46 protein-coding genes, 2 pseudogenes and 1 riboswitch (2 of these 49 cut by a window edge) are annotated in these 57671 nt (G+C 54.4%); of the genes and pseudogenes, 13 read left to right on the forward strand and 35 right to left on the reverse strand.

The genetic code is table 11. From position 1 onward, the window contains the following. The 6 genes from GQS10_RS14210 to GQS10_RS14235 form a co-directional block, all read right to left on the reverse strand. Nucleotides 1–294, reverse strand: partial view of a sucrase ferredoxin gene (locus GQS10_RS14210; RefSeq protein WP_166243295.1) — the 5' portion only. Its footprint begins 738 nt before the window's first position; 294 of the gene's 1032 nt are visible here — the first part of the coding sequence; it begins with the start codon at nucleotides 292–294; the stop codon falls past the left edge of the window. Nucleotides 295–452: 158 nt separating this feature from the next. Then, entirely contained in the window at nucleotides 453–779 is a 327-nt protein-coding gene (locus GQS10_RS14215; RefSeq protein ID WP_166243297.1) for an SMR family transporter, read from the reverse strand. Between the two features lie 31 nt (nucleotides 780–810). Then, nucleotides 811–1380 carry a TetR/AcrR family transcriptional regulator gene (locus GQS10_RS14220; RefSeq protein ID WP_166243299.1) on the reverse strand — a complete coding sequence of 190 codons (570 nt, stop codon included), beginning with the start codon at nucleotides 1378–1380 and terminating at the stop codon, nucleotides 811–813. A gap of 25 nt (nucleotides 1381–1405) precedes the next feature. After that, entirely contained in the window at nucleotides 1406–1804 is a 399-nt protein-coding gene (locus GQS10_RS14225; protein WP_166243301.1) for a DUF5360 family protein, read from the reverse strand. A 176-nt stretch (nucleotides 1805–1980) separates the two neighbouring features. Then, nucleotides 1981–2862 carry a hypothetical protein gene (locus GQS10_RS14230; RefSeq protein WP_166243303.1) on the reverse strand — a complete coding sequence of 294 codons (882 nt, stop codon included), beginning with the start codon at nucleotides 2860–2862 and terminating at the stop codon, nucleotides 1981–1983. Between the two features lie 191 nt (nucleotides 2863–3053). Continuing rightward, nucleotides 3054–3506 carry an SRPBCC domain-containing protein gene (locus tag GQS10_RS14235; protein ID WP_341805072.1) on the reverse strand — a complete coding sequence of 151 codons (453 nt, stop codon included), beginning with the start codon at nucleotides 3504–3506 and terminating at the stop codon, nucleotides 3054–3056. A gap of 181 nt (nucleotides 3507–3687) precedes the next feature. On the opposite strand from GQS10_RS14235, the gene GQS10_RS14240 reads away from it, so the two are divergent. From GQS10_RS14240 to GQS10_RS14260, 5 genes are all read left to right on the forward strand, one after another. Continuing rightward, nucleotides 3688–4494: an AraC family transcriptional regulator gene (locus tag GQS10_RS14240; protein ID WP_243735181.1), complete on the forward strand. Its 807-nt coding sequence runs from the start codon at nucleotides 3688–3690 to the stop codon at nucleotides 4492–4494. 12 nt (nucleotides 4495–4506) lie between these two features. Continuing rightward, entirely contained in the window at nucleotides 4507–5214 is a 708-nt protein-coding gene (locus tag GQS10_RS14245; protein WP_166243309.1) for a response regulator transcription factor, read from the forward strand. Further along, on the forward strand, nucleotides 5211–6260 hold the full coding sequence (locus tag GQS10_RS14250) for a sensor histidine kinase (RefSeq protein WP_166243311.1): 1050 nt from the start codon (nucleotides 5211–5213) through the stop codon (nucleotides 6258–6260). The genes GQS10_RS14245 and GQS10_RS14250 overlap by 4 nt, the downstream gene beginning before the upstream one ends. A gap of 66 nt (nucleotides 6261–6326) precedes the next feature. Continuing rightward, a complete protein-coding gene (locus tag GQS10_RS14255; protein ID WP_166243419.1) occupies nucleotides 6327–7247 on the forward strand; it encodes an ABC transporter ATP-binding protein in 921 nt (306 codons plus the stop codon). Beyond that, on the forward strand, nucleotides 7240–7977 hold the full coding sequence (locus GQS10_RS14260; RefSeq protein WP_166243313.1) for an ABC transporter permease: 738 nt from the start codon (nucleotides 7240–7242) through the stop codon (nucleotides 7975–7977). The genes GQS10_RS14255 and GQS10_RS14260 overlap by 8 nt, the downstream gene beginning before the upstream one ends. A gap of 192 nt (nucleotides 7978–8169) precedes the next feature. On the opposite strand, the gene GQS10_RS14265 is transcribed toward GQS10_RS14260, so the two are convergent. From GQS10_RS14265 to GQS10_RS14295, 7 genes are all read right to left on the reverse strand, one after another. Beyond that, the gene (locus GQS10_RS14265; RefSeq protein ID WP_166243315.1) at nucleotides 8170–8769 is read right to left on the reverse strand and encodes a short chain dehydrogenase; all 600 of its coding nucleotides are present in this window, start codon (nucleotides 8767–8769) and stop codon (nucleotides 8170–8172) included. 90 nt (nucleotides 8770–8859) lie between these two features. After that, on the reverse strand, nucleotides 8860–10578 hold the full coding sequence (locus GQS10_RS14270) for a multicopper oxidase family protein (RefSeq protein ID WP_166243317.1): 1719 nt from the start codon (nucleotides 10576–10578) through the stop codon (nucleotides 8860–8862). A 49-nt stretch (nucleotides 10579–10627) separates the two neighbouring features. Then, a complete protein-coding gene (locus GQS10_RS14275) occupies nucleotides 10628–10846 on the reverse strand; it encodes a heavy-metal-associated domain-containing protein (RefSeq protein ID WP_166243319.1) in 219 nt (72 codons plus the stop codon). A 298-nt stretch (nucleotides 10847–11144) separates the two neighbouring features. Further along, complete coding sequence (locus GQS10_RS14280) at nucleotides 11145–11666, reverse strand: hypothetical protein (RefSeq protein ID WP_166243321.1); 522 nt, start codon at nucleotides 11664–11666, stop codon at nucleotides 11145–11147. A gap of 57 nt (nucleotides 11667–11723) precedes the next feature. Continuing rightward, nucleotides 11724–12374: a TetR/AcrR family transcriptional regulator gene (locus GQS10_RS14285; RefSeq protein WP_207952272.1), complete on the reverse strand. Its 651-nt coding sequence runs from the start codon at nucleotides 12372–12374 to the stop codon at nucleotides 11724–11726. Between the two features lie 162 nt (nucleotides 12375–12536). Further along, entirely contained in the window at nucleotides 12537–13715 is a 1179-nt protein-coding gene (locus GQS10_RS14290; RefSeq protein WP_166243423.1) for an FAD-dependent oxidoreductase, read from the reverse strand. A gap of 46 nt (nucleotides 13716–13761) precedes the next feature. Further along, a complete protein-coding gene (locus tag GQS10_RS14295) occupies nucleotides 13762–14202 on the reverse strand; it encodes a helical membrane plugin domain-containing protein (RefSeq protein ID WP_166243323.1) in 441 nt (146 codons plus the stop codon). Between the two features lie 287 nt (nucleotides 14203–14489). Here GQS10_RS14295 and GQS10_RS14300 point away from each other — a divergent pair, with 287 nt between their 5' ends. Both GQS10_RS14300 and GQS10_RS14305 read left to right on the forward strand, forming a co-directional pair. Further along, the gene (locus GQS10_RS14300) at nucleotides 14490–15710 is read left to right on the forward strand and encodes a serine hydrolase domain-containing protein (protein ID WP_207952274.1); all 1221 of its coding nucleotides are present in this window, start codon (nucleotides 14490–14492) and stop codon (nucleotides 15708–15710) included. Between the two features lie 84 nt (nucleotides 15711–15794). Then, on the forward strand, nucleotides 15795–16409 hold the full coding sequence (locus GQS10_RS14305) for a TetR/AcrR family transcriptional regulator (RefSeq protein WP_166243325.1): 615 nt from the start codon (nucleotides 15795–15797) through the stop codon (nucleotides 16407–16409). A 38-nt stretch (nucleotides 16410–16447) separates the two neighbouring features. Here GQS10_RS14305 and GQS10_RS14310 read toward each other — a convergent pair whose 3' ends face one another. Next, nucleotides 16448–18151, reverse strand: coding sequence for a methyl-accepting chemotaxis protein (locus GQS10_RS14310; RefSeq protein ID WP_166243327.1), 1704 nt, complete (start codon nucleotides 18149–18151; stop codon nucleotides 16448–16450). A 330-nt stretch (nucleotides 18152–18481) separates the two neighbouring features. Here GQS10_RS14310 and GQS10_RS14315 point away from each other — a divergent pair, with 330 nt between their 5' ends. After that, complete coding sequence (locus tag GQS10_RS14315) at nucleotides 18482–19963, forward strand: methyl-accepting chemotaxis protein (RefSeq protein ID WP_166243329.1); 1482 nt, start codon at nucleotides 18482–18484, stop codon at nucleotides 19961–19963. A gap of 133 nt (nucleotides 19964–20096) precedes the next feature. On the opposite strand, the gene GQS10_RS14320 is transcribed toward GQS10_RS14315, so the two are convergent. The 8 genes and pseudogenes from GQS10_RS14320 to GQS10_RS14355 form a co-directional block, all read right to left on the reverse strand. Continuing rightward, entirely contained in the window at nucleotides 20097–20864 is a 768-nt protein-coding gene (locus GQS10_RS14320) for a 4'-phosphopantetheinyl transferase family protein (protein ID WP_243735173.1), read from the reverse strand. 352 nt (nucleotides 20865–21216) lie between these two features. Beyond that, nucleotides 21217–22665, reverse strand: a pseudogene (locus GQS10_RS14325) (MDR family MFS transporter); the annotation flags it as partial. After that, nucleotides 22662–22991: an MbtH family protein gene (locus GQS10_RS23800; RefSeq protein ID WP_166243331.1), complete on the reverse strand. Its 330-nt coding sequence runs from the start codon at nucleotides 22989–22991 to the stop codon at nucleotides 22662–22664. The pseudogene GQS10_RS14325 and the gene GQS10_RS23800, both read right to left, overlap by 4 nt. Nucleotides 22992–22994: 3 nt before the next feature. Beyond that, nucleotides 22995–30365 (reverse strand): amino acid adenylation domain-containing protein, encoded by a 7371-nt coding sequence (locus GQS10_RS14335; protein ID WP_166243333.1) that lies wholly within the window; start codon nucleotides 30363–30365, stop codon nucleotides 22995–22997. 15 nt (nucleotides 30366–30380) lie between these two features. Beyond that, a complete protein-coding gene (locus GQS10_RS14340) occupies nucleotides 30381–31313 on the reverse strand; it encodes an isochorismatase family protein (RefSeq protein WP_166243335.1) in 933 nt (310 codons plus the stop codon). A 7-nt stretch (nucleotides 31314–31320) separates the two neighbouring features. After that, nucleotides 31321–33093: a (2,3-dihydroxybenzoyl)adenylate synthase gene (locus GQS10_RS14345; RefSeq protein ID WP_166243337.1), complete on the reverse strand. Its 1773-nt coding sequence runs from the start codon at nucleotides 33091–33093 to the stop codon at nucleotides 31321–31323. Between the two features lie 262 nt (nucleotides 33094–33355). Next, on the reverse strand, nucleotides 33356–34537 hold the full coding sequence (gene dhbC / locus GQS10_RS14350) for an isochorismate synthase DhbC (RefSeq protein ID WP_166243339.1): 1182 nt from the start codon (nucleotides 34535–34537) through the stop codon (nucleotides 33356–33358). A 23-nt stretch (nucleotides 34538–34560) separates the two neighbouring features. After that, entirely contained in the window at nucleotides 34561–35346 is a 786-nt protein-coding gene (locus GQS10_RS14355; RefSeq protein WP_341805073.1) for a 2,3-dihydro-2,3-dihydroxybenzoate dehydrogenase, read from the reverse strand. 449 nt (nucleotides 35347–35795) lie between these two features. Here GQS10_RS14355 and GQS10_RS14360 point away from each other — a divergent pair, with 449 nt between their 5' ends. After that, nucleotides 35796–36080, forward strand: a complete 285-nt coding sequence (locus GQS10_RS14360) for a hypothetical protein (RefSeq protein ID WP_243735174.1) — start codon at nucleotides 35796–35798, stop codon at nucleotides 36078–36080. A 195-nt stretch (nucleotides 36081–36275) separates the two neighbouring features. On the opposite strand, the gene GQS10_RS14365 is transcribed toward GQS10_RS14360, so the two are convergent. The 4 genes from GQS10_RS14365 to GQS10_RS14380 all read right to left on the reverse strand — a co-directional run bounded on the left by GQS10_RS14365 (nucleotide 36276) and on the right by GQS10_RS14380 (nucleotide 41400). Beyond that, nucleotides 36276–37835, reverse strand: a complete 1560-nt coding sequence (locus GQS10_RS14365; RefSeq protein WP_166243341.1) for a glycine betaine uptake BCCT transporter — start codon at nucleotides 37833–37835, stop codon at nucleotides 36276–36278. Between the two features lie 142 nt (nucleotides 37836–37977). After that, the gene (locus GQS10_RS14370) at nucleotides 37978–39399 is read right to left on the reverse strand and encodes a PH domain-containing protein (protein ID WP_166243343.1); all 1422 of its coding nucleotides are present in this window, start codon (nucleotides 39397–39399) and stop codon (nucleotides 37978–37980) included. Beyond that, nucleotides 39396–39911, reverse strand: a complete 516-nt coding sequence (locus GQS10_RS14375; RefSeq protein ID WP_166243345.1) for a PH domain-containing protein — start codon at nucleotides 39909–39911, stop codon at nucleotides 39396–39398. The genes GQS10_RS14370 and GQS10_RS14375 overlap by 4 nt, the downstream gene beginning before the upstream one ends. A gap of 190 nt (nucleotides 39912–40101) precedes the next feature. Further along, nucleotides 40102–41400 (reverse strand): NCS2 family permease, encoded by a 1299-nt coding sequence (locus GQS10_RS14380; protein WP_166243347.1) that lies wholly within the window; start codon nucleotides 41398–41400, stop codon nucleotides 40102–40104. Nucleotides 41401–41501: 101 nt separating this feature from the next. Further along, nucleotides 41502–41601: riboswitch (purine riboswitch) on the reverse strand. Nucleotides 41602–41684: 83 nt separating this feature from the next. On the opposite strand from GQS10_RS14380, the gene GQS10_RS14385 reads away from it, so the two are divergent. Further along, entirely contained in the window at nucleotides 41685–42044 is a 360-nt protein-coding gene (locus GQS10_RS14385) for a hypothetical protein (RefSeq protein ID WP_166243202.1), read from the forward strand. A 70-nt stretch (nucleotides 42045–42114) separates the two neighbouring features. Continuing rightward, a complete protein-coding gene (locus GQS10_RS14390) occupies nucleotides 42115–42645 on the forward strand; it encodes a hypothetical protein (protein ID WP_166243349.1) in 531 nt (176 codons plus the stop codon). A gap of 63 nt (nucleotides 42646–42708) precedes the next feature. On the opposite strand, the pseudogene GQS10_RS23210 reads toward GQS10_RS14390, so the two are convergent. The 3 genes and pseudogenes from GQS10_RS23210 to GQS10_RS14400 all read right to left on the reverse strand — a co-directional run. Continuing rightward, nucleotides 42709–42822: pseudogene (locus GQS10_RS23210) on the reverse strand (hypothetical protein); the annotation flags it as partial. A 62-nt stretch (nucleotides 42823–42884) separates the two neighbouring features. Then, on the reverse strand, nucleotides 42885–44579 hold the full coding sequence (locus tag GQS10_RS14395) for an ABC-ATPase domain-containing protein (RefSeq protein WP_166243351.1): 1695 nt from the start codon (nucleotides 44577–44579) through the stop codon (nucleotides 42885–42887). A 55-nt stretch (nucleotides 44580–44634) separates the two neighbouring features. Next, complete coding sequence (locus tag GQS10_RS14400) at nucleotides 44635–44925, reverse strand: hypothetical protein (protein ID WP_166243353.1); 291 nt, start codon at nucleotides 44923–44925, stop codon at nucleotides 44635–44637. Nucleotides 44926–45189: 264 nt separating this feature from the next. Here GQS10_RS14400 and katG point away from each other — a divergent pair, with 264 nt between their 5' ends. Both katG and GQS10_RS14410 read left to right on the forward strand, forming a co-directional pair. Next, a complete protein-coding gene (katG, locus tag GQS10_RS14405; RefSeq protein WP_424991793.1) occupies nucleotides 45190–47364 on the forward strand; it encodes a catalase/peroxidase HPI in 2175 nt (724 codons plus the stop codon). 275 nt (nucleotides 47365–47639) lie between these two features. Continuing rightward, nucleotides 47640–52154 carry an S-layer homology domain-containing protein gene (locus GQS10_RS14410; protein ID WP_166243357.1) on the forward strand — a complete coding sequence of 1505 codons (4515 nt, stop codon included), beginning with the start codon at nucleotides 47640–47642 and terminating at the stop codon, nucleotides 52152–52154. A gap of 179 nt (nucleotides 52155–52333) precedes the next feature. Here GQS10_RS14410 and GQS10_RS14415 read toward each other — a convergent pair whose 3' ends face one another. The 6 genes from GQS10_RS14415 to GQS10_RS14440 form a co-directional block, all read right to left on the reverse strand. Continuing rightward, a complete protein-coding gene (locus tag GQS10_RS14415) occupies nucleotides 52334–52657 on the reverse strand; it encodes an SMR family transporter (RefSeq protein WP_166243359.1) in 324 nt (107 codons plus the stop codon). Continuing rightward, nucleotides 52657–53571: an HAD-IA family hydrolase gene (locus tag GQS10_RS14420; RefSeq protein ID WP_166243361.1), complete on the reverse strand. Its 915-nt coding sequence runs from the start codon at nucleotides 53569–53571 to the stop codon at nucleotides 52657–52659. The genes GQS10_RS14415 and GQS10_RS14420 overlap by 1 nt, the downstream gene beginning before the upstream one ends. Then, entirely contained in the window at nucleotides 53568–55088 is a 1521-nt protein-coding gene (locus GQS10_RS14425; RefSeq protein ID WP_243735175.1) for a CehA/McbA family metallohydrolase, read from the reverse strand. The genes GQS10_RS14420 and GQS10_RS14425 overlap by 4 nt, the downstream gene beginning before the upstream one ends. Then, nucleotides 55088–56461, reverse strand: a complete 1374-nt coding sequence (locus tag GQS10_RS14430) for an ABC transporter substrate-binding protein (protein ID WP_166243363.1) — start codon at nucleotides 56459–56461, stop codon at nucleotides 55088–55090. The genes GQS10_RS14425 and GQS10_RS14430 overlap by 1 nt, the downstream gene beginning before the upstream one ends. Before the next feature lie 86 nt (nucleotides 56462–56547). Further along, nucleotides 56548–57390 (reverse strand): carbohydrate ABC transporter permease, encoded by an 843-nt coding sequence (locus GQS10_RS14435; protein WP_166243365.1) that lies wholly within the window; start codon nucleotides 57388–57390, stop codon nucleotides 56548–56550. Between the two features lie 18 nt (nucleotides 57391–57408). Then, nucleotides 57409–57671, reverse strand: partial view of a carbohydrate ABC transporter permease gene (locus tag GQS10_RS14440; protein ID WP_166243367.1) — the final stretch only. The gene runs 622 nt beyond the window's last position; 263 of the gene's 885 nt are visible here — the last part of the coding sequence; its start codon lies beyond the right edge, outside the window — the gene reads right to left on this strand; it ends in the stop codon at nucleotides 57409–57411.

Genomic DNA, 57671 nt, shown 5'->3' on the forward strand with positions numbered 1-57671 from the left:
GGCCGCCGTGGCCACTGCTTCCGCTTCCGAGACAAAGGCAAGAAATCGGAACGCATGGCCTTGTTCCGCGAGGGCCCCAAGAGTCTGCTGCAGTCCAGCCGGAAAATGTCTCGACTCCTCCACTCTGCTCAGCCATGGCATCGGAACCTCGACGAAGATATAGTTGTGATGAGCCGGCGCGCTGCCGACCGGATCCTCCTGGTTCAGCCTTGAAATCAGAGCGCATGAGCCGCTCACGCTGGGAGAATCGTTCTCCTTTCCTTCCAAAGAAGAGGGTTGAGGGTTTGTTTCCATGGATACCTCCTGCTGCTATTATAGAAGTTTTTTCACTGCGTCTTCGAGGACCAGCGTTTGCTTAGGATCAATAGAATGATAATCATTATCACCAAAATCTATTGTATCGAAAAAAGCATCCGCTGAGAAGCTAGAAGCCGAGGAGGAAGCTTCTATTTTTAATGGGCAGGCCCTCGCAAGTTCAAAATCACCACTCCCGCAATAATCAGCACGATACCGATTACTGTCGGCATACTCATCGTTTCCTTCCATACGATTACACCGATCACCGCGGTAATCGCAGTGCCGACCCCCGACCAGATCGCATACGCAATCCCGAGTGGAATTTGCTGCAGCGCAAGCGACAGCGAATAAAACGCCAAGCCGAAGCTTGCCGCTGTCGCCAAGGTCGGATACAGCTTCGTAAACCCTTCCGACGCCTTCAGCATCGACGTGCCGAAAAGCTCGCTCACAATCGCAATAGCTAAAAACAAATAGGATTTCACAGCGATCCTCCGTTCTTGGCCAGATGCGCGTTTAATCTGCCGCCTTTTCTAACGGAAACACCCCGTGCAGCAGCAGATCCACCATCTGGGTCAGCTTTTTTTCAAGCAAAAGACCGTTTGGATTGAGTGCTTCCTCTTCCATAAACTGATACAACGAGCCGACATACATTTGAATAAACACTTCAATATCAAAACGGCGGAACATTCCGTTTTCCATACCTTCCTGTACCATTGCGCGCACCCGGTCCCAGCCCTTATTCATGTAATCATCCATGACGACCCACTGCTCAGGGTACATCCGCTTAAATTCATTTAGCAGCTCCACATTGGCAAATGCGAATCCGCGGGGCATAACAACCAAGGCCTTTTTCAGCTTTTCCAAGGGGTTTAGTCCAGGATCTTTGACGACCCTAAGCTCCTTCTCCCTCATATCTAATATCGCGCGATCGACAATATAACCGACTAATTGCTCTTTTGACTCAAAATACTGATATAGCGTCTTTGTGCTGATCCCGAGACGAGCCGTCAGCTCGCGTATCGAAAACTTCAGGCCGCGCCTCGACATCACGTAGATAGCCGCCTCTGCGATCCGATCCCTCATTTCAATTCACTCCGATTAACCCTTTTTACAAGTCAGCATACCCTTTTCGCATCAGCTTTGGCAAATAAACGAGCGGATAAACCATGAGCAGCAGATTCGGTACCCACCACGTCAGATCATAATCGCCGCGGATACTCCAAAACGCGATCGCCTGCAGCCCCGAGCAAAAGGTTAACGTCAGCGAAATGATGCAGAGGGGCACCGCCAGCGGCCTCCTTTTATAAAAGAAATACATGCTTGCAAATCCGGTTATGGAAATAAACAAATCCAGCGGCAAAAACGAGACATTCCACGCAACGAGCAGCTCGTTACGGTAATCCTGATACTGGTATTCCTTCGGAATGACATCGAAAAACACAACCGCCCAATACAGCAAAAAGCCCGCATCGGTAATCCACATGAACGTTTTCAATCCACGATCCATCCTGTTTCTCTCCCTTTGTTAATGAAACATTCCTTGGTCAAAAAATAGAGTTCAGAAAACAAAATAAAACGTTTTGTTTTCCTTGGTTTCCAGAGTACAAAAAAAGGCCGCTCTCGTCAAGCGGCTTGTCAAAGCGGCCCCCTAGAAAGGGAATGCCGCTTTCATCATTATAAATCTTATAAATCCATTGATTTTAACAGCTCATGATCCTTATCGTAAAAGGCTTCCTTCACCGGTTCGTAGACGCCGTCTTCTCCCAAGCCAAAGGTGAACTCGATAAAGCCGATCCAATCCGGATGAGAAAAACCAATCACCGGCTGCTTCGTGACGATCTCCTGCTTCCCGTCCTGATCGAGATCCGTAATGGTGTATTCGATCATCGGATCGACCCACGTCCCGATGTGATTTAACCATTTTTGCAGATCCTGCTCGTCCATCCCCTCGTAGGTTTTCGGGTCCAGCGGCAGCATCGCGGTCAATCCGGACTGCACATCGGTCAGCTGCGCCTTGAAGCCGCCGGTCGGCGTAACGCGGAAGCGGTCTTCCGGGCTGTCGGACGCGGCATAGTCAAAAGGATTATCCACAGCGAATATCGGCTTCCAGACCACTCCCGTCTGGAATGCGGTTAACCCGACCGCTCCGGAAGTACCGGTGTTGTAACGGTACACCAGCACCTCCAGACGTCCGTCACCGTCCAAATCCTTCGTTTCCAAGGAGGCTCCAGCCCCATATACGCCGTCGTCCGGCTGCTCGAGTACCGCAAGCACTGCTTCTCCCTTGCGGAGGCTCCAACGCAGCGGCTCTCCCGTCGCCCCCTGCTCAAGCAGCAAATCGATCTGCGCTGCCGCACCGTTCTCTTCGTCAGGCAATGTAATCGATTGCAGGAGGCGCTCCCCTTGTTCGTTACGCTTCGGTTCTGCTGCACCATCGTCCGGCACAGAAATAGGCGCAGACACCGGCGGAATCGCTGCGGGAAACATGCTTCCGCTTCCGGACGACAGCAGTCCTACTGTAATCAACAGCCCCAAACCCGCTCCAATAAGCAATAACTTGTTCATGCTCCTCTACCCTTCTATCGGCTTTTCCTATTAGACGGTCTGGGTACCCGAAAGGGTGCAGCAGTCCCTTTAAAAATGTCACTGCCACAACCTCCTCCATGCGGATGCAAAAAACAGCCCCGTTCGAAGGAGCTTCCTCCGAAAGAGACTGTTTTCAACAGCTGGATTATGATAATTCGCGTAATCGGCTCTTACCAGCCAAAATCCAGCGTTTTCCCCGTTTCCGCTACCGTCTTGATATTGCTTAGGATCATCCACCAATGGATCTTCGTATTTTCAAAAGAAGGATGCTCCGGCGTCCACTGATCGTTCACGAGCGTCAGCTTCGTGCAGCCGCCGACCTGCTCCAGCCGAAATGTGACCCGCGATTCCAGCTCGGCATGATTCTCATGGTAAGACGGTCCCGGATGCTCCAAATAGCTGAGCTCTTCATTCGGTACAACCTTGAGCAGCCTGCCGTAGACATGAACGGTTTCATCTCCATCGGCACCCGGACCAACATAGGCGTAATCTTCCCCCTCTTGAAAGGAAGCACTGCGGATCACGCAGCCAAAAAACGTCTTCTTCGTCCCCTCCGGACTGACCAGTGTGTCCCAAACCACTTCCGGCGCTGCACCGATATAAAATTCATACTTCAGCTCCACTTTGCTTCCTCCCCGACTTCGTTTTTCAACTATTTCTTCAGCAATGACAACCAAACGCCACATTCCCAACTTCTGCTTTGCACCTATCTATTTCCAATTTATGTGCTACTATAATAATAGATTTTTCCTAGAGTCCTTGTATTGTAAAAACGCGACAAGAGGAGCGTTGATTAAGTTGAATATGCAGCATCCAAAGCCAAGCATGGGGGTCCTCCAGCTGCACGCGGCCGGAAAAGATAAATTTCAGCTTCGCCGCTATGCCCCTTCTGAACGAGCCGCTTTTTTCGTCAAGCATTACTGGGTCGTGCGGTGGGATTTATCCGGAGAAGAGCCGTACATGCAGCAGGTCATCCCGAACCCGTGCGTCAACCTGGTGGTTCAGCCGATGCGCACTGCGTTTTACGGTCCGGCAAAGCAGGTGTTTACCTATCCTTTGCAGGGCAGCGGCTGCGTGTTCGGCATAAAATTCAAGCCCGGCGCGTTCTATCCGTTCATTGGCCAGCCGATATCGGAGCTCGGCAGCGGGCCTCTGCCGGTTGAAGCCGTCCTGCCCGTAAGCGCTCAGGAGCTGGAGCGGCTGCTGCTGCCCCTGGAAAGTGATGAGGAGATGGCGGCCATAGCCGACGGCCTGCTGGTGAAGGCCTTACCGGAGCCGGACGATCACATCCTTACCCTGCAAGCGATCATCGATCGGATTGCCGGGGACCGGGACATTACCCAAGTCGATCAGCTGTGCGACTTGTTCCAGCTCCATAAGCGCAAGCTGCAACGCTTGTTTGAGCAGTACGTCGGCGTCAGCCCCAAATGGGTGATCCGGCTGTACCGGCTGCAAAATGCGGCCGAACGAATCGATCTGGCGGTTCACGCCGACTGGCTGACTCTCGCGGCCGAGCTTGGATACCATGATCAGTCGCATTTTATCAAGGATTTTAAAGCTTTCGTCGGTCAAACGCCCGAGGAATACGCAGCAGCATTTACCCGTAACTAAGCAGGTGAACCTATGGATACGATTCGGATTTTAATTGCGGATGACGAGAAAGAGATTCGTGATCTGTTAAAAAAATATTTAGAACGGGAGCGCTACGAGGTGGATACGGCCATCCACGGCGAAGAAGCGCTTCGTTTGTTTGCCCATAAAGCGTATCAGCTTGTCATTCTCGACGTCATGATGCCGAAAATCGATGGCATGGAAGCCTGCAGAAGCCTGCGCAAAACGTCCAATGTCCCCATCATGATGCTGACCGCCAAGGATGATGAGGTCGACAAAATCGTCGGGTTAACCGTTGGGGCCGACGACTATATTACGAAGCCCTTCAGCATCAATGAGGTGGTTGCCCGTGTAAAAGCGCTGCTCCGGCGCAGCCTTGTGCTGAATCCGGACAGCCGAGCTTCGGAAGAAGAGCGCTTCCACCTTCACGGCGTAACGCTGGATATGCGAAGCTGCACAGCTTCGGTCGACGGCCGCGAAATCGCTCTAACCGCCAAGGAGCTGCAGCTGCTGAAATTTTTCATGCAGCATCCCGGACAAGTATTCACCAAGACGCAGCTGTTCCGGCAGGTGTGGAATAGCGACTATTTGGAGGACGATAACACCGTGATGGTGCACATCCGCAAGCTTCGCAAAAAGATCGAAGCCGATCCGTCCGATCCGCAGTACATCCAAACGGTATGGGGCATCGGCTACAAATTTGCAGGTGAGCGTGAATGAAGCCGAACAAGATGACGCTGTTATTGCTGCTGCAGCTTGGCGCAATCCTCGGTTTGCTTTGGCTGGAGCTGATCCACGGCGAGCCTCAAGCGTCCCGGTGGATCCTGTTCACCATATTGGGCGGAAGCATCCTTCTTCTTTTCCAATGGCGAAGACGCGCTTCGAAGTTTCTGGAGCGCACCCGTTCGGAGCTTCGGCGCGTTCTTAGCGGCAATTCCAAAACTCGTCTGCTTGCTCCGGGGGAGCCGGATGTGGACGAGCTTCTATTCTCGATCAACGAATTAATTGAGCGCTTGGAGGCTGTTCAAATCGAGCATGTCCGTTCACAAGCCGCGAGGAAGCAGCTGCTCTCCGGCATCTCCCATGATATTCGTACACCGCTGACCTCCATCATTGGCTACATCGATGCGCTTAAAGACGATGTTTCGGCTTCGGAGCAAGAGAAACGGGAGTACCTCTCGGTAATTGAAGCTAAGGCGTCAGCGCTTAAGCTGCTGGTCGATGAAATGTTTACCTTGGCGAAGCTGGATGCGGATGAATTGACGTTAAACCCTGAGACACTGGACGCAGCGGAAATGACCAGAGAGGTCTTGATCGATTATTTACCACTGTTTAAAAAAGAAGGCATCGAGCTCGATCTCCGTCTGCCCGAGCATTCCTGTACGGTACTGGCCGACCGGGTAAGCCTCCTGCGCATCATTGGCAATTTGCTGAAAAACGCCGCTCAGCACGGAAAAGCCGGTCAATATGTGGGGGTCGAAATGGTTAAGCAGGAACAGGACTATCATCTTCTGATTTCCGATCGCGGGCCCGGCATTCCGCTGGGAGAGCAGGAACGCATATTCGAGCGGATGTACCGCGGCGAAGCCTCGCGCAGCGGCGAGCATGGCGGCAGCGGGCTTGGGCTTGCGATTGCCAAAGCGTTAGCCGAGAAAAACGGCGGCAGCCTGTCCGTCGAAAGCGAGCCTTGGGTGCGAACGGTATTTCGCTTGTCCCTCCCTAAGCAAAGCCGGCGTGCAGTTAAGAAATTGTTAAGAAATGAATAAGCAGTGGTTAAAGCTTTCTTTCTACACTGGTACTGTACCCAACGCATGAAGAAAGAGAGGACGCCCATGAGTGCAGTCATTCAAACCAGCCACTTAACTAAAAAATACGGGGAGCAGATCTCTGTTAACGATGTGAGCATGACGGTTGAAGAAGGCCAAATCTATGGATTTCTGGGCCGTAACGGCGCCGGAAAAACAACAACGATCCGTATGCTCGTCGGGTTGATCCAGCCTAGCTCCGGGTCGATTGAAATTTTCGGGGAGAGTCTGGCCAAACGCCAGAAGGACATTTTACGACGAATCGGTTCGATTGTAGAGGTTCCCGGTTTTTACGAAAATTTGACCGCCAAAGAAAATTTACAGGTCGTCGCTCGAATTATGGGCATGCACAAGCGGAACGCCCTTGAGGAGGCACTCGAGATCGTCGGCCTCCAGCATGAAACGAAGAAGCTGGTCGGCTCTTACTCGCTCGGCATGAAGCAACGGCTCGGCATCGCCCGCGCCCTCCTCCATTATCCGGAGCTGCTCATTCTGGATGAGCCGAGCAACGGGCTCGATCCGATCGGCATTAAAGAAATGCGGAAGATGATCACAACGCTTGCCGCGGAACGCCGAATCACGATTCTAATCTCTAGTCATATTTTGTCCGAAATCGAGCAGCTGGCTACCCACATCGGTATCCTGCATGAAGGAAAGCTTCTGGAGCAGGCTGATCTCGAGGTGCTGCGCCAGCGAAACCGCCAGTATGTCGAGTTTCAGGTCAGCAACGATAACAAGGCGGCGATGCTGCTTGAAAAGCATTTTGGCATCACCGATTATGAAGCGCATGGCGACGGGCTGCTGCGGATTTACTCCCATCAGGGAGAGCAGGGGAAAATCAACCGCGTTTTCGTTCACAACGAGATTGAGGTACTGAAAATTGCTCAGAGTGAGGATCGCTTGGAAGACACCTTCACCAAGCTGGTAGGGGGTGGCACCATTGGTTAACCTGCTGCTTGCCGAGCTGCTTAAGCTCAAACGCTCCAAAATGATGCTGATCAGTATGATCGGCTCTGCTGTCGCGCCGTTCATGGTCGTGGTCGCATCGTATATTCATATGACGACGAAGCAGCCCGCAAAGCCCGTCGTATTCGAACAGCTTTTCTTTGAAACGAATTTGTATACGCTGCTTGTCATCGGCGTCCCCTTATACGGCGTCGTTACGGCTTACCTTATTAACCGTGAGTTTATTGAGGACACGCTTAAAAGCCTGCTCACCATACCGGTCTCACGCTTCATGTTCCTTGCCAGCAAGCTGGTGCTGCTGCTCGGATGGATGCTGCTGTTAACGCTGCTCGCCTGGTCGCTCACCTTGGGGCTTGGCGCACTGCTTGGATTTGACGGCTTAAGCTCCGCGCTGGTCGCCGGATCGTTCCGACGCTTCGTGATTGGAGGCCTGCTGCTTTTTGCTCTGTCCACGCCTACGGTGCTGATCTGCCTTTGGATGAAAAGCTACGTGCCGACCATTATTTTTACCATTGTGATTACGATGATTAACGTGATGATGGCCAACTCGGAGCATCGCGGCCTGTTTCCGTGGTCCGCCGTGCGGGATATTGTTGACGGCACGCTTCCAGTCGAGCATCCTCCCGAATTCTCGTATGCGGTTATTGCTGCCACATCTGTCGTCGGGCTGATTGCATCACTCGTTTATTTTAAAAGGACGGATATTCACTGATTGTATGGGTGAATCGTCTAATGAACCAAAGGGATAGGCTGCGAATCCTGCTTTTGTGAGGTTATCTGTGGATAACTTTGGCTGTCCCATGATGGATTGCTGAACCAATTATCGTATAAAAAATTAAGCTAGAGCCTCCTGCAAAGGAAACTCTAGCTTTTCTTTTACTTCAGGGTCGCACGTAATTAACTACTAATAAACCGTGTAGGTTTGTCCGGTTTGCGCACCTTCTACGCTCTTCCGGTACGCTTGAGCGACGCGCTCGCCGGTCACAGGCACAAAGCCCGGAAAATACGGGCCATACTTCTCGATCGACTCCGCTAATACATTCGGGCTGACGTTATTGATCCGAATCCCGCGCGGCAGCTCAATCGCCGCCGATTGGACGAAAGCGCGGACCGCTCCGCTGGCCATCGCGGCGGAGGCTCCTCCAAAAATCGGGTCATCCATAATAATACCCGTAGTCAAAGTGAAGCTTCCGCGATCTCGAACATGGTTCATGCCGAGCAGGACGAGATTCACTTGGCCTTTTAGCTTGCTGTCGATGGAAAGCTCGTTTTTGTCCGGCGTCAGCTCCTGCAAAGGTCCGAAATGCGTTGCACCGGTTGTACTGATCACCGCATCCACCATCCCGACCGTCTCGTACATCCGCTGAATGCTTTCCGAAGATGTAATATCTACGGTTACGTCAGCTCCCTTTCGCCCGGCCCGAATGATTTCATGGCGACCGGTCAGCTCATTGTATACAGCCCGACCAATGGTACCTGTTGCCCCTACAAGTAAAACTCTCATCTATTTCTCCTCACCCTCAATTAAGCGTTTCCCCACTAAAAAAATTATTTCTCAATAAATTCTTATCGCTAACCAAGCCCGCCCATCTTTTTACTCCGGCTTGTTGCCTGCCTTCGGGTCAGCCTTGAATTGCGGCTGAAAGCCCTCATACCTTAGATGGGTGACCATCCCGGCAGCGGCATGATGGAGATCATGGCAGTGGAACATCCACTCTCCCGGATTGTCCGCGATAAAGGCTACAACGTATTCCTCGCCCGGCTTCAGGTTTAACGTATCCTTGATGATCGGCGAGCCCGTCATCGCCTTGCCGTTTTTGCTCAGCACCTGGAAGAAGTGACCGTGCAAATGCATCGGATGGTCGTCCGATTCCGACTTATTGACAAGACGCACCTTCACCTTATCGCCCTTTTTTACAGTGAGCATTTCGGTGTCTGGGTACGTCTTACCGTTGATTGTAAACAACTGGCCGCCCTTGTCCTCCGTCGTGCCAAGATTCATCGTATACTCTAGATCAAACTTTTGATCCAGCTGAAACGGGGCATCCGCCATTTCACCGTAGCTCATCAGATCGATGCGCGGCAGCTTCTCGCGTTCATTCGCCCGGTCTGCTCCGGATGCAGCGCCTTCATACACAATGGCCGCCTTCATGCCCACCGCGGCCGGGTTGTCGCTGTGCTCCTCGAGCAGCCAAACGCCGGGGTTGTTTGCCGTAAATTCAATGTCATAGCGTTCGCCTGGGGCAATCGCCAGCAAGGAATCCTTCGTTGACGGAGGATGATTGATTTTCTGACCGTCTGTTGCCGTTATCGAGAATTCATGGCCATGAAGATGGAGCTCATGGGACATATACCCGGCATTGATGAGGCGCAGGCGAACCTTTTCTCCCTCTTTGACGAGAAGGCGTTCTACAGCTTCACCCGTCTTTCCGTTGATGGTGAACAGGTTGTACATGCTCATGTCATGGCCTTGTCCGGGTGTTCCATGCGGATGGTTTGAATTGCCCGCATGTCCGCTGTGGCCCGTTTCCGCAGCACCGTGGCTTGCACCATGGCCTGCATCGTGCGCACCGTGACCCGCTGCGTTCGCTGCGTGACCCGTTTCCGCAGCAGGACCCGTCCCGCTCTTGCCGTGGCTGCCCTCTGCCATATCGTGACCTGCTGCACCGGTGCCACTGTCCGAGGCCGCAGCGCCGCCGCCCATCCACTCGTCCAACACAAGCGTATAATCGCGATCCACTTTGGAGTCTTCCTCTCCCTCCACAACGAGAGTGCCGTAGAGACCGCGATCCAGCTGATTTACACTGTCCTGATGAGAGTGGTACCAATACGTGCCGGCGACATCCGCCTTAAATTGATACGTAAACTGCTCCCCCGGCTGTACCGCATTTTGCGTCACCCCTGGAATTCCATCCATCGCATTCGGGACCGGATAACCGTGCCAATGAATCGAAACGGGCTCGGGCAGCTCGTTCTGCAGCTTCACCGTAACAAGCTCCCCTTGCTTGACCCGCAGCTGCGGGCCCGGCACGGAGTGGTTAAAGCTCCATACCGGCACCGTTGTTCCCTCCGCAGCAGCCAGCATTCCCGGCTTCGCCGTCAGGGTAAACTCTTTCCCGCGCAGCACCTCTGTCGCCTCGGTCAGCTCCGTCTTCCCTGATACAGAATCGCTCGAGCCCGCCGCCACTCCCGCATGCTGCGCGTGCTCATGATGTGCTTGGGAGCCCGTTTCTCTTGCCCCTGATGTACAGCCTGCTAGCAGAACAGCCGGTAGTAGCAGCGCCGCCGCTGCCCAATTTCGTTTCTGATTCATTTCCCTCCACGTTCCTTCCCTAGTATGGAATTGCAAATTTGAGGCGATGTTATTCCAAAGGAGTTACCTTATATCCAAGCTCTTCAATCTTGCGGGTGACATCCTGCACTTGTGCGGAGCCCGGTTGAACCTCGATACGAGCTGTTTTGGAAGGGAAATCGACGGTCCCCTTGACACCATCCATTGAGGCTACCGCCTTTTCAATTTTTGCAGCGCAAGATCTGCAATTCATTCCGCTAATTTGTACAACTACATGTTGGTTTTCCATAGAAACAACACTCCTCACCCTGTTTTATACCCCCAACGGGTATTTTTTATACTGGAGTAAATTTACCATACCCCTGTATCCTATGTCAAATATACCGATTTCAATTTCATATCCTCCTCATCTATAGATCTACCCGTCACACTTCATATTTTCACACCGAACCCGGATAAAACGGAAGTAGTTAAATTTATACGGTAAATAGCGCTGTAACCCTCGAAAGAATTTGACGTATTCAACTAGCCCGCCCTATGTACGAAAAAACGGCTGCCGCCGCCACGACAACCGTTCATGATCTTTTTTACTCCTGCAAAATGACGTACTGCCCCGTATTCGCCCGAATAAACTGGGCCACCCGCCTATGGCTATCTTGCGCCAATTCTACAAAGCGAGCATACCCGGCCTCAACCCTTTCCTTCAGCTCAGCATCCTGCTCCAAATCCTGAAAGGAAGCATCCGCCCATGTCCGCCCCAGCCTGCTGTTTCTCGACGCGAACTCCTCTTTGGTTTGTTCAAGGAAGTGTGCCATATTCGAAGCTTCGTAAAAATGTAACCCCTTCAGCACACCGTTCCAATAATCCGGCGTATCGAGCAGTGAATGGATCCACAAATAATACTCCAAAGGGGAAGACTTTGCGTGGTCATAGAGCACCCGAAACATACAAAGCGCGCGCTGTCCCTCCGTTAAGCGTGCGATCACCTCTCTTTTCACAGCTGGCGCCTTCCCCCGGATCTGCACAAAGGTCGGTTCCATACAAGCCCATCCGAGTCGTTCATCATCCAGAATTTCAAACGTCCCTCGTTCCATCGATACCAGTGTCAAACTCATCCCTCCTTGTTTTAGACTATCGCGAATGTCAACAATAAAACCAAAAAAATTTTACTTGCGGACTACCGATATCGCTGACTCAACGATCTGACCGACTGCCTTGGCCAGCTGCTCTTTTGTCTCTTGTTCAGGGATCCCTTTCGAACGATCATCCTGACGCAGCTGCTCCAAATAATTCATACCTTCCGATACCGCGCCCCAAAACTGCCTTGCCAGCAGGCTCGTATCACCGCTGCGGATTTCTCCTCGACTGATCCCTTTTTCGATGGCGGCCGCCATCGGCTTGATGTACTCCGTCATCCATTGAAACGGTGACCGCTCCTCGGACAAATACAAATAATGCACATCCAGTGGAATCCGATTGTAAAAACGGGAAACCTCCGGCTCGTCCAGCATCTGTCTGCATACCAACTGAGCGTATTCGCCAAACAGCTCAAGAGCATTCCGTTCCTGAGAAAAATGCAAGATTGCCCGCTGCTGCGTCCGTTCCATCATCGTCTCGTAAAGCTCCTGGAAAAGTGCCTGCTTGCTTTTGAAATAATGATAGACCAATCCTCGAGCAAGTCCGGCGCGCTCTGCAACCTCACCGATTTCGGAAGCAGCATAACCTTTCTCGGCGTAAACCAGGATGGCGGCCTGCATAATTTGCTGCATGCGCTGCCGGCGAATTTCTTCATTTTGTTCCTTCGTCCGTGGTGACAATCCATCCGCCTCCCTTCTTATGATTGACACCAATGTCAACGGAAAATATACCCCAGTTCAGTTCTATTGTCAATATATGGATTCCATTGCGATTCGCCCTAGAAAAAACGGCAGCCCTTGCCTCCCGAAAGGAAGACTTGGACTGCCGATATGATTAGATGATTAATAGGTTAATGAGAACAAGCCGTTAATGTGTGACAAATAACGAATGTTGCTCGCTTCCTTCATCGCCGAGGCCGGGAAGCCCTTCAGCTTCGTCTTGCGCTCGCCGATTGTCGCTACGCCGTCTTTTCTGCCGAGGCTCGCAAGTACACCGGAGAATACAGGCTTGAATTGCTCCAATTGGGTTTGTCCAAGGTACGCAAACAGGTTGTACCCGATTGCTTCGCCCATCTGCCAAGCCAGCTGCGCCGAAGGCGGATACGGTCTGCCGTCCTCACCCATGACGACTGCACTGTCGCCGGCAACAAACACGTTCGGATGCGAGGTAGATTGAAGGAACTCGTTGACCATCGCACGGCCGCGGTTTACTTCGATACCGGAATTAGCCACAACCGGGTTACCCTGTACGCCGCCGGACCAAATCAATGTGCCTGTCGGAATCGAGGTTCCGTCCTTCAGGAATACCGTTCCATCCTTAAACTCGGTAATCGGCACGCCTGTCAGGAAGGTAACGCCGCGCTTCACCAAGCTCGTTGTTGCGCGCTCGATCAGGTCCGCCGGGAAGCCGCCGAGAATCGAAGGCCCTGCTTCTACGCAGTAAATCGAGATTTCGCTCCACTCGATGCCGAGCTTGCGGCAAAGCTCTGGAAGCTCATCCGCAAATTCGCCTACGAGCTCAACGCCGGTCAAACCGCCGCCGCCCACAACAATCGTCGCGTCGGATTTATTGCGCGTCTTCGCGTACTGCTGAAGCTTCGCTTCCACGTGAGCGCGGATGCGGTTCGCATCATTCGTCGATTTCAGGGTGAAGCTGTTCTCCTGCAGCCCCGGAATGCCGAAAAATGCCGTTTCACTGCCAAGCGCCGCAACCAATACGTCGTAGGAAAGCGTGCTGCCGCCTTCAAGCTGGACGGTATTTTGATCCGGTGCAATGCTATCCACGCCGCGAACGACAAGATCAATCGATTTGCCCTTCAGCAGTTTTTCCAGCGGAAGCGCGATCGCTTGTTCCGAAATGTTGCCGGCAGCCAAACGATGAAGCTCCGTAATGATTTGATGCGTAGAAGTGCGATTTACAAGAGTAATGGACGCCTCACGTGGCGAAAGATATTTTCTCGCCGTTAACGCGCTCAGCAAGCCGCCGTAACCGCCACCAAGGATTACGATACGTTTCATAATTATTCCTCCGTCTTATCAATAAAAAATTCCGCAACGTTATTCACGTTTATCGATTGCTCTGACGCTCATTCTGAATCGCCAAAAATTCCCGCATAAACCGGAACATTTTTTGTGCCTGCGGATCCTTCATCATTTTCAGAAGGCCAAACACGCCAATCGTATCGGACTGTGTTTCCGCTCTGTCCTTTGCTTCGATCGCTGCAGAGGCAACACCTTTCGCACCTTCGACGACAGGCATCACCATTTCATTAAAGCCGCCCTTTACATCCTCAACAAAAACCGGGTCCGTCGCAAGCGTATTAACAAATTGGTAAGCATCCGCAAGCTTCGTTGCAGCTTCGGTTAGCTGTGGAAGATTCGTAAGCAGCAGCGTCAGCGATTGCTGAACCTCCGGCTTTGCAAGCTCGGCCAGCAGGTGGGAAAGCTCTTGTTTGTCAGCCTGATTTACTTCGGTAAGTGCCGACTGATTCGTTTCCGTTGCATTCATCGTAAACACACCTCGTAATTAAATGTAAAAAATAAGATCCGACCATGTGACGAAATTCACAAGTAACGATGTTCATAATACGCCAACTTATGGCGATGCGTCAATAGAAATATGCTTTTTTCGACATAAAAATTTACGATTTCCGTTAAATTTTGTTCGTTCGTCAGGCGTCACTACGGTTCACAAACGTTTATACATAACACTCTTTACTTTTATATGACTAAAAAATATACTTTAGTCACATAAATCAAAACTATAGTTGGCTATTCCAAAGGAGCTGCATCCTCTTGCCGATTTTATCCAAGCAACGCTCGTTTCATCTCGACGGCACTGTAACCCCCGGATTTGAAAAGGTCGCCGACGCATTTGTACACAACTTTTCCTCCCGCGGTGAAACCGGCGTCGCCTGCGCGGTATACGTTCACGGCGAATGTGTCGTCGACTTGTGGGGCGGTTATGCAGACCCGAAGCAGGACGCCAAATGGAGAGCCGACACCCTTGTCCCCGTGTTTTCCAGTACCAAGGGCTTTGCCGCCCTTGCCGCTGCAGATGCGCATTCGAAAGGATTTTTCTCATACGACGACCTCGTAGCCACGCATTGGCCCGAGTTTTCCGTCCATGGAAAGGAACACATCACCATCCGGCAGCTGCTCGGTCATCAAGCCGGCCTTTGCCGTTTGGATGAACTTGATCTGCGTAGCTTTGCCGATCTTGACACCGCCTCGGCCGCTCCTAAGCTGGCTGCCATGATCCCGGCCTGGAAGCCGGGGGAAGCGCATGGATACCACACGTGGACCATCGGCTGGTTTATTTCCGAGCTGATCCGCCGCACGGACCCGCAGGGGCGCCCATTGCGCGTGTTTTTTCAAGAAGAAATCGCCGCACCGCTGGAGGCGGAATTTTACATCGGCCTGCCCGCCTCGGTACCGGATTCCCGGCTTGCAAAGGTTAAGGGGTTCGACAGTCCGCTGCAGCTGCTGCTCCGTTTGCACGAGGTGCCTCCTTCGCTGCTGCTGGCTTTCGCCAACCCGCGCTCCTTAACCTCACGAAGCATGGTCGATCCGAAACGGCTCGTCGCGAACAATCATTTTAACCATCGGGAAATGCTCTCCATCGAATTCCCATCGGGAAACGGCGTCGGGCGAGTTCGGGATATGGCGAAGATTTACGGTGAATTCGCCTCCGGCGGCTCCGCACTGAAGCTTTCCGTCCATACGCTTGAGGAGCTGGCAAGACCTGCAATTCCTCCGGACAAAGGCTGGTTCGACCTCGTCAACCGCGCCGATCTTGGGTATTCGCTCGGCTTTTGGAAGCCGATCCCAGAACGGTCGTTTGGCACTAGCCGGCATGCGTACGGCCATCCCGGCGCAGGCGGTTCCTTCTGCTTTGCCGATCCGGACAAGGGCGTCGGCTACGCCTACGCCATGAATCAAATCGGCGGATATATGGATCGCAATCCACGGGAAAACGCGCTGCGGCGGGCGGTTTATGCGTGTCTGAGGCAGTAGAAGAGTTTTCTTGTGAAGCCTAGAAATAAAGAGGGACGACCTCGACGGTAAGTTACCTGCAATAGACGGAGGATTTGATAAAGCATGCCGAAATTTAACGAGCATGAAAAGCAGCATATTCGCGAACTGCTCCTAAACAAAGGAAAAGAGCTATTCGTCCAATACGGCCTCAAAAAAACGAGTATAGACGATATCGTCCAAGCCTGCGGGATCGCCAAAGGCTCCTTCTACCGCTTCTTCCCCTCAAAGGAGGAGCTTTATTATGAAATTCTGCGGCAAGAGGAAGCGTTCACGGGCGACATCATTGCCGAGCTCAAAGGCTTGGACCTGCCCCCCGCCCAGCTTATCGAGAAGCTGTTTTACGACAGCTTTCAAGCGATTGAGCGGAGTCCTTTTCTAAGCATGGTCATGCGCGGCTATGACTGGGCGCAGCTCATTCGAAAGCTGCCGCCTGAAGCAATGGAGGAGCATACCGAGGCCGACCAGCAGCTCGGACGGGAATTATTCGCCAAATGGCAGAAGGAAGGGAAGCTTGCCCCGCTTGACCCGGATGTGATCACAGGGATGCTGCGGGCGGTACTGCTCCTTTCGCAGCATCGGCAGGAGCTTGGCCCGCTGTTCGATGACATCATCGTGCAGCTGATCCGAAGTATTGCGCTGGGGATTTCGGCAAAGCCGGAAAAAGCCCCCCGATCATGACCATTGCATGACCAGGGGGCTTCGCGCAGCAGCTCTGCCTACAGCTTAAATTTTACCAGAAGTCCCTGCAGCTCTTCCGCTAACTGGGATAGAGACTGCGAGGAATGCGTCATTTCTTCCATGGATGCAAGCTGCTCCTGGCTCGATGCCGCAACCTCTTGAACACTCGAATTGCCTTCTTGAGATACAGCTTGCAGATGAGCCATATGACCGGCCACTTCTCTTGCGCTAGCTGCCGCTATGGAGACGGACTGGCCGATTTCACTCATTCTAACGCTTAACTGCTTCATCGATTCATCGATGCTTTCAAACGATTTGGAGGCTTGGCTGCTCAGCTCCACCCCGCGTTTTACACTCTCAGAGCCTCGCATGGTGGACTCGAGTGAAACTGAAATTTGCGATTGAATCGTTTCGACGACCTCGGTTATTTTTTCCGTTGAAGCAGCGGTCCCCTCGGCAAGCTTGCGAATCTCCGAAGCAACGACTGCAAACCCTCGGCCCTGCTCTCCCGCCCGCGCCGCTTCAATCGATGCATTTAGGGCGAGCAGGTTCGTTTGCTTGGCAATTTCCCGAATCGTAATGACAACAGCGCCGATTTCATCGGACAGCGAGCCAAGCTGCGACATCATCTCCTGCGTTTCCCGTACATTGCCCTCGATCCCGTTCATCTGCTGCAGGACGGAACTAATCGCTTGGACCCCCTCTTCAATGGCTAAACCTGAATTTACCGATAGCTGATTCATTTCCTCGCCGCTTCGATCGATCGTTATGATGGTTGTCGAAAGCTCCTCCGTAAGATCCGAAGAAGATGATACACTCTTCACTTGTTCCTCAAAAGCCGTAGCGAGCTCGCTGGCCGAAGAAGCGATTTGCTCCGATGCACGGCTCGTCTGTTCTGCACCGGCCATCATTTCCTCCGCGGAAGCGGATAAGGTTAAGGAGCTTTCATTCACCTTGCCTACCAATTGCCGCAGCCCGAAGATCATCGCATTAAAAGAGGACGTAATTTTGCCGATCTCATCCTTAGAACGATAACTGCCTTCGACCGTAAGATCCCCGTCCTTCGCCCTTTCCATTAACTGCGTCAAGCTCTTTAACGGCCTTGTAATTAAGAGAATGATCCAGAAGCCGATCACCGATAGAAGTGCGGCAGCCGCCACAATGACAACAAGGAAATACACTCCTGCAGTCTGTGCCTGCTGGGCTGCGCTTGCTTTTGCCGCTTCCGCCTTTGCCCCGACTTCGTTCGAAATTTCGGTCAAAAGCGCGGTCGTCTGATCCCTCATCTCACTAACCGAGTCCACAAAAATCTCATACGCCTCATCATCCTTGTTTTCTAACCCCAGCAAGCGAACCTTATCCAACTGGGCACGGTACTTAGGCAAAATCGCCTCATACTGTCCCAACAGCTCCTGTGCTTTTGGAGACAGCTCTTTCGTTTTTAAATCGTTAAGCAGCAGGTCATGCGCCCTGGTGCGTTCCACCGTTCGTAAGTTTAATGTATTATTCTTAATCTCGTTTTTATTCAAAATCATTTCCAGCACATTGGACTCAATAAACTGATTATGGGTTCGCATCAAATAGACCCAGGATACTGGAAGCAGTGCTTGATCATACATGTCTGCATTTCCTTTGCTCAGCGTCTTAATAGAGCTGTATCCGCTCGCCCCTACAATTAATAGGGAAAGTAAAGAAATAAAAAGCAGTATCGATACCTTGACTGAAACCTTAAGATTACGCAATGTTGTCACCCTATCCGATATGTATATTTTTTAGTTACAGATTGATTTCGACCATCAATGACAATTTCCTCCTGCATTCGACATTAAGATAGTGTAAATTTCATATAAAAGTTATTATTATATGAGATAAATATTTTTAATAAATTCATCATTCCTAACCGTTCACTCCTTCCAGATCTAGAAATCCTTCCGGAATCGACTGCATTTTTCTAGTTCAAGCTATGTTTATTGGATATTGACGAAAACTGTCGATGGTAATACGATAATTGGAAATCTATATAGAGCGGAAGAACGAGCCGGATCCCCTCTATCACCTTTGGAGGCATGCAGATGGACCTACACCTGATTCACGAGAGAAATAAACTTGTCGTCAAACTGCTATGGTTGTCCGTAGCTTTAGGCACAGCCGCTACGATTCTGTCACGGGCCAATACGAGCACCATTCTCGTTGTTTCCTTAATTGGCGGTAGCGTTTCGCTTTTAGTCACACTCTTGATCGTAAAAAAATGGCTCATTCGCTCCGTCCAATACATCACCTCAGTAGGTCTTACCGGAATGGTCTTTTCCTTTGCAGAAACGACTCCCAATGTAAATTCCCTTATCATGATTTTTTACGCATTCACCGTTATTACCCTGTATCACAACTACAAATCGATATTAAGCAGCGGCGCTATGTCTCTCATCCTCATTTTCATCCTATACCAGCAATATCCGGAAAAAATGTTCGGCGGAATTGGGGTGGCCGGCTTCATTTCGTTGAATGTCATCTTTATCCTCGTCATTTTTATTACGGCCATGCAGGCGAGAATCGGTCAGAAGCAGCATAAGGAAACCGTAGAAAAAGGAACTCAAGCCGTCAAAGCGCAGTCCGAGGTGGAGGCCATTTTAGCTGAGGTTACAACCACTGTGGATAAACTTTCGACCATGGGATCGTCGCTGCAGCTGCATCTAACAGAGTCCAAAAACATTTCGCAGGAGCTGACCGCTACGTTCGAGGAGGTGGCGAGCGGCATTGCATCCCAAGCAAGCAGCGTCGGCGATATCCGGGATTCGATTCAGGAAATCGACCATAAGGTGACCCAAGCGAACGAAACCTCGAAGAGCGTGATTGACATTTCCCACCGGACATCGGCGTTAACTAAAACCGGAAGCGAAGTGGTCGGAGCATTACAGAGCAACATGAAGCAGGTTTCCGGCACCGTTGATCAAGTGGCTGTTTTAATGGAGGAGCTGCAGCAGCAAAGCCGGAGCATTGCTGAAATTTTATCTCAAATTGAGGAAATATCGAATCAAACGAACCTGCTTGCTTTGAACGCATCCATTGAAGCCGCGCGCGCCGGGGAGCATGGCAAAGGCTTTGCGGTCGTTGCGAGCGAAGTGCGGAAGCTCGCTGAGCTTTCCGGTACGGCTGCGGATCAAATCGGAGAAAAAATCCGCTTGATGCTGGCCAAAACGAGCCAGGTGAGCACTTACGTACAGTCCAGCCAATCCGAGGTAAAAACGGGCGTACAAAGCGCCGAACGCACCGACGAGGTGTTTGGATCGATCTTGAACAATGCGCTTGATTCCGAGAAGCTTGCAAACCAGCTCATGGACATGCTGCAAAGCCTGCAGAGCGATTCGAGTGTGATCGTTAACGAGGCTGTCTCCATTGCAGGAATCACGGATCAATCGAGCGCCTCTGTCCAGCAGGTAACGGCTTCGGTTGAACTGCAAAACGGTCGGATGAACAGCCTCAATGAAAGCTTCCGTGAGCTTGCGGAAATCGTGCAAACCTTGGAGAAGTTAACCCATAAGGGCGGGGAAAAATAAATAACAGACGCCGGAGGTTCTACGAGCCTTCGGCGTTTTATTATGTACAATTTGCAGCAGCTGCGGGTTCAAGCACCAGCTTAATCCCGCGAGGAGTACTATGACTTAGTTAAAAGATGTCAGGTCCGAACGCTCAGTTTCCCTTCAATAAAAGTGCAGCGTCAAACTCGCGAATCCTTTTAGGGGCGGAGTCTAGAAGCGCAAGAGCCGCTGTATAGCCCGGGCCCGGATGAAGGTCGGTTAGCATGGCTCCAGCAGCGAGCTGCTCCTGAATTGCGCCCGATGATGAAACCAGCCGTGCGGGCTCGTTCGGGCCTGAAACCGATAGGTTTTCGGGGGGAATTGCTAGGCCTTTGCCCGTGGCCTTCAAGACAGCTTCCTTGCGGGTCCAGAAGGTGTAAAAACCTTCCCTCCGCTCCACCATCGGCATTTCCGAAAGCTTCGCAGCCTCGGCATCCGATAGGACGCCTTGGATCAGCTTGCTGATCTCCGCCCCGGTTTGGATTTGCTCTACATCGATCCCAACCGGCGTGCCCGTCGTAAACGCAACAGCCACCAGCTCGCCAGAGTGGCTTACCGAGAGCTGCTGCGGCATCGACCTGGGGAGGCGAGGGCGGCCATGTGCCTTGCCGCAGCCCGGACAAGTACGGTCCAGCGGCACCTGCTGCGGCGGGCACCCCAGCTCTGCGGCCAGCACAAGGCGGCTAATGGCACAGCCGACCATGAACCGGGCTCGGTCTTCCAGGCGACGGTACGCCTGCGCCCGGCCCTGCTCTTCTTCATTTAGCAGCTGTCCATGCCAAGGCTGCAGGTCGCTCCAGCGTGCCCACCAAATGTGGCACTCGCTCACATCAAGAAGGGGCGGAACTTCCGGCTGTGCGTAAGTATTTTTCATGTTCATAACAGTTCTCCCTCGTGACAGAAATGGTTGGCGCAGGTTATGGAACAGGAGGAGGGGAGCGTATCCGCCGCTCCCCCCAATCCGTTCTTATCCTATTTGATGTTAAGGCGTGATTTGAAGCGCTTATTTTCGCTTATGCTTTGCTCGTAGAAGTGACCGGTTGAGCCGTTGCGGACGTTTCCCGAGCCGGTTCGGCACTGGATTGTGCTGGCGCGGGCACTTCCCGAGCTGGTTCCGCACCGGATTGCGCTGGCGCGGGCACTTCCCGACGCGTTTCGGCACTGGATTGGGCAGGCGCTGGCGCGACTGCCCGCGGTGCCGGTTGCCCGGCAGGCTTAGCCCCAGGCTTCGGCTTTTTCATCGCGGCCTCTGCATCCTCGTCGTGGATTCGCCGTGCAAAAAACAGCGCAGCCAGCAGAAAGCCTGTGGAGCAAAGCAGCGCCACCTTATATGGATACGCCTCCGTCGTCGCACTGGCAGGCGTCACAGATCCCGTCAGCCCTGCAGACGCCTCTACGCTAGCCCCCGCTCCCGTCATGGCAAGCATCGTTGCGATGATGCTGCTTAGGATGGCCACGCCAAGCGCGGAGCCGAGACGATTTTGCACCTGAAACAGTGCCGTTGCCTGCCCCATAGAAGGCGGAGAGATCGTGGCAAACGCAGACGCCTGCACGACACCAACCGCATTTCCTAAGAAGAAGCCGGTGAAAAACAGCAGCGCACGAATGAGCCAAGGGTTCGTATCCGGTGTAACGAAGCTAAGCAGAATAAACATTCCGATTGCACACAGTAAAGCGATCGTCATCATGCGGCGCGGCCCCAGCCGGGTAAAAATCCGCGGCACAAGCTGCGACGACACCATCAGGCCGAGCGCCTCGGGGAACGTGGTCAGCCCCGCTTCCAATGCAGAGGCATGAAACGCATCCTGATACATGAGCGGAAACACGTAAAGCATACCGAGCAAACCAGCGGCAATACAGAACGAATTCAGTCCCATCGTCCGGTATAACCGATTGGAGAAAAGACGGACATCCAGCATCGGCTGCTCCGACCTGCGCTCCAGCACAACAAAATACACCAGCAGGGCCGCACCTGCGATGACGGAGCCCCATATTTCCGGCGAGCCCCAGCCTTTGAGCGGCCCCTGCGTTAAACCATACATCAGCAGCGCAAAGCCTGGCGTACAGGTTAAAAACCCCGGCAAATCGAAGCGGCGTTTCCCTGCTTCCTTGTAATTCTCCAAAAACAGCAGCCCAAACAGCAATGCAAGGATGCCTATGGGAAGGTTGACATAGAATACTGACCGCCAAGAAAACGTGTCCACCAGGAACCCGCCCAGGACGGGCCCCATCGCTGGCGCAAGCGCGATGGGGAGAACCACGATCCGGGCAATCCGCGGCCGCTCATGCGGCGGGAACGTCCGGTATAGAATGGCGAGCCCGACCGGAGTCAGCAGCCCGCCGGCTGCCCCCTGTACCATACGGTACACGTTCAGCTCCGTCAGGCTTCCGGCGAAGCCGCACATGGCCGAGGCCGCGGTGAACACGGCCAGTGCCAGCAAGAAAATCTTCCTCGACCCGAAACGGTCGCCAAGCCAACCGGATACCGGCAAGCATAAAGCCAAGCTGACGAGGTAGCCGACGTTGAGCGTTCCGAGCGCCGCTGCCGGGACTTGCAGCTCCTCGCTGATCGTAACAAGCGCAACATTAACGATCGTCGCATCCATCGCCGCCATGAACATGGCACTAATATAGACAATACAGACGACAACTCGCGTATTCAGCGACAGCTTCCTATTCACTGCGAGCTGCCCGAACCGGTACCGGAACCGAACCCGGTAAGACCTGCCCCTACTCGCTCCCCGCCGGAATTAACGGCATCCATATGCGCATGATCTGCGTTATCGCTGTTTCCAAGCGTATGTTTCGACTGGATGCTTGTTGGGCGCATATCTGTCCAGTTCGTGTTGATATACTCTTGGCAGGCCTCCCGGCTCTGCCGCTCGAACACCATGCTCCAGCCCTGCGGCACTTGAATGTAGGCGGGCCAGAGCGAATGCTGACCCTCATCGTTTACTAACACATGGTATTCGGCATCCTGCATTTCAAACGGATTCGGATGTTTCATCGCCTAGTTTCCTCCCCTGCTCAATTCGCCCTTGGTATGCAGCTCTTCTAGCTTCCGCGCAAGCACCTGCCCAATCTCCGCCAGCGGCCCCGGCTGACATAAGTCCTTATGCTTACATTCAATGTCATACTGTAAAATGTCCCCTTGCACATAGGGATTCCACGCCTCCGGATAAATCGGACCAAACCAGTCCGGAATCAAGGTCGAGCGGAAAAATAACACGTCGCCGCGTGAAGGCACCGGTACATATTCGCATAGGAGCCGAACCGAGTTCACATACGTATTGCGGAGCTTCACAATCGTCTCCTCATCCAAGCTGGCGAGTGCACTGCCGTCGCTGCGCAAAATTTGGATGACGCGCTGCATATCAATCGGTTGATCGCCCTGATCGCCCAAGCTGTCCGGGTCGTACCCGCCAAGCGCGAGCAGCGCATTCAGCGCCTCCTCCTCATCCGGCGACTTACTGATCGGCAGGAATTGCCCCGGGTACGCGTCCAGCATCACGATGAGCGGCACCTCGTCACCCTGCTGCTCAAGCAGACTGGCCATCGCCTGGATGACATTGCCGCCGAGCGACCAGCCGAGCAAATAGTACGGCCCCTTCGGCTGGACGGTACGGATATGCCGCACGTAATCGGCGGCCATCTGGTCCAGCGTCTGCGGCAGCGTCTCTTCCCTTGCGATGCCGCGCGCCTGGATGCCGTACAGCGGGTACTCCGGACCGAGCTGCTTCATCAGCCCGGCGTAGCACCAGCTCAGGCCGCCGGCCGGATGGACGCAGAACAGCGGCGTCCGCTCGCCTTTTGTGCGCAGCGGCAGCAGCACATCGAGGGCGGCTTGGCTCGTGCCCATTTCGAGGCGTTCGGCAAGCGCAGCTACGGTCTGCGCCTCGAACAGGATGCCGATGCCCGGGTCGACGCCAAGCGCCTCGCGCATCCGGTTGATCAGCTGCACCGCGAGCAGCGAGTGTCCGCCGAGATCGAAGAAGCCGTCGTCGATGCCGACGCGCGGCAGCCCCAGCACTTCGGCGAAGAGCCCGCAAAGCAGCTCCTCCTGCGGGGTACGCGGCGCGCGGCCGGACAGCTCCGCCGACAGGTCGGGCGCCGGCAGCGCCTTGCGGTCCAGCTTGCCGTTCGGCGTGAGCGGCAGCACCTCCATCTGCACGATTGCAGATGGAACCATGTAGTCCGGCAGCGACGCGCCGGCGAACCGCTTCAGCTCGGCGCCCTCCGGCGCGGCCCCCTGCTCTGGCACGATGTACGCCGTCAGCCGCTTGTCACCCGGCTGATCCTCGCGGACGATCACCGCCGCCTGCGCAACGCCGGGATGCTTCGCGAGCGCGGCTTCAATCTCGCCGAGCTCAATGCGGAAGCCGCGAATCTTTACCTGGTGGTCGGCGCGTCCGATATAATCGAGCGAGCCGTCCGCCAGCAGCCTTGCCAAGTCGCCGGTACGGTACATCCGGCTGCCCGGCGGGCCGTACGGATCGGCGACAAACCGCTCGGCGGTCAAGCTTGGGCGGTTCCAATAGCCGCGCGCCAAGCCTTCGCCGGATACGTGCATTTCACCGACGACTCCGGTCGGAACCGGCTGCAGGTACTCATCGAGCACATAGATGCGCAGGTCCGGGATGCTGCCGCCGATTAAGCTGCTGTTTCCGGCCTCGGCATGGCTGCGATCCAGCGCCATGTAGCTGACATGGACGGTCGTCTCCGTAATCCCGTACATGTTGACCAGCCGCGGCGCATCGTCGGCATGCCGCGTATACCAATCCTCAAGACGGCCCAGCTCCAAAGCCTCGCCGCCGTAAATGATATAACGCAGCGCAAGCTGGCTTCCGACCTGCGGATTCTCCCGATCGGCCTGCATCAGCTGATAAAACGCGGACGGCGTCTGATTCAGAACCGTCACCTTTTCCCTTGCCAGCAGGCGCAGGAATTCATCCGGCGAACGGCTTACCGTATGCGGAACGACGACTAAGCGGCCTCCATACAGCAGCGCCCCCCAAATTTCCCACACCGAGAAATCAAAAGCGTAGGAGTGGAACAGCGTCCAAGCATCCTTTTCGCCAAAATGATACCAGTGGTCCGTTTCCGTAAACAGCCGGATCACGTTGTGATGCGGGATAACAACGCCCTTCGGCTTTCCGGTCGAGCCGGAGGTATAGATGATGTACGCCGGGTGGGACGGCTTTAAAGGCTCAGTCCGATCGGAATCGCTCGGATTGGCCGATGGACTATATTCCAGCGCCTTCTGCGTATCCTTGTCGTCGAGAACGACGGCCGGCTTGCGGCTTTCCTGCGGAATCACCGAGGCCGCTTCGCTGCTAGTGATGACGCAAAGCGGGTCCGCGTCCTCCAGCATGTACGCGATGCGGTCAGCCGGATACGAAGGATCGAGCGGCAAATAAATCGCCCCTGCCTTCAGCACGGCCAGCAGCGCCACGACCATGTCTAGCGAGCGCGGCATCGCCAGCGCAACGACCTTCTCCGGCCCCGCTCCTTGGGCAATTAGCAGATGCGCGAGCCGGTTTGCTTTTTCATTCAGCTCGGCATAGCTGAGAGCCTCATTCTCATACGTTACAGCCGTTGACTGCGCGTACGTCTCCGCCATCTGTTCGAAAAGTGACGCTAAATTATGGCCGCCATGCGCCGCTTGAACAAGGGCTCCCAGAGTGGGGTTCGCTATCTCCGCGGATGCAGCAGCAGCTTCGAGGGCAGAAGCCGAGGGCGAGCCAGCACGTTTCCATTCCCGTTCAACTCGCTGCCACTCCTCCGGAAGCAGCAGATCAAGTCGTCCGATAGAGCGTTCCGGCTCCTGCACAACCGCCTCCAGCAGCTTTAGGAAGCGTGCAGCCATCCGTTTCACGGTACTCTTTTTAAACAAATCGGTCCGGTATTCAAACCAGCCGTGCAGCCCTTGCGGCGAGCCGTCTGCAGCCCGCTGCTCACTGAGCTCCAGCGTCAGATCAAATTTGGCCGAGCCGACGTTGTACAGCTTCGCGCTCGTTTGAAGTCCCGGCATGCTCATTTCGGCATCCGGGGTGCTCTGATAGGCCAGCATCACCTGGAACAGCGGGTTTCTGCCTTTGGCCCGCGCCGGGTTCAGCACCTCGACAAGCCGATCAAACGGAATATCCTGATGCTCATACGCATCCAGGTTCACTCGCCGCGTCCGCTCCAGCAGCTCCCGGAAGCTCGGGTCGCCCGAGGTGTCCGTGCGCAGCACGAGCGTATTGACGAAGAAGCCGACGAGCGGGTCCATCGCATCGTCATTGCGTCCAGCAATCGGGCAGCCGATCGGAATATCTTGGCCTGCCCCGAGCCGGGACAGCAATGCCGCCAGCGCAGACTGAACGACCATGAACAGGCTGGCATTGCATTCCTTTGCCAGAAGTGCCAGCTGCTGATGCAGCTCAGCGGAAATGGTAACATCCAGCGTACAGCCCTCATTCGGGTGATCCGCCTCAGCCGCGGCAACCTCTCCCTGGTCGGCGGTCCTGTGCGCGGAGGAAAGCCCTGCGTCAACGGGCAGCTCCAGCTGCTCCGGCACGCCGTCCAGCGCCTTGCGCCAGTAAGCGAGCTGCTGCGCATACAAGCTGTCCGGGTCGCTCTCGCCCCCAAGCAGCTCCTGCTGCCACAGCGCGTAATCCGCGTACTGCACCGGAAGCGGCTGCCACTGCGGCGCCTCCTCCCGGCTGCGCGCCGTATACGCTGCGGCAAGGTCGCGGCTCAGCGGATTCAAGGACCAGCCGTCGCCGACGATATGGTGCAAAAGCAGCAGCAGCGCATGCTCGTTCGGCCCGGCGGCGAACAGCTCGGCGCGGAACGCCGGCTCCTTCGCCAAGTCGAAGGTGTAGCGCACCGCCTGCGCCAGCCGCTCCTCCAGCTCCGCTTCGCTTACTTGCGTGACGCTTAGGCTCGGCTCCGCCTCGCTGATATCCAAAACCACCTGCCGCGCCGTACCGCCAACAGCCGGGAACACCGTGCGCAGCACCTCATGGCGCTGCACCACATCACGAAGCGCGGCCTGCAGAGCTTCCAATTGCAGCGGCCCGCTCATTCGGATCACCAGCGGAATATTGTAGGTCGGGCTCGGGCCCTCCAGCATATGCAGGAACCATAAGCGCCGCTGAGTTAGGGACAGCGGCAGTTGCTCCGGCCGTTCCACAGGTCGCAGCGGCGGCCGAGCCGCCTTCGCCTGATCCAGCCTGCCGGCCAGCGCGGCGACGGTCGGCGCCTCGAACAGCTGTCCGATTCCAAGCTCAACGCCAAGCACGTCACGAATCCGGCTCATCAGACGAGCCGCCAGCAGGGAATGCCCGCCGAGATCAAAGAAGCTGTCGTCGATGCTTACATGGGGTAGGGACAGCACCTCCGCAAACAGAGAGCAAATCATTTCCTCCTGCGGCGTACGCGGATCTCGCCCTGTTCCGGCCAAGGACGGACCCGGCGCAGGCAGCGCCTTGCGGTCCAGCTTGCCGTTCGGCGTGAGCGGCAGCTCCGGCATCAGCACAACGGCCGACGGCACCATGTACTCCGGAAGCTCTGCGCGTACGGCATCGCGCAGCTCGAGCGGATTCAGCCGCTCCGCAGCGGCCTCCGTCAAGGTCACATAGGCGACCAGCCGCTTATCACCCGGCTCATCCTCGCGCACAATGACAGCCGCTTTGACCACATCGGGATGCGATACGAGCACTGTTTCAATTTCACCAAGCTCAATGCGGAAGCCGCGCACTTTGACCTGAAAATCCGCCCGGCCGATATAATCGATCGAGCCGTCCGCAAGCCAGCGCGCCACATCGCCCGTCCGGTACATGCGGGCGCCCGGCGGCCCGTACGGATCGGCGACAAAACGTTCCGCCGTCAAATCCGGCCTTCCGTTATACCCGCGCGCGAGACCGGTTCCGGCGATATACAAGTCGCCCGGAACCCCGGCAGGAACCGGCTGCAGCCCGGAATCCAAAATATAAATCTGGGTATTCCATATCGGTTTGCCAATCGGCGGCGTACCCTGCTCCATACGCGGCAGCGTCACGGCCGTCGACCAAATGGTCGTTTCCGTTGGGCCGTATAGATTGGTCACCTCGCAGCGGCGCCCCTGCAGCGCCCGCAGCAAATGTCCCGGAAGCGCCTCGCCGCCGACCATGACACGCAGCCCATCGAGACTGTCCGGCTGGTTTGTAAGTAAGCTATGCCATAAAGCGGGCGTTGCCTGCATCGCCGTAATCTTATGTCTGGACAGAAGGCCAGCGAGCGCCGGAGGGTCCTGCACCTCTTCTTTCGCGGCGACGACAACACTTGCTCCGCTGAGCAGCGGCAGGAACATTTCCAGCATGGAAATATCGAAGGCTACGGTCGTCACGGCAAGCAGCCGGTCCTTTTCCCCAAGAGCAAACCGTTCCTGCATGGAGAAAAGGAAGTTAACCAGCCCTTCCATGGCAACGACGACGCCCTTCGGCTTCCCGGTTGATCCCGAGGTGTAGATCACGTAAGCTGGGCGCAGCAGTTCCGAGCGGTTCATTGCCCTTCCCGCTTCGGCTTCGCTCACCCGAAGATTGTTTTGCGGCGAAGCCGCCAAGGCATCCACGGTGTCCGGCGCATCGACCGCCCACTGCGGCGGAACCGCATCGCCAGCTGGCAGCAGGCTGAGCACTTCGGAAAGCCGTGCCGATAAACGGGCTGCCGTAAGCACACACACCGGCTTTGCATCCTCGATCATGTATGCGATGCGATCCGCCGGATAGTCAAGATCAAGCGGCACATAGGCCGCGCCGCATTTTAAGACGGCCAGCATGCCGACGATCAGCTCCGGTGAACGCGGCAGGGCGAGAGCAACGAGGCTCTCCGGCCCAACTCCCTGCTTCTGCAGCAGGTGAGCCAGCTGATTCGCGCGCTTGTTCAGCTTTGCATAGCTGAAGGTCTGATCCTGCCACAGCACTGCAGGAGCATTCGGCGTCCGGGCGGCCTGCGCCTCGAACAAACGCGGAACCGTAACGTTCGGAAGCGTTCGACGCGTATCGTTCCACCCCGTCAGCACCAGCTCGCGTTCTTCAGGCAAGATTAGCTCCAATTCACTAACATAAGCCGAAGGCGCTGCGCCGGAGAGCGAATCGAGCAGGCGAAGCAAACGGCTTTGATGCGCCGCAGTTACCTCCCCGCTGTATGCCTCCGGATTCGCGTCGACATCAATTCGAATCCCCTTTCCATCCTGTCGATCATGTACGTTAATGGACAAATCGTCCACCGGGCCGGCGGATAAATTATGGGAAACCCCGCGGTAACCGGCAAACGTAAGGCCATAGTCAAAAGGCATGATGTTCACCATCGGCCCGAACAAGCGCTGGTTATCCCCGAGCAGCTTCAAATCGCGCCGCATTTCTTCATGCCGGTATTTCTGGCGCCGCTTTGCCTCTCGAACTTCGCCGGCAATATGCCCGATCAGCTCCGCTACCGTCATATCCGCCCGCACCGTAAGGCGCAGCGGCACAATGTTCATCACCATGCCGGGGACATTAATCGCGGCCGAGCCCATCCGGCCCATCATCGGAAGCCCGAGCACAATGTCCTGCGAGCCTGTGATACGGTGCAAATAAATCGCGATGGCGGCAATTACCGCGTCATGCCAGCTGCCCGCTGCGCTCTTCGCCAGCTCCTCCAGCCGGGGAGCCGCCTGCGGCAGTAAATGCCCGCTGCGGCGGATAAATGTTTCCGAAGTGCGGGGAGCACGCTCCGCCAAGCTCACCACCTCGGGCCGATCCTCAAACCGATCCAGCCAAAAGCGGCGGTCCTGCTCATATTTCTCCGAAGCCCGGTATGCCTCATCCTCCTGCAGGACACGCTCCAAGGAGCCGAAGCCGCCTTTTTCCAGAGCACGGTTATCCACAAGGGCTGTATAAATTTTAGCCACCCGCTGTGCGATCAGGGCAAAACCAAACCCATCCATCACCGCATGATGAATGCGCTGGTACCACAGGTACCGGCTTGGCGTCACCTGAAGCAGCGCCTCGGTGAAGAGCGGATCGCGCGTAAGGTCAACCGGCTTCGCCATATCGCGGCGCATCCACGCCTGGGCCGCCTCCAGCGGGTCGGCTTCCGAGCTCACATCGATCCGATGCAGCGTCCACTCCGGCGCTTCCTCCTCCACCGTCTGCCACGGACCCTCCGCATCCTCGCCAAAACGTATGCGCAGCGCCTCCGTCTCTTGGATCGTCTGGCGCAGCGCCTGCTCGAACCGGACAGCATCAAGAGGCCCGTCGATTTCGATATATTCCGCCGCATTAAAAATCGGATTGCCGGGGTCCAGCTGCTGCGCAAACCATATTCCGGCCTGCGCGCCGGACAACCGCCAGCGTACCGCTTGAGCCGTTGCCATATGACGCCCCCCTTTCTACCTCAAATAATCTGCGTTCGGCAGTACCAACTGCGCCTGCCCCGATAACAGCTTCCACCAGCGGGATAATGTCGGCTCTTCCGCAAGCTCCACGAAAGTAACCTCCGCGCCTTCGCGGCGCCATTTTTCCACTAGACTCATCATCCGCACCGAATCTAATCCCAAATCCATCAAGTTATCCTCGTCGGCGATGACCTTGCTCTCCACTCCGAGCAGCTCGGCAACCTGCCGGCGAATTTCCGGCTCCGAAAACGCCCCTGCCTCCGAAGCCACCGCTCCCGCCTGCACCGCAGCATTCCCGAGCGCTTCCAGCACCTGCGATGTCGTTGTCACGACGGCACAGCGCTCCGCCGCATATTTCAGCGCCATTAGATGGTAGTCCTCAGAGAAATCGGCCAAGGCATCCGCGATGAAAAACGGCTCGATATCCTTCATAAACGCCTCGGATGCGCTCAATAAGCAGCCGATATGCGCGTACACCCCGCACACCATCAGCTGATCGCGGCCTTGTTCAATCAGAAGGTCATGCAGGTTCGTTTTTTGAAAAGCGCTGTAACGCCATTTGGTGAGCAAAATGTTCTTCTCCGACGGCTCGAGCGCCTGCACGATGGCCTTCGGCTCCTCCCCGCCAGGGATGCCGTTGCCCCAGAAGTCCTGAAGCAGTCCACGCTGCTCCAGTGTCTGCGCACCCGGCTGCGCCGAGTAAATGACGGGGATGCCCAGCTCGTCGCAGCGCTGCTTAAGCGCTTGGATATGTACAATTAATTCGTTTAAGGGTGATGCATCCGGCGTGAATGCCGCCAAAAAGTAGTTTTGCATGTCATGTATTAAAAGAGCTGCACGCTTCGGATCGGGTGTCCAATTTACTTTATTTGCTGGCAGCTCGGATGCTTTCGGCATTGGATACGGGGTAATTTTTGGAATCGCCATGGACGAGTCACTTCCTCTCTAAAGTTAAAAGCTCCGTTATTTTTCTGCGCAAATCCTTTTTGCTGACCTTGCCGAACGCGGTCTTCGGGAACGCCTCCGCGTATTCGACACGGTCGGGAATTTTATATGCAGCGACGCCGCGTCCCCGCAGGAAGGCTCTCAGCTCGGCGGCTGACGGCTTCGGCTCGCGGGCGATGACGAAGGCGCAGGTGCGCTCGCCGAGAAAATCATCGGGCATCGAGACGACAGCCGCATCATGGATGGCCGGATGCGCCAGCAGGTGATTTTCGATTTCTTCGGCCGCTACCTTTTCGCCGCCCCGATTGATTTGATCCTTCACGCGGCCTTCCACGATAATGTATCCCTGCGGCGTCAGGCGAACGACGTCGCCCGTGCGGTAAAAGCCGTCGCTCGTAAACGCCTTGGCGTTGTGCTCCTCCGCCTTGTAGTAGCCGCGAATCGTATACGGGCCTCGCGTCAGCAGCTGCCCCGTTTCACCCGGCTCGACCTCGCGGTCGTCCTCATCGACGATCCGCAGCTCGTCATACGCCGACATCGGCCGGCCCTGCGTATGGATCACGATCTCCTCCGGGTCGTCGAGCCGCGTATAATTGACGAGCCCTTCGGCCATGCCGAACACCTGCTGCAGCTGGCAGCCGAGCACCGGCTTCACGCGGCGAGCCGCTTCGGCGCTGAATTTGGCTCCGCCGACCTGCAGCACCTGCAGGCTGGACAGGTCCGCCGTGCGCGTCGCCACCGCCTCCAGCCACATCAACGCCAGCGGCGGAACAAGCGCCGTAATCGTTACCCGCTCGCGTTCGATGAGCGGGAACGCTTCGTCGGCGCTCGGCCCCGGGCTGAGCACGACGGTGCCGCCGGCGTACAGCGTCCCGAGCGCTCCCGGGGAGCTGAGCGGGAAATTATGCGCCACCGGCAGCGCCGCCAGGTATACGCTGGTTTCGTCGAGCCCGCACACGTCGACGCTTGCCTTGAGGCTGTAAATGTAGTCGTCATGCGTGCGCGGAATCAGCTTGGGCAGGCCGGTGCTGCCACCGGACAGCTGGAACAGCGCCACGTCGCTGGATCTCACTAGCGGCAGGGCTTGCCCCGGGCTAGAGGCCTCCGCAGCTTCCGTTACCTCCACGCTCATATCGCTTAGAGCCGCTGCGGTTTCCCCAGCTGCGGCATCGCTCCGCTTCCCTGCGATAACAAGCGCCCCAGCCCCTGCTCCAGGCTTCGCGGCTTGTTCGGCTGCGGCCCCTTTCGCATACACCTCATCCAAGCCAACCTGGCCGCCCTCGGGCACCCCCGCTACGATGACTTGCCGCAGCTGTGGTACCTCCTGCTGCACTTCAGCTGCGAGCTTGCGGTAATCGAAGCCGCCAAATTTATCGGGAATCACATAAGCCGCAGCTTCTGCGAATTGGCTGAAATATTTGATTTCACTGCTTCGATGCGAAGGAAGCGCCATAATCGGTTTCGCTCCCAGCCGAAACAATCCGAAGACCACTTCAATAAAGGCAGAACGATTGGGCAGCTGGACCACGACCCGATCCTTCGATCGAATTCCCAGCGCCGCAAAACCATACGCTAAACGGTCCGCTCTTTGATCGAGCTCCTTATAGGTCAGCCGCTCGTCACCGGAGACGACGGCTGTACGCTCCCCGAACCGCTCCGCGCGATCGCGCAGCAGCTCGCCAAACGTAATCCCCTCCCAGCAGCCGGTCTGCCGGTAATAGTCTGCTAGCTCTGCCGGCCAAGCCGGACAATCTGACAGCATGAATTTCCCTCCTATAAACTCGTTCCATAAGCCGCCCCAAAAGGGCTTGATATGTACTTGCTTGCAGTACATCCCATTCACTTTTCCAGTTACCATGCACCACGATTTCCTGGGCATGGCCTGGATTCGATTCGATTCGTTGTATTTTCCGAAACCTTTCGTCGGTGCCCACACTTCCTGCCTATCCCGAAGCATCCCGCGCCCTTCAAAGTCTGTCGCGGGCTCTCTCTATTTTCTATCCATGGCTTTTCAGCCGTTTCTCCTAAATGCGATCCAGCCCCATAGCGTTCAGCATCGTGCGGAATTTTGCCGACGTTTCCTTCAGCTCATCCTCCGGCTTCGATGCGCCGACGATCCCCGCTCCGGCAAACAGCCGCAGAAACCGCCCGCTGACCTCGGCACAGCGGATCGTGACGATCCACTCGCCATTCCCGCTCGCATCACACCACCCGACCATCCCAGTAAAAAAGCCGCGGTCAAACGGCTCGATCTGCTGGATCGCCTGCCTTGCCAAGTCCGTCGGAGTCCCGCAAACGGCCGGTGTCGGATGCAGTGCTGCAGCAAGCTCCAAGGAGGTCGTCGCCGGATCAAGCAAATCGCCCTTAATCTCTGTGGATAAGTGCCACATCGTCGGTGTTTGCAGCAGCGACGGGCGATCCGGCACATCAAGCGTCCGGCAGAAGGGCCGAAGTGCTTCGGCAACCGCCTGAATGACGACGGCATGCTCATGCAGGTCCTTTTCGGAGACGAGCAGGGCCACTGCGCGGCGCTGGTCCTCCTCAGGGTCCGCACTGCGAGCCGCCGAGCCGGCCAGCGGATTCGCCACGACCTGAAGGCCTTTCCGCGAGACAAGCAGCTCCGGACTCGCGCCGACCAGCGTGCTTTGCGGCAAAGGAACCGCAAAGGTATATCCGCGAGGGTTGCTGCGCGCCAGGTTGCGCAGCAGCACCGCGGGGTCGACGGCCGCCGCCGAGGTCAGCTGCAGTGTCCGCGAAAGCACAATTTTGCTGAACTCGCCGTCTTGAATACGGCTGACCGCCTCCGCTACGCCGCTCATGTATCCTTCCTGCGCCGGAACCTCCGCGATATCAATAACGGAGCCCGCCGATTCCCGCTTCGACGGCTCCTCACTAGAAGTCGACGGCTCCGCCCGGCGAACACTTACCGGCACGACCAGCTTGGCCGGCTTCGCCGGATCAAAAGGCACGGCACCCACCACAATCGGGTTGGTCACGCCTTTCCGCTTCGCGTCATCCCACGCTTTGGCCACATCCCGCGATAAAGCGGCGAGCTTATCCGGCTCCTCTGACGCTGCCACCGCGACAAGCTCACCTTCCGTAAGCAGCATCCCTTGAGGAGAAGACAGAAAAAAACAATCGTCCGGCCGATAGCCATCAATCAAAGATTCATCCGAGGAAGTAAGCACTACTTGACGCTGCACCATGTTCCCAACCTCCAGCTCTATTTTTAGACGCCTAACGTTGCGCCTCCATCTACCCGTAAATCATGCATCGTAATATGCTTTGCTGCGTCGGACAGCAGAAACAGCACCGCATCCGCAATATCGTCCGGCTCTGCCAGCCGCCTCAGCGGAATACCCGTCTTATACGCCTCCAGCGAGCCCGCAATCGTCTGCTCCGGTCCCCCTCCATTCGTCCACATGGAGCGAAGCATGTCCGTATCCGTGGAGCCCGGCGACACGACATTACAGCGAATACGGTACTGCGCCACTTCAAGACCTAAGCATTTGGTAAAATGGGTCGCCGCCGCCTTCGATGCAGCATAAGCGGCCATCCCCATGCGCGGTACAGCGGCAGCATTGGAGCTGACCGTGACGATCGAGCCTTCTTCACGGGTGATCATTCGTCCCACGACAGCCCTTGATACGTAAAAAACGCCCATGGTATTGACCGCAAAGGTTGCCGCCCAATCCTCATCACGGTACGCCGCGATGTCCCCCATACGGAGCACGCCCGCAGCATTGACCAACGCATAAATCGGTCCGAGCTCGTTCTCGACTCGTTCTACGGCAGCATTCACGGAGGAGCTGTCAGTGACGTCCACCGCATAAGCCCCGCATCGAAGTCCCGCCGCAGCAAGCTCCGCCTGAACCTGGCGAAGCCCCGATTCCTCACGGTCCACAAGAGCGAGCACTGCCCCCTGCTTGGCCAGTTCGACGGCCACCGTTCTACCGATGCCTCGAGCAGCCCCTGTAACCAGTGCAACCCGATTATTTCGATTCAGACCCTTCACCTGCTTCCTGCCTTTCTCGCAAAAAACGACAAATAATAATGAATTTCATTCTCAATAAAAGAAATAAAAAAAAGTTGTCGGCTATTCAATCGCTACATTACCCCAACCTGTCGGAATAAAATTTTATAAAAGGCGCATCACCTGTACCTCCGCTTGATCCTCCTGTCTTCGAATGTAAACATAAAGGCATGCCAAAATAAGGCCCAGGCCAAGCACCTATCATTTCATTGCTTGCACTTCCCCCCATCCATCCGATATTATATTGATAATGATTCTCAACACCAATTATAGAAAATGGATAGAGGAAGAAACATAGACAATTTCCGGTTTTATTTTGGACTATATCCAGTTTTTAAAAATAAATAAGCAGTCACCTAACACCTTCTAGGCGTTTTCCCCATAATGTGTAAGTGTTCAGTTCGATTTACTTAAAAAATGGAGGAATTTGAATGTATTCAACATACCCTGGGGGATTACAGTGGAGCCACATGCAGCCGACTTATCAAGGTGTTCAAATCACGCCGCAGCCTTATCAGCAACCTTACCAGCTAAAACAAAACGTGCTGTCGGCTGTAGAGCCTTTTGTTCAGTACGGCTTGAGAGAAGCCAAAGTAACCTCGGTTCAGCATGCTTTTAGAGAAGTGGCGGCCATTGCTTATTTAATGGGGGCAGGAGTAAACCCGAACACAGCTTATCGCATCGTTGAGTCGTGGGAAATAAATGAGGTTTTTTAACGCCGAGAAGATTGCTTCTCACTAGGATTAACACCCGGAACCCCGGGCTTGGAGAAAATGTGTTCATGGGCTGTAATGGCGTCTTGAACAAATCACCCCAGGGCAGAGTATCTGCTTTCACCTAATGCAAATCTAAAATCCAAAGCAGCCTTGCCCTCCAACTGGGATAAAGCTGCTTTTTTTTCCTCTCCACATTTAAGGTCGCAGCTCTCCCTCCTCCTCGATCCATTTTTCAATACGCTGAAGCCTTCTTCTTTCCTTCCGCTCCATTTCCTTAACCTCCTCCTTCAGTGCTTTATTGATCGAGATGATCATTAAAATCATAATCACGGAAAAAGGAAGCGCCATAACGATGGAAGCCGTCTGGACGCCGTTCAGTCCCCCGCTTAGCAGAAGCACCGAGGCAATCGCCGATACGAGAATCCCCCAAATGAATTTGATGGACTTCTTCGGATGATCGGAACCGTTAGAGGTCAGCATTCCTAAGACAAAGGTGGCGGAATCCGCTGACGTAATAAAGAACGTAATAATCAGCAGTGTTGCCAGAATGATAACAATGGAGCTTAACGGAAGCTGCTGAAGCATCACAAACAGCGCTAACGTCATGTCCTCGTTTACGGCTTCCGAAATTTTTCGCCCCACGAACATTTCATGTTGTAAGGCAGTCCCGCCAAACGCAGAAAACCAAATCATGCTGAGAAAAGTCGGAACGAACAAGACGCCCGTCACGAATTCGCGGATGGTCCGCCCTTTTGACACCCGAGCAATGAAGCTCCCTACGAACGGGGACCATAAAATCCACCATGCCCAATAGAAGATGGTCCATGCGCCGACGAATGTACGCTCCGTAAACGGGGTCATCCGGAAGCTCATCGGAATCAGATTCCCTATATAGGATCCAATCGTCGTCGTTAAAGCCTCGATGATAAAGAAGGTCGGTCCCATCACGATGACGAAAAGCAGCAGCAGCGACGCGAAGCCTAAGTTCAGATTACTCAAATACTTAATTCCTTTATCGAGACCCGTCGATGCAGAAATAAGAAACAGCACGGTGACGACAAGCACGATCAGCAGCTGGCTGCTAATCGTCCGCGGCACACCAACCAAAAAATGAAGGCCGCCGTTAATTTGCATGGCCCCGAGGCCCAGAGAAGTGGCGACTCCAAACACCGTCGCGATGACGGCAAAGCTGTCGATTGCTTTACCTAATCCGCCATTGACCCGATCGCCCAGTAACGGATACAGCGTGGCGCTGATTAGATTAGAGCGTCCCTTGCGAAAATTTGCATAGGCCAGACCTAATGCACTTACTGTATATATCGCCCATGGCTGCAGTCCCCAGTGAAAGAAGGAATACCGAAGCGCGGCCTGAGCGGCCTGAGGGGTACTGCCTTGAATCCCTTCCGGGGGAGATAAATAATGGTAGACCGGCTCGGCCACCCCCCAAAACACCAGACCGATGCCCATTCCTGCAGAAAACAGCATCGCCAACCATGTAAAGTAGGAATATTCGGGCTCATCATCATCCTGCCCCAGTCTTATTTTGCCGTAGCGGCTAAAGGCCAGAATAAGCGCAAACACGAGGAACAGAAAAGTCGTAATGAGATAATACCAGCCAAAGGTTTTCGTTATGAAGGCCAGAGCTTGGGCGGCGACGTCGGCCAGTTGATCGGGCATCAAAAATCCCCATAATACGAATAAGGAAGCTACGGCTACGGAGACGTAGAACACTACTCCAACTTTACCTTGCTGCATGAAATCTCCCCCATATGGTTTTATAAGGTTACTCTTCCATTTCTCCTCTCTGTGTATTCAAAAAAATAAACCCCTCGAGTAAAAACTCGGGGGTTGGGGGTTGGTAAGCAAGGTGCCGTACCTCGCGATTTTATTTGCCTTGTCAAGCTGGCGGGGCGGAGCTGTTTTTGTACCACTTATAAAAATCTGCCGCTTCCGTATCGGAAACGCCGAATAATTCGATCTCGACCGGCGTCTTGCTTTTATTCGCGATCACGAGGGTCGCTACGCCGAATTTACGCTGGAGCCAGGTTTGTTTCACGGTAATTTGCTGAATGCGGCTCCGCCGGGTAACCGTGGTGTAGTTCCATAGTCCGCCTGTTCGAACCTGCACAATCTCGCCTCGGCGCACATAACTCGTTAACCAATAATCCAATACCCGAGCCAGAACCGATAAAATGAATACCGGAGCGGTGATCCACAACCATTCCCTTTTGAATATGAACAGGCCGATAAACGTTATTACTGTAAGATAATAAGGAAGAAGAAGCTTTAACCACAGCACCTTCAGGGGGAAGCGCATCATTCGCTCTTCAATAGGATAGCTCGGAAGCAGGTTTTGCAGCACCCGGTACGCCTCCTGCTTCGGCATGAACGGATATAACGATCCCCCCTCTTTATTCGAATCCCCGCCGGAGCCTGCGCTAATAAGCTTCACCGAAGCAATGCCAAGCAGTCGTTTCAGCACGGATTGCTCCACCGTCACCGCTTGAACCCGATGCTTCGGAAGAGAGTAGCTCGCGGAGTGGCCGACCCCGCGATCGATATAGATCCGCTCCTCGTCATCACCAATTACGAAATTTCCATAGGTGACTGAAGTTTTGATGTAACCGATCGTTACGGCCAGCACAATAGCCAAGACCGAGAGAAGGACAAGCATCCACCCATGGGAGAGCAGATAATTCAGCCCCTCCCGTGCCTTATCGTCGATCGGAAAGAAGTCCGACAGATTGGAATAGAGCGCGCTGACCAGCGGGATAATTGCTAGAAAGCTTAGGGACGTAAAAGATGCTTTGAAGATATCCTTCTTTGTTGATCGAAAATGAATCGTACGTTCGGGCAGCGTTTCGACGACCGCTTCTTCTGGTCCGCGCTCCAATTGAGCGATGATTCTCCGTTCCTCTTCTACCGAAATTACCGGGAATTTGTACGCCTCATTCTCTCCGCTCGTCTCTAACGTAAGGGATACGAGCCCAAACCAACGGTGCACGAACGTGGCGTTCGACTTGTGACTGTCGATTCGGGATAACGCAACGGTGCGCTGCTTCTTAACGAAAGTTCCTTCCCGCACCACGAGGGTGTCACCGTCGATGTGATAACGCGTGGAATACCACTTAAGAACGATCGAAATCACTGTCCAGGTTGAGGCCACAAGAAGGAGGCCCCGCCCCCAAACAACCCAATGTGCCTCGGATTTCGCCTTTAGGATGAATAGGAGAAGATAAAAGCCCGCGTAGCTCTTTATTGCAGAAACGAGCTCAACAGCGATGAAAGCCGGATGATACCGTTTAAATCGCTTCATCATACCGTTTCCTCTTCGTTCGAATCGTTTGCTTTCACATTCGCATAGGCAGCAATGAGACCCTTTAACCGGTACGCTTCCTCCCCTGAAATCGCTGGAATGACATGCTTACTGGTCGTCGTGCCAACCCAGATGTTATACAATCCGTATCGTTTTAGGATTGGCCCCTGCTCGGTTTTGACGTATTCTACTTTTTCCATAGGAATGATCGTGTGCCGCACTTCCCATGTCCCATGCTTCAGTTGGATGTAGCGGGAATCAATACGAAAACGCCAGGAGCGCTGCCGGTACGCAGGTAAAAAGGCGACCGAAATGATGAGTAAGACCAGAAAGATCGCTCCAAGAATATAGAGGGTTGTGGAAATCCATGAGTACCATTGGAATTTCACGGCACAGCCTGCTAAGATGGCGATAACCGCCAAGGCCGAGCCATGGTCCAGCGCGCCTGTAATCCGCCATACGTTCACAGCGTACGATGAAATGCTTGACGTCGGTTCTTCGATTTCAATATTCATTTCATTCACCTCATACACCCTATACGATAAACCAAATCATCGGTTTCCTATCCAAGGTTGGGGGAATGGACGCTGATGAACTTGTACATTTTTCAACTTTGGGTGGGCAAGTAGGGGTCATCAAACACGGTTTCAAGCGAAACGAGCGCCCGGTAAAATCCGGAACGCTCGTTTCATTGGAGATCACGATTTAATGACTGAAGAAGGCCAGTTGGATAAAGAAAAGCACCGCGAACAAATAAAAGATCGGATGTACCTCGCGCCACTTGCCGCGAATCGCCTTCAAGATCGGATAAAGAATGAAGCCTACCCCGATTCCGGTTGCAATGCTGTACGTCAGCGGCATTAAGACAATAATGAGAAATGCCGGGAAAACGACCTCGAAATCGTTCCACTCGATCTTTTGCACCACGCTGATCATTAAAAATCCGACAATAATAAGCGACGGTGCGGTAATCGCCGGAATCGACGCCAGTACGCCGACAATCGGCGAGAAGAACAGCGTCAGCGCCAGCAGCACGCTGGCTGTGACCGCCGTCAGCCCGGTTCGGCCGCCAACGGCAACGCCTGCGCTTGATTCGATGTACGCCGAGGTCGGGCTTGTGCCGAGCATCGCTCCCGCACTCGTTCCGACCGCATCCGCCAGCAGCGCGCCGCGCGAGCGCGGGAACTTGCCATCCTTGAGCAGGCCTGCTTGTTCGGCTACGCCAAGCATTGTGCCTGTCGTATCAAACAGCGTAATCAGCAGGAAGGTGAAGATTACGGCGTACAAGCCGTGCGAGAAGACTCCGGCAATGTCCATCTGCATGGCCGTTGCGGCAAGTCCGGTTGGCAGCGCAACCACCTTCTCCGGAAGCTGCAAAAGACCCATAAACCAGGCAATTACCGCCGTTATAATCATCCCAACGAACAAATAGCCCTTAACCCGGTAAGACATGAGAATAAGCGAAATAACGAGACCGATAATGGTCAGCAGCGTCATCGGCTCTGTTAACGTGCCAAGCTTCAGGAGTGTTGAAGGCGAAGCAACAATGATTTTCGCGTTTTGCAGCCCGATAAATGTAATAAAAAGTCCGATACCTGCTGTAATGGCATGCTTCAAGCTTGTCGGAATCGCATCCAGCAGCATGTACCGGAACGAGGTTAGGGAGAGCAGAATAAAAATAATCCCGGCGACAAAAACTGCGCCAAGCGCCGTCTGCCAGCTTACACCGCCGCCGGCGACCACGCTAAAGGCGAAATATGCATTGAGCCCCATCCCCGGTGCGATTACAATCGGGTAGTTCGAGGCCAGCGCCATAATTAACGTGCCGACCAAGCTTGCCACAATCGTTGCAATAAACACGCCGTTAAAGTCCATTCCAGCCTGACTAAGAATCCCCGGATTCACAATAACAATATAAACCATCGTAAAAAACGTCGTGACGCCCGCCAATACCTCCGTACCGACAGAGGTACCCCGTTCTTTTAAACGAAACCATTTGTCCATCCACACATTCCTCCATTTTTGTTATCCAAGCCGCTTGAAAACGGCTTTTAACGCAAGCAATAAAAAAAACCTAACCCCGAGTATAAGTAGATACGCCGAAATAGACGCATACTCATACTCGTAGTTAGGATTCTTTGGCTCCTTGTAGAAACCCTCAAACCATATTATTGAGGATATACGAGTTTACTGCCTTAGATAGAATAAAGGACAGAAAGCTCGCTTGTCAATGGATTTTTAAACGATATCGGGCGTTTTTCCGAACATTATTGATTATACAACCTATAATGTACGTCTATAGGTCTCTTAATAAACCAATCGTTCCCGGCAGGTTTGCTCCAGCCTCCACCGGAGCTGCGGTCACGCCTTATCCAGAATGGACTGGAACATGTGCTGGTGCAGCGTCAAGAAGGTGCATGGCGTCAGCGCGCGGACCGTCGCTGTCCGGGGCAGGGACAGCATCAGCGAAATTTCGGTATCAGAAGGGCTTCATTCATGCGAAGACGATCATCATCGACGGCTTCTTCGCTTCGACGGGCACCGCGAATCTGGATTTGCGGAGCTTCTTCCCCCCCCCCGCGCACGATTCATCCGACGGCTGCAGCGAGTGGCAGCGCGAGCAAATTTCGAGATCAATTCGGAGATAAAAAGCGAAAACATGGAAACTCTACAAGTGATGAAGCATCGGGAACGATGCATGGAATGGAGTAGATTTCCATGGAGTTAAACCAACTGATCATGATGGGCGTCTTCGGCCTGTCTTGGATCACTGCCCTATGGATCGGCGGCGCAGCCTTTCGGCGATACGTGCCGGTCGCCTTGTTTTCGACTTTGGTCGTCTCAATCGTCTTTGAAACAGCTTATACGTTACGTTGGTGGGAGCTCGAAAGCTCCATGGTGCCCTGGAATCGAGTGAACAACCTCTGGTTCGTCTTCGGTCCCTTCTTCGTGTTTACCCTGTGGATCTTCAAGCTGACGTTTCGCCGATTCGGCTTGTTTCTCCTGGTGAACGTTGGGTTTGACGCCTTCCAGATGTTCGTCTTCAGCCCTTGGCTCGAAGCGCGGAAGCTCTACACGTTGGTCAACATCGAACGGTGGCAGGTGTTCCTGCTTATGCTGGCGATTGCAATACTGCTCTACCTCTACCAGTTGTGGTTCGAGCACACCTTCTCCCTTCAATCCGGTCCGAGAGGGGACTCGGTTAAGATCGACCTTCCGACATGGAGAGGTCGCCGGAAGGCGCGATAAGCCGCACATATAAAAAAACGGCGCGAACGCTCGCGCCGTTTTTTTATGTCAGTCGCCTCTGTCCTATTCGCCGGATAAGCCGCTGTTGTCCTTCAGAATGACGTCGTGCGCGCCGCCTTCGACGAGGCTGGTCGCCGACACGAGCGAAATGCGCGCCTTCTTCTGCAGCTCGGCGATCGTACCCATTGAACGATCCCCTTTCCTTTGACGTAGATGCAGAACGAAGAAGCGCGGCAGACTTATTGTACCCTAAGCGTGCGCAGCCGGTTTAACGCGGCAGCCAGCTCAAACTTTCGCGGCAGCGCCAGGTCGCCGGGATGCTTTCCGTAGAACGGGGAGACCGCGTCCAAGCCTTTTTCCGCCACAAGGGCATAAAGCTTGTCCACCATCTCAGCTACTGGCGTCTTTCCGTCAGCCAATCGATTCGCAAGGACTACCAGCATATTGGAAATCGCTCTCGTTTGGCTCGGATCGATCAGCTGCTCCACATAGGTCAGATCAATATCGTGCGTGCCGTAGACGATCTTGGCGAGCCCCTTGGCATCGACCTTCTCTCTTGAGCCGCGCGACGCGTCAAAGCTGTCGCTGCGAACGCTCCGTGAAGTCAGCCTCCCGAACGCGCGGCCTCCCTCCGGGCGTCTGCCATGCTCGATCTCCCGGGCGATCCGGTGCGCCTCCGCTGTCACATTCGCAGGCCGGTATTCGTCCATCATAATGACCGTGTCCGCCACCGCGAAATAATCTCCTGATCCGCCTAAGACCAGAATCGTCGAGACATGATGCTCCTCGTAAAGCTGGCGAACTTTATCCACAAAGGGTGTGATCGGCTCCTTCGATTTCGCGACCAGCGCCTGCATCCGGGCATCGCGGATCATAAAGTTCGTCGCACTTGTATCCTCGTCGATCAGCAGCAGCTCGGTGCCAAGCTCCAGCATTTCCATAATGTTGGCCGCCTGAGAAGTGCTGCCGCTCGCATCCTCCGTCGAAAAACGCTGGGTATCCTTATCGAAGGGCAGGTTCGTAATGAAAGCGGAGATGTCTACCTTCTCGACCCGGCGTCCGTCCTCTGCTCGTATTTTGCAAGCCGAATCGTCCGTAATCACATATTCTCGTCCATCCCCGGCAACATGGTTGTATACGCCTCGTTCAATGGCTTGGAGAAGCGTGCTTTTGCCATGGTATCCGCCGCCGACAATGAGCGTAACGCCCTTCGGGATCGCCATCCCTCGAATGGGGCCGCGGTGCGGCAGCGTAATCTCGACCTCCAGTGAGGCGGGAGACTGGAACGGGATCACTTCCCTCCCACGCATCGGACGGCTGCTGACGCCGCTCTCCCGGGGAAGAATCGCGCCGTTGGCGACGAAGGCCGCAAAGCCGCGTTCCTTCAAGAAGGCGCGAATCGCCGCCTGCTGGTCGGCGAGCTCCAAATGAGCGAGCAGCTTCCTGCGGTCAAAGCCCTGCGCCGTCTGGCGTGCGATCGCGGGGATTTGTTCGCATAGCAGCTTGGCGGCTGCACGGCCTAATACCGTGCGACCTGCCGCCGGTAGTCCGACGGAAAGCCGGAGCTCCAACGTGTCCGGCGATACCCTAGCCGCGGTTCGCGCAAGCACCGCCTGCCCCGGGGCGTCCACCATGATCGCGCCGCTCTTGCCGGAGCCGCCGTTGCGCGCCTGATTGCTGCGAATCATCTCCGCCGCATACCGCGCAAAAAAGTCCTCAATCGCCGTCCGCCGCCAAGGCGTTGCCAGCCATTCTGGCTCTATCACCATTCCTCTAACCTCGATGCGAATTCTCGACGGCGCGGCAAAGGGATCCGACTGAATATGATCCATATGCAGCAGCAGCTCATTTTCACGGTACGTGCCAGTCAGCTCCTTATACGCCTTATACCCCTTGCCGTCCAGCCGTTGAAGCATCTGTCGTAACTGGTTCATCGTTTAATTTTCCTTTCCATCACTTAAAAAGATTGATTCAAAAAAACTGCTTGTACTAAAAAAGGCGATGGATCACATATACAAAAGGCATATAAATAACCCCATTTAAAAGAATAGCCGAACAAGCCATGATTTTAGCCGCCACTCCTTGATCCCGAAAAAAGCCGATGACCCCAAGAATCAAGCTCGCGATCGATAAGACTAGAGAGTACTCCATCATTTGATTGAAAAAGGCTAACGACCTAACGTCTAGGAGCAGAGGAACAAAAAATAAAGACATGCCTCCAAAAACCGCGATAACACTCATCCAAAGTGAAATTTTAGATATTCGTCCATTTCTATTCAAAGAAAATACCCCTTTTCTCATATTATTCAAATATTATTCCATAAATCTTCACTCAGGTAATCTATTTATATTGATACGATTATATATATGGTAATAAAGTAGGAGGTTTTTTAGGTCAAGCCACTGCATAAGTGATAATGAAAATTATTTTCAAAAAAATTTCAGTTGATTTCTGTCCGAAATAATATTATATATTGTATTAAGGTATTTATTATTTAATAATAAATCTAATCTAAATCGTTAGGAGATGTTGAAATGAACGCTATGGACTCTACGAACTCCGGAAAGTGCCCGTTCCTGCACGGCAGTGTCACCACTAACAATTCTAGCCGCACGACAAACAAGGAATGGTGGCCTAACCAACTTAACTTGAACATTCTTCATCAACATGACCGTAAATCCAACCCTATGGGAGAAGAGTTTGATTATAGAGAACAATTTCAAAAGCTAGACTATCAAGCTCTTAAGCAGGATCTTCGCGATCTGATGACAAACAGCCAAGATTGGTGGCCAGCCGACTACGGTCATTATGGTCCCGCATTTATTCGTATGGCATGGCACTCCGCCGGTACATATCGTACAGGCGACGGCCGCGGGGGCGGTAACACCGGCTCGCAGCGTTTTGCTCCGCTGAACAGCTGGCCTGACAACGTTCTTATCGATAAATACCGTCGCCTGCTGTGGCCGATCAAGAAAAAGTACGGCAACAAGATTTCTTGGGCCGACTTATTGATTCTTACAGGTAATGTTGCCATCGAATCCATGGGCGGCAAAACCGTTGGCTTCGGCGGCGGACGCGCCGACATCTGGCATCCGGAAGAAGACATCTACTGGGGCTCCGAGACAGAATGGTTAGGAGATAAGCGTTACAAAGGCGATCGTGAGCTGGAGAATCCGCTTGCTGCCGTTCAAATGGGTCTGATCTACGTTAATCCGGAAGGTCCTAACGGCAACCCGGATCCGCTTGCAAGTGCGCGTGACATTCGTGACACGTTTGGACGTATGGGCATGAACGATGAAGAAACCGTTGCGCTTATTGCCGGCGGCCACACGTTCGGTAAGGCACACGGTGCGGGAGATCCTTCTCATGTAGGTCCAGAACCGGAAGCTGCTCCAATCGAAGCACAAGGCTTAGGCTGGGAAAGCACACATGGCTCCGGCAAAGGCCGTGACTCGATCGGCAGCGGTATTGAAGGCGCTTGGACGGCGAATCCGACACAGTGGGACAATGGTTTCTTTGAAATGCTGTTCGGCTATGAGTGGGAGCTGACGAAGAGCCCTGCAGGCGCACATCAGTGGAAAGCTGTAAATCCTGCTGAGCAGCATCTTGCACCGGACGCAGAGGATCCATCCGTCCGTGTTCCAACCATGATGACCACTGCGGATTTGGCATTGCGCTTTGATCCGGTATACGAAAAAATTTCCCGCCGATTCTACGAGAATCCAGAGGAATTTGCAGACGCATTCGCTCGTGCATGGTTCAAGCTTACTCACCGTGACATGGGACCTCGTGCAAGATACTTGGGTCCAGAAGTTCCGGAAGAGCAATTTATTTGGCAGGATCCGATTCCGACTGCGGGTTATGAATTGACAGCGGCAGAAATCGAGGAGCTGAAGAAGAGAATCCTCGATTCCGGACTCACAGTCAGCGAGCTTGTGACAACAGCTTGGGCTTCGGCCAGCACCTTCCGCGGCTCGGATATGCGCGGCGGCGCGAATGGCGCCCGGATTCGCCTTGCTCCGCAGAAGGACTGGGAAGTAAACCAGCCAAAACAGCTTGAAAAGGTACTTACCATTTTGAGCGCGATTCAAGACGAACTGGATAAGAAAGTCAGCTTGGCTGATTTGATCGTACTCGGCGGCAGCGCTGCAGTCGAAAAAGCTGCGCGTGATGCAGGCTTTGATGTAACGGTTCCGTTTGCTCCTGGCCGCGGCGATGCTACACAAGAGCAAACCGATGCAGAAAGCTTTGCCGTACTGGAGCCGATTGCCGATGGCTTCCGCAACTACCAGAAGAAGCAGTACAGCGTAAGCTCTGCAGAGCTGCTGGTTGACAAGGCTCAGCTGCTTGGACTTACTGCTCCGGAAATGACTGCGCTGATCGGCGGTATGCGTGTTCTCGGCACAAACTACGGCGGCACGAAGCACGGCGTATTCACCGATCGCGTAGGCTTGCTCTCCAACGACTTCTTTGTGAACCTGCTTGACATGGGCATTCAGTGGAAGCCAGTAGGCGACGACGTTTACGAAGGACGCGACCGCCAGACCGGCGAAGTGGTGCGCACAGCGACAACCGTAGATCTCGTGTTTGGTTCGAACTCCGTTTTGCGCGCTGTTGCAGAGGTTTACGCGCAGGACGACAACCAAGAAAAGTTTGTTCGTGACTTTATCGCCGCTTGGGTGAAAGTGATGAACGCAGATCGTTTTGACCTGAAATAAGAACTTACAAAGAACTTATCTTTCTTTTATTCATGATTCTAGCTTCATCAGGTTTGTCACTCTATGGCATAATGCTGCGCAGGGCAAACCTGACGATTTATGTAACAAATTCAAAAAGAGCGATGTGGGTGTGTCTAACGGCACTACCATTCGCTCTTTTTCTTATACCTAACCCTCATGAATGAAATCAAATTAAAATGATTTGCTACGAATACCCTCTATAACGTGCTACTATAGCTTAGAAGAATCTGGATTTTATAATAAGGATGTGGAATATGATTAAGAAAAAGCTCGCAATCGTACTTTTGATTTTGGGATTAGTGACGGGAACCTTATCCGTACAGCCGACAATCAGCGCTGCAAGCACAGCTTCGGACTATTTATGGTTCGACGGGGTTGACGATGAGATAAAAATTACAGGCGTCCCCGTCAATCTAGAGCCCGGAGGACAAAATACAGTCCAGTTTTGGATGTATTGGGATGGAAGCAGCGGCCGAATGCCATTTTGCTGGAGCAGTACCTATTGTGTTGAAATGGTGAGCGGATGGCTCGGACTTACCACAGGAAATAATGAGGTCTTCGGCATACCGTTCCCCGCCTCAACGTACTACAATAAATGGATCCATATCGCTGTCGTCTTTCCGAATGGTGTTATTAACAATACCAATACAGCGATCTACATTGACGGAGTTCGTAAAGCTCCTCTTAATTACGGACTGGGATCAAGCAGCAATTCTAAGTCTGCCAGTTCGAATTTCACGATTTCAGGTTTGGGAACCAACAGCGGTTATAACAACGGCTATAAATTTAAAGGTAGAATCAAGGATTTATCCATCCATAACCGCGCTCTGACGGCCGATGAGGTGGCCAGCAGCATGACTTCAAATTACACAGAGGATGCTTTCCCACAAAACGGTCTGGTCGGATATTGGGTGCCTGACCATCTCTCGACCGCGATCGTTAACGATCAAACCTCGAATAGAAACCACGGAACGGTTTTGAACGTCACAACATCGATTTCAAATTCCCTGCAAATCAACAACAATGCCGGTTACCGGGCCGATCTCAGCTGGAACCCGGTTTCAGCCCCTTCCATTACATACAGCATAAGTCGCGGGGGGAGCGTTGTCTATGTAGGTTCGAATCCGTCTTTTACGGACTGGGGACTGGTCGGTGGGCGAACGTATCACTACCAAATCAAGTATTCAACACCAAATGGGGAGACTGCCTTCCAGTCGCTTGGTCTTCTTGAAACGAATCAACCTTCCATTCCAAACCCAATCACTTTGGACGGCATAGATGACTTCGTTCATATGGATAACCTGCCTTCAGGAACCTGGCTAACAGATTCGAATACGGTAGAGATGTGGTATTACCTTGAAGGTTCGGGTCCCTCTTCCTTATTTACGTGGGAAGGTACCCCGTACGGTCTTCAATACACCGGACAATATATGGGCATTACAACCGGTAATGGCGATCTGCTTGGTTTTGATGCGACGGAACACCAGAACTCTTGGATGCATATTGCCGTCGTCTTTCCAAACGGGGTACCTACCCCCTCAACAGCAGCCATTTACGTGAATGGAATAAGTAAAGGGCTTTCACTGGTCGCAGGGAGTTCCTCCGTCTCTCAAACGGCATCCTTGGGAGCCTTTATCTCCGGATCAATGGATTCTAAAGATAGAAGGGCCCAAGGACGTTTAGCCGAAATCGCGTTATGGAATTACGCAAGAAGTTTGCCGCAAATTCGCAATGACTCTCTCGGCTTAACCGGAAGTGAACCCGGTCTAGCGGGCTTGTGGAAACCAACCGATCAAACGACAGGCCGTATCTACGACCTGTCCTCAAATAAGAATGATGCGGTTGTTCATGGCTACCCCGCTCCAATATTTAACCTCCAGGCAACCGCGGTAAGTAACACTGAAATTTCACTGAGTTGGAACGCGGTTCCGGGTGTGTCCGCCTACGTTTTGCGTGAGAAGACCACCAACACTAAGCTATTTGAGGGATTGGACACTAGCTTTACTGTGAAAGATCTAACTCCTGTGACAAGCTATCGATTCGAACTCTCAGCAGGCTCTTCCAAGGGGGAGAGTGCCGTTGAGGCCCTAACTGTCGGCACGGTTCCAACGGCCCCAAATGTGTCCGCTGACGATGCCAACAACGTTATCGTCGGGCTGACCACCGCGATGGAGTATAAGGTAGACAGCGGCAGTTTCGTCCGATTCGACGGCACCAACGCGCCCGATCTGTCGGGCACGCACGTTGTCGCCGTTCGTTACGCGGCGGACCCTTCTTCCGGCGCGCCGGCCGGGGCGGAGGCGCTGCTCAGCTTTACACCGAATCCGCCACCGCCGCCTGCGCCGAATGTGTCCGCTGACGATGCCAACAACGTTATCATCGGGCTGACCACCGCGATGGAATATAAGGTGGACGGCGGCAGCTTCGTTCGCTTCGACGGCACTAACGCGCCCGATCTGTCGGGCACGCACGCAGTCGCGGTTCGTTACGCGGCGGACTCTTCTTCCGGCGCGCCGGCCGGGGCGGAAGCTCTGCTCAGCTTCACGACTAACCCGCCGCCGCTAACCTATTTGGTAGATGTCATTTCGGATCAAACAATGACAGATCTGACAGCAGGCTATGAGTCCGGCACGCAGGAAACCAAAACAATCACGATCACCAATACCGGTACAGGTGATTTGCAGCGGGTAGAGGCGGCATTGCAAGACGTCCATGCCCAACATTTCACCATTACGCCGCCCGATTCATTTTTACAAAGCGGAGCTTCAAGCACCTTTACCGTTAGAGCAGTCGACGGCCTACCTGCCGGAACATACACCGGCACAGTGACGATATCCGCCGACCATTTACCTACTGTAAGCTTTACCGTAACGCAGGTGGTAAACGTACCGAATGCACCTGCAAACCCTCAGCAGCTTGTCGCCGAGGAAGGAAGCGGCCAAGCCACACTGACCTGGGACACCGTAACGGGTGCAACCTACTACAACGTGTACATGTCAACCTTGTCCGGCCATTATCCTTTCGAGCCCATCGCAACAGTGACGGATACGGTTTATACCATCCCTGGTCTCGTCAATGGAAATACCTATTATTTTGTGGTCAAGGCGGGAAATTCGGGCGGCTTGAGTGCTGAATCCAACCAAGTTGAAGTGACGCCTGCGGGCGTACCTGGCGCTCCTACATTAATCACTGCGTCTGCAGGTGACGGACAAGCAACGATTTCCTTTACGGCTCCTAGCGATCATGGAGGAAGCCCGATTACCGGCTATGAGGTGAGCTCATCTCCTGGAAACGTTGTCGTTACGGGAGCGGAAAGTCCGATTACCTTAACCGGTTTAACGAATGGAACAACATATACCTTTACTGTGAGAGCCATCAATAAAGTGGGGAGCGGCGTTTCTTCAGCACCCTCGAACGCCGTCACTCCTAGCGTGAAAACAGACGACGACGATGAAGACACTGACCATAGTTCAGGATCTGCCTCGGGGTCAACCGCTCCGTTAAAAGCGCAGAATGATTCATCTGTGAATATCCTTGTGAACGGCAAGATCATTGACGCAGCCCGCTATGAGGAAAGCATGCGTAATGGCCAAACCGTATTGACGGTAATTCTTGACCCCAAAAAAATCGAGGCGTTCCTTAGAGCGGAGGGACAGTACGCTGTCGTTACGATCCCCGTGGAATGGAAAACGGACATTCTCATTACCGAGCTGAGCGGACAATTAGCGAAAATTATGGAATCCTATCAAGCCTTCTTGGAAGTCAAAACCAACCAGGCAACCTACAACCAACCGGCCGCAGCAATCGGGATCGACTCCATTTCGCAGCGAATGGGTGCAGCAGTGCCGTTGGAGGAAATTGTCGTACAGATTGAGCTTGCTGTCCCATCCGTTGAAGCGATGAAACAAGCTAAAATCGCAGCTACCAAAGGATCCTTTACTTTAGTCGGTTCACCGATTGACTTTACTGTTCGTGCCGTCAACGAGGATAATATCCTGGACGTATCAAAATTCAATCAATTCGTGAAGCGCTCCATCGTAATCCCGGACAGTGTGGACCCTGCACAAATATCGACAGCAGTTGTGCTCGAAGCAGATGGGACCGTCCGCCATGTTCCAACGAAGGTGATTTCGAACAAAGGCAAGCATTACGCTGAAATAAACAGTCTGACCAACAGTATCTACTCGCTTATTTGGAATCCGGTGGAATTCCAAGATGTAGAGGCGCATTGGGCGAAGCACGAGATTAATGAGATGGGCTCGCGTATGATTATCGACGGCACATCGCAGGGCGTCTTTAGCCCTGATGACGATATTACACGTGCTGAATTTGCCGCGATCCTCGTTCGGGCACTGGGCTTGAAGCCTGCAAATGGCACCGGTGTCTTCTCAGATGTTCAACCTTCAGATTGGCACTATAGTGCCGTTCATACGGCTTATAACTATAAGCTGATCAGCGGCTTCGAAGACCAAACCTTTCGTCCGAATGATAAAATCACCCGAGAACAAGCCATGGTGATTTTGGCCAAAGCAATGGAAGTGACAAAGCTCCATGAAAAAGGCTCGAAGCGGTCGGCGAGCAACGTCCTTGATCCGTACCTAGATAGAGAGAGTATATCGGAGTGGGCTGAAGCCGGCGCTGCTAATAGTGTTGAAGCCGGCATTGTTTCAGGCAAAGACGACACTCAACTTGCACCCAAAAATAATATGACACGGGCTGAAGCAGCCGTCATGATCAAAAGGCTGCTGCAGCAATCGGATCTCATCTAAATGAATCCGTGAAAAAAAGAGCGGTATGACAGAATCCACGCGGATCCTTCATACCACTTTCCTTTTTCAAACGCCCAGTCAGTAGATGTAATTGATGGAAATAGAAACAGCGGCGGTCAAAGACGTTTAGCAGAATGTCCTTGTCCTCCGCTGTATTTTGTATTCACCATTTCCCGTCCTCATACCCTGCTGGCGACATTGAGCCCGATTACCCCGAAGATGATCACCATAATAGAAGCGATTTTTAGGGCAGTCAGCGTTTCCTTAAAAAGAAACACGCCCGCTGCGGTGATCAGCAAGGTTCCTACACCGGACCAAATCGCATACGCGACGCTGACATCAATCGTCTTGATGGCTAAATTCAGCATCGTGAAGCTCGCCGCGTAGCAAACGAACATCATGATGGAAGGGAGCACTCGAGCGAAGCCGTCCGAGTATTTCATCGACAAGGTGCCGGTTAGCTCCAGCACAATGGCAAACAACAACAGCAGCCAGCCTTTCACTATTCCTCGTCCCCTTCAGGTCTCGTTGATCGTACAGTCAGCTCGGTAAAGTCCATGATCCAGGCATCCGGAATGGCAGCCCTTGCCGGACGCGGGCTCGCAGGCTGCAGCGGAAGCGCTGCAATGCCTTGGTTCGGCGGCAGGCTGTCGGTGCAATGCATTCCTGCTTCCCGCCGGTCTGCCGCTTCCGGCTGGGTCTGCGCCGCCGCCTGCTGGGAGCCGTTCTTTCGGCCGCCAACTAATATTGCCGCCCGCAGGCCCGCCTGCCTGCCCATCATGATGTCTCCGCTCGTATCTCCGATGACGAGGGCGCGGTTCGGTTTAACAGCAAGCCGCTGGCAGGCCAGCAGTGCCATGTCCGGGTTGGGCTTGCCCCGGGCCACCTGATCGGTACCGATGACGGCCTGAAAATACGGACGCAGGCCTGACCATTCCAGATGCCGCTCGGCCATGAGGGTATCATCTGCAGTCACCACCGCCAGCGGAAGACCGGCAGTGCGGCAAGCCTTCAGGAAGGCTTCAACGCCGGCTGTCGGCTTAACCGGGCGGAGCGTATTGATGGTTTGATTGACCTTCTCAAACTGCTCCTGGACCTGCTGCACCGCCTCATTCCACGCCCAGCCCGATTGGTACAGCTGCCAAGCAAGAATGGCCTCCAGCTGCGAATTCGAAGCCATGGCCAGAGGCCCGGCTGGGTCATGCACCGGCAGCGGCTCCTCCAAGAAGCGGACGCCCAGTGCCGCAGCCCAATCGACACGCGGCTCGATTCGTTCGAGCTGCTTTGTCATCACCGCTGCCCACGTGCCGTACAGCGCTTGAAAATCGAGCAGCGTGCCGTCTTTATCGAACAGGATCGCTTCGATATCCCAGCTGCCTTCGCCTGAGCATATCCATGCGCATGCTTGATTCGTCACCCGCTCACCTGCTTCCACACCGTGGCAAGCGGCTCGATGGGATAAGCGTACACCGGATTCACGAATGCGAGCAGCTCCCCGTCCTTCGTGCGCACTTCAGCCCGCAGCCAGCGATACTGACCGGCCGGCCAGCTTGCAGTGAAGCGGCAGGCAATGCCTGTCGCCGCCTGATCAACGCGCACGGCGCGGCCGCTCTCGATCCAGACGACACGAAGAATGTCGTCCGGCTTCACCGCCGATGCAGCGGCAAACGATTCGATCGACAGCGTGTAGTCGATCGCAAGCTCCCACAACCGGGCCGGCTCGGAAGCGTCGTCTCCGGGCCGCAGCTCCCGGCCGTTCGCGCGAATGTCGAGCGACAGCACAGGCCCTCGGCTCACGTAGCAGCGGCGGCGGCGCACCGCATCGAGCAGCGACTGCGGGCTGAGCCCGTCGCTCCAGACGTACGTCGCCGGATCGCCGACGATCGACGGCGTACCTCCCGGCGTATAGCTGTCGCCTGGAAGCATATGCGTATCGCTGCCGCCGATCCCGGCGAGCCGAATGCCCCGCGCCCAGCAGCGGTCCCATGCTTTCAGCGCCTGCTCGGCCGCTTCCGCATTACCCTCGTACGTCGGGTCATTCCAGATCTCCATCGCGGCGAATAAACTCATATCCGTGTCGGTGAACCGCCAATCCCATGGCGCCAAGTACGGATGATTCAAGCTGCAGACGGCGCCCTGAGCATTCGCTGCGGCCAAAATCCGGTTCATGCCCGCGCCGTCCTCCAGCGTCAGCCGGCCTTCTCGGTCATAAATATTGATCCACTCGCGGGCACCCAGCACATTAAAGTGACCGCGAGACCCGGTAATTTCTACGCCGGGCACGGCAAGCAGCCCCTCCTGCCTAGGCCACGCCGTATGCACCGTGTTATGCTCCGTCACCACGATAAAATCCAAGCCCTGCCGCTCGGCCGCAAGACGACTCAGCTGGCCCGGCGTCTGCTTCCCGTCGGACAGCAGCGTGTGCATATGAAAGTCGCCCTTGTACCAGCGCTGCTCTCGGTGGGCTGCCTCGCTAACATCTACGGCCACCTCGCCCGTAGACGTTAGCCACGGCACGCCCTCCGCAATCGGCAGCGTGCTCTCGGGCGCTTCCGCCCCGGGCCCGCCCCCGCTCTGCAGATCGATATCGATCTGCAGCCAGGCGCCCGCCTCGCGCGGCGGATACACAACCGCCTCCACCGACCAGGTGCCGGCGGAAATCGCTCCGGCCGGACAGCCGATCGTGCAGCGCTCGCGCGCCTCGCTCAGCACGAGCCGCTCCGGCCGGTGCTTGCCAAGATACTGCACCCGCACCTGACCCTGCGGGTCGCGCACAAACACATGCATCCACGGCAGCTGCTCGTATGCAATATGAAGGACGAGCTCGCGCACGCCCTCGCCTACCTCTACAGAATAAAAAAGCGCCCGGGGTTCGGGAAGAAAAGCTTCTTCCCGAACCGTTACGCGCTGTACATCCGCAATACGCTGCATCATTACTTGGCTCCCGTCACTTTATCCAGCTCTTTTTGCGCCTTCTCCTTCGCTTCCTTCAGCGCCTTTTCCGCAGGGATATTCTCGATCTGCACCTTATCTGCGGCAATCTTCAGCGCATCGGTAATCTTCGCGCCGGTCGGATCAATAAACGCGCTGGACGCCGTCTGCGCCTGCTTCAGCGGCACCTGGCTCTGCGGATTTTGGGCCGCGAACGCTTTATATGCCGGGTCCTCCATGGCCGAGCTGCGAACGGCAATATAACCCGTGTTCATCGACCAGAACGCCGTATTTTCCGTCTTCGAGAAGAACGTCAGCCACTTGTAAGCCGCCTTCTGCTGCTCCTCGGATACGCCGGCCGGAATGCCCGCCATCAGCGCTTGGGCGATCGGTGCCGCAGCATGGCTATTCCAGCCCGGCTGCGGATACGCCGCTACAACCGAGAAATCAAGATCGCCCTGGTCGCCGCTGGAGCCGGTATAGCCTGCCGCACGGCCCTGCATTACATCGTCAATCGTTTTGTACCAATATTCCCAGCCCTGCCCGCCGGAATGAATGCCCATAATCTTATCCTCATGAATCCATTTGCGGAACTGATCCCATGTCTCAATCCACTCCGGGCTGTCAATCAGCAGCTGCTTGCCGTCGTCGCTTACAAATTTGCCGCCGCGGCTCAGCGTCGCATCGGCCATATTTTCCCAGCCCCACATCGGCATCCAGCCGTACACCTTCACCTTGCCATTTTCCACAACATTCATCTTCTTGGCCGCATCGGCCAGGCTTTCCCACGTCTTAAATACGTCGGTCGTCAGGCCCGCCTTCTCCAGCATATCCTTGCGGTAGTACAGCACCTGCGTCGTTCCGTACATCGGCAGGAAATACTGCTTGCCGTCAACGACCCCCTGCTTCAAGAAAGCCGGAACGAAATCGTCCGCCTTAAAATTCGGGTCTTCCTTTATCATGCTGTCCATCGCTACGAACAGGCCTTTTTTCGCCCAGTCATTCTCCTGCGTAAGCACAGCCGCCGGCGGCTTTTTGGAAGCGATCGCGGCCTGCAGCTTCTGCTTCGTTTCATCGTATTTGCCCTGTACGACGCCTTTGACCACAACCTCGCTTTGCGACTCGTTAAACTTTGTAATCAACGTCTCCATATTTTCCCCAAGCTTGCCGCCGAGGCCGTACCAGAACTCGATTTCAACCGGTTGCTTCTTCGGTGCTGCCGCCTCTTCCTTGGCCGCCGTCGCCTCCGGCTTCGCATCGCTTGCCGCCGGCTTGCTCTGCTCCACTCCGGAGCATCCGGAAACCAGTGCAATGATAAAGCTGAGAAACAGTAAAATAATCCCCTTCACTCTCGTACCTTGAACGTAACGCTGCATCTTCGTTCCCTCTCCTTTTTTACATCGAATTCGGTTGAAAAATGTTATGTATAAACGCTTTGTCTTTCTATGCTGTTTGCCGCCGGTTACCCTTTGTTCACGCCGAAGGAGTGACTCACCCCCTTCATCAGCAGACGCTGCGACACCGCAAACAACAGCAGCAGCGGCAATATGGTCAACGTGCTGGCTGCCATGACCAGCGGCCATTTCATCCCGTACGCGCCGCCCTCTACAAAAAAGCTGCGCAGCCCCGCCGACACGAGATGCAGGTCGGGATTTTTCGTAATGAGCGACGGCCAAAAATAATTGTTGTACATCTGAATAAATGTAATCAGACCGAGGATGACGAAGCTGGACCGGGCGAGCGGAAACGCCATCGTCCAAAGGATCCGCCAGTTCGACGCGCCGTCGATCTTTGCCGCCTCCACCAGCTCCTTCGGCAGCTGCAGAAACGCCTGACGCACGAAGAAAATCGAAAACACGCTGACCGCATTGGAAACAATCAGCCCGGCGTACGTGTCAATAAGGCCGAGATTTGACAAAATCACATACGAGGGCAAATACGTCGCCGACACCGGCAGCATGTAGCTCACCAGAATAATTAGGAACAACGCATTCGCCAGCGGAAAGCGCATATGCGTCAAGGCAAACGCCATCATCGCCGAATTGATCGTTTGGATGAGCACGATGATCGTCGCCACAAACACACTGTTAAACAAATACAGCCCAAACGGAGCCGCCGTCCACGCTTCAGCGAAATTGGCCCACATCGGCTCGGCCGGCCACAGCACCGGCGGGAAGCTCCAAATTTCATCATTCGTTTTTAATGAGCTGGTAAGCATCCAAAGAAACGGAAAGGCCATGACGATCCCAAGCCCCAGCAGTACGATATGCCGAAGAGGAAGCATCAGCAGGCGAGCATTTTTCATAGACGGTACAGCCTCCTCCTACTGCAAGTAATGAACGTAGCGTTTGCTGACCCACATCGAAAGCAGCGAGAACAGCGCGGAAATGCCGACAAGCACGAGCGCAATAGCGGATGCTTCCCCTACGCGGAATCCCTCAAACGCCGACTGATAATATAAGTAGAGCAGTGTCCGTGTCGAGCCCGACGGACCCCCTTGCGTCAAAATGCTAATTTGGTCGTACGCTTGGAACGCTTCAATCCACAGAATGATAAACAGAAAAAACGATGTCGGCGATAGGAGTG

This window comes from Paenibacillus turpanensis, assembly GCF_011421635.1.
In the GTDB taxonomy this organism is placed as follows: domain Bacteria; phylum Bacillota; class Bacilli; order Paenibacillales; family YIM-B00363; genus Paenibacillus_AK; species Paenibacillus_AK turpanensis.

Coding starts and splice junctions, on each gene's coding strand:
- GQS10_RS14220 (WP_166243299.1), bottom strand. CDS start 1,380: ATGAGGGATCGGATCGCAGAGGCGGCTATCTACGTGATGTCGAGGCGC.
- GQS10_RS14225 (WP_166243301.1), bottom strand. CDS start 1,804: ATGGATCGTGGATTGAAAACGTTCATGTGGATTACCGATGCGGGCTTT.
- GQS10_RS14230 (WP_166243303.1), bottom strand. CDS start 2,862: ATGAACAAGTTATTGCTTATTGGAGCGGGTTTGGGGCTGTTGATTACA.
- GQS10_RS14240 (WP_243735181.1), top strand. CDS start 3,688: ATGCAGCATCCAAAGCCAAGCATGGGGGTCCTCCAGCTGCACGCGGCC.
- GQS10_RS14245 (WP_166243309.1), top strand. CDS start 4,507: ATGGATACGATTCGGATTTTAATTGCGGATGACGAGAAAGAGATTCGT.
- GQS10_RS14250 (WP_166243311.1), top strand. CDS start 5,211: ATGAAGCCGAACAAGATGACGCTGTTATTGCTGCTGCAGCTTGGCGCA.
- GQS10_RS14255 (WP_166243419.1), top strand. CDS start 6,327: ATGAGTGCAGTCATTCAAACCAGCCACTTAACTAAAAAATACGGGGAG.
- GQS10_RS14265 (WP_166243315.1), bottom strand. CDS start 8,769: ATGAGAGTTTTACTTGTAGGGGCAACAGGTACCATTGGTCGGGCTGTA.
- GQS10_RS14270 (WP_166243317.1), bottom strand. CDS start 10,578: ATGAATCAGAAACGAAATTGGGCAGCGGCGGCGCTGCTACTACCGGCT.
- GQS10_RS14275 (WP_166243319.1), bottom strand. CDS start 10,846: ATGGAAAACCAACATGTAGTTGTACAAATTAGCGGAATGAATTGCAGA.
- GQS10_RS14295 (WP_166243323.1), bottom strand. CDS start 14,202: ATGAATGCAACGGAAACGAATCAGTCGGCACTTACCGAAGTAAATCAG.
- GQS10_RS14305 (WP_166243325.1), top strand. CDS start 15,795: ATGCCGAAATTTAACGAGCATGAAAAGCAGCATATTCGCGAACTGCTC.
- GQS10_RS14315 (WP_166243329.1), top strand. CDS start 18,482: ATGGACCTACACCTGATTCACGAGAGAAATAAACTTGTCGTCAAACTG.
- GQS10_RS14320 (WP_243735173.1), bottom strand. CDS start 20,864: ATGAACATGAAAAATACTTACGCACAGCCGGAAGTTCCGCCCCTTCTT.
- GQS10_RS23800 (WP_166243331.1), bottom strand. CDS start 22,991: ATGAAACATCCGAATCCGTTTGAAATGCAGGATGCCGAATACCATGTG.
- GQS10_RS14335 (WP_166243333.1), bottom strand. CDS start 30,365: ATGGCAACGGCTCAAGCGGTACGCTGGCGGTTGTCCGGCGCGCAGGCC.
- GQS10_RS14340 (WP_166243335.1), bottom strand. CDS start 31,313: ATGGCGATTCCAAAAATTACCCCGTATCCAATGCCGAAAGCATCCGAG.
- GQS10_RS14345 (WP_166243337.1), bottom strand. CDS start 33,093: ATGCTGTCAGATTGTCCGGCTTGGCCGGCAGAGCTAGCAGACTATTAC.
- dhbC (WP_166243339.1), bottom strand. CDS start 34,537: ATGGTGCAGCGTCAAGTAGTGCTTACTTCCTCGGATGAATCTTTGATT.
- GQS10_RS14360 (WP_243735174.1), top strand. CDS start 35,796: ATGTATTCAACATACCCTGGGGGATTACAGTGGAGCCACATGCAGCCG.
- GQS10_RS14365 (WP_166243341.1), bottom strand. CDS start 37,835: ATGCAGCAAGGTAAAGTTGGAGTAGTGTTCTACGTCTCCGTAGCCGTA.
- GQS10_RS14370 (WP_166243343.1), bottom strand. CDS start 39,399: ATGATGAAGCGATTTAAACGGTATCATCCGGCTTTCATCGCTGTTGAG.
- GQS10_RS14375 (WP_166243345.1), bottom strand. CDS start 39,911: ATGAATATTGAAATCGAAGAACCGACGTCAAGCATTTCATCGTACGCT.
- GQS10_RS14380 (WP_166243347.1), bottom strand. CDS start 41,400: ATGGACAAATGGTTTCGTTTAAAAGAACGGGGTACCTCTGTCGGTACG.
- GQS10_RS14385 (WP_166243202.1), top strand. CDS start 41,685: ATGTACGTCTATAGGTCTCTTAATAAACCAATCGTTCCCGGCAGGTTT.
- GQS10_RS14390 (WP_166243349.1), top strand. CDS start 42,115: ATGGAGTTAAACCAACTGATCATGATGGGCGTCTTCGGCCTGTCTTGG.
- GQS10_RS14395 (WP_166243351.1), bottom strand. CDS start 44,579: ATGAACCAGTTACGACAGATGCTTCAACGGCTGGACGGCAAGGGGTAT.
- katG (WP_424991793.1), top strand. CDS start 45,190: ATGGACTCTACGAACTCCGGAAAGTGCCCGTTCCTGCACGGCAGTGTC.
- GQS10_RS14410 (WP_166243357.1), top strand. CDS start 47,640: ATGATTAAGAAAAAGCTCGCAATCGTACTTTTGATTTTGGGATTAGTG.
- GQS10_RS14425 (WP_243735175.1), bottom strand. CDS start 55,088: ATGATGCAGCGTATTGCGGATGTACAGCGCGTAACGGTTCGGGAAGAA.
- GQS10_RS14430 (WP_166243363.1), bottom strand. CDS start 56,461: ATGCAGCGTTACGTTCAAGGTACGAGAGTGAAGGGGATTATTTTACTG.
- GQS10_RS14435 (WP_166243365.1), bottom strand. CDS start 57,390: ATGAAAAATGCTCGCCTGCTGATGCTTCCTCTTCGGCATATCGTACTG.